The sequence below is a fragment of the Marinifilum sp. D714 genome (assembly GCF_030851345.1).
GTDB lineage: Bacteria > Bacteroidota > Bacteroidia > Bacteroidales > Marinifilaceae > Marinifilum.
In genome coordinates, this window is the sequence record NZ_JALPNU010000006.1 from 57,672 (window position 1) to 115,342 (window position 57,671).

Sequence of the window (57,671 nt, forward strand, 5' to 3'; positions counted from 1 at the left end):
TACTCCTTTATTTCCCGATACCGACAAGGCATCCTTGTAGTTTAATGATGAGTAACGTACACGAATTAAAACTTCCCCTTCAGGTAAATCCTCAATCTTTCTGCTTACAATCTCTCTTTTGTATTCTCCATTTTCTTCGCGAATGCGAAGTGCTTTAAATTTTTTATCCATAACGGTTCTGTTATTTATTCTTATCTTGCAACAAAATTACAAGCATTTAATCTACAAATCAAGAACTTACAATTGCATCACATACTAACATTTTATTCTGATTTACTGATTATCAAGCCATAAAAAATTTTAAAAATTGGAAAAAGGAGTTTGTCCCATCGATACATTTATTAATTACGTAAAAGGAAAGCGTAAGGCAACGATCATTTTACACCTGAAACAAGGCACAAAACGATACTCCGAATTGGTGAAATTGATTCCTGATGTTAGTGATCGAATGCTTAGCAAAAATCTGAAAGAGTTAGAGGAATCTGGCTTTATCGAAAAGAAAATATACCCGGAAGTCCCGCCAAGGGTGGAATATAGCCTAAGCCAATTGGGGAATGAAATACATCCGGTATTGGTTGCGATGTATCGAGGAGGAAAAATATTGGAGAAAAAACTAAATAAATGAAATTCTGAGCAAATCAGTTTAAACCAGAAAGGCAGCCCATCAGCTGCCTTTTATTGATATTAAAAATTCCCTAATTTTTTAATACAACTCTGTATCGTGCCTTCCCTTCTTCCAGATGTTGGAGTGCTTGATTGACCTGTGACATCGGAAATTCTTCAACGGTAGGATAAATTTCATGCCTCACACAAAAATCGAGCATGGTTCTTGTCAATGCAGGACTTCCCAGCGGACTTCCACCTACTGATTTCTCACCCATAATTAAACTAAAAGCGGGTATTTGCATTGGCTCTAACACTGCACCTACCGTATGAAGCTTACCTTTTGGAGCAAGTGTAGAAAGATATGAATCCCAATCGAGTGTTACATTGGTTGTGTTGAGAATAAAATCCAATTTCCCTCTAATACTATCCAAATCATCAGGCTTACGCGAATTGATCACCTTACTGGCTCCCATTTTTAAAATGGCATCTTTTTTAGATGGATTCGAACTAAAGGCATACACTTCGCACCCCCAATACTTAAGGAATCTTAGTGCCATATGTCCTAAACCTCCTATGCCAATTACACCAACTCTATCGGTTGGTTTTACACCTGATAAAACAATGGGATTAAATACGGTTATGCCACCACACAACAGTGGACCTACCTTACTAATATCCATTTCTGCAGGAATTGGAATTGCCCAGGACCAATGTGCCCTTACCTTATCGGCAAATCCTCCATGCCTTCCTACAATGGTCTGCTCTAGTGAAGAACACAAATGGTGACTACCATCCATACACTCATGACAGTGCATGCAAGAGCCTGACATCCATCCTAAACCTACCTTATCACCAACTTTTAAATTTTCAACTGCCTTTCCAATGGCAATTATCTCTCCTACAATTTCATGTCCGGGAACAAAAGGATATTGGGTCATTCCCCATTCATTGTTTAACATGCTCAAATCTGAGTGGCAAATACCACAATATTCCACTTTAATATCAACCTGTTCGTCTTCCAAATTAGGAAGCTGATAATGATATTCTTCTAACTTACCTCCAGCCTCAAGGGCTGCAAAAGCTTTTACATCCATAATTCAATTTATTTAAAGGTTGTTTCCATTGGGATATTTATTCTGCATCAATTCGGTAATAATTTTGATGCAGATGATCTACCTATTGAATATGATATAACATCAATCAGGTCTATTAAAGTTAAGGAATATTCATAAAACCTCTACTATAAACACCTATTCCACTTCACCTTACAAGAGCATCAAATAGGAGTAAAATCATAAAATTCATCACTATGAAGTGGTTTTTAAGAAACAAAAAAAGGCAACCATACGACTGCCTCTTCTGTTTATATTTAAATTGTTTTATCTTTTCGAAATCAAGTCAACAACCTTTAAGATTACCTCAACTGCTTTCTCCATTGATTGAACCGGAACATATTCGAATCGACCATGGAAATTGTGTCCTCCTGCAAAAATATTAGGACAAGGCAAGCCCATGTATGATAATCTACTGCCGTCTGTTCCTCCTCGAATTGGAATAACCATAGGGGTAACGCCTACTTCTTTCATTGCTTCTTCGGCAATATCCACAATATATTTTACTGGTTCAACCTTTTCTCGCATGTTATAATATTGGTTGGTCATTTCAAGAGTAACGGTACCTTGTCCATACTTTTCATTATAATCGGTACACAAATCTTCAATCAACTTCTTGCGAGTCTCGTAATTGTTCATGTCAAAATCACGAATGATATACTGAAGTGTAGTACTTTCCACACCCCCATTTATTGCAATCAAATGATAAAAACCTTGGTATCCTTCAGTCTTTTCTGGAACCTCATCCTTAGGCAAACGGGCAGCAAATTCATTCGCGATAGTCATAGAATTAATCATCTTGTCTTTTGCCATTCCCGGATGAACATTACGTCCTTTAAAAGTGATTTTGGCGAATGCTGCATTGAAATTTTCGTACTGTAACTCACCTATTTCTCCACCATCAAGAGTATAAGCAAAGTCTGCTCCAAACTTCTTAACATCAAAAAAGTCCGCTCCTTTTCCGATTTCTTCATCTGGAGTAAAACCAACATGCACAGGACCATGTTTAATCTCAGGATTTTTAGCCAAATATTCTACTGCAGTAATAATTTCGGCAACACCTGCTTTATCATCGGCACCCAATAATGTTGTTCCATCTGTTGTAATTAAGGTTTGACCTTTATATTTAGTCAGTTCAGGAAAATCCGAAACTTTCATTACAATATCCTGCTCCTTATTTAGGACGATATCCATTCCGTTGTAATCTTCCAGAATTTGTGGTTTTACATTCTTTCCAGAAAAATCAGGACTTGTATCCATATGAGCAACGAAACCCACTTTCGGAACTTCCTTATCCATATTCGAAGGGAGAACACCCATTACGTATCCATTCTCATCAAGGCTTACATTTTCCAATCCAATTTCTTCCAATTCCCTTGCTAGTTCTTTTGCAAGAACCATTTGACCAGGTGTACTCGGTGTTAAACCTGTTTCTGTATCCGATTCAGTATCGAATTTTACGTATTTTAAAAATTTATCTACTACAGTATTCATTGTTGTGTATTGTTAAAAGTTCAAGTCTTACCCTCAGGTAAAATAAAACGCTTCAAGAAATTGAAGCGCCTACAATATTAATAAATTGATTGCAAATAGAACCAATTAAATTATTCATTTGTGATTGATTTACACGTCATCCGATTTAAACTGAAATCCCAATCTTTTACCTGTTTGGATTCTTGCATTCTGAATTTTTTCAAAAATTTGTGCTACCGACATAATCTTAACATTATCATATGGGGGAACCAACAAGTCGAAATTCAAAGAGTAATTGATCGCCGTTTCTACAATTCTACGTAAACTTTCTTTAGTCGCCATACTGGCTGACAAATCTGTTTGCAAGAGTCCCATTTGTCTCTTCCCTTCTACGATATAGTGTTTTTCTCGATTGATGAATATACGGGCCACCAGATAGCCTAAATCATCATAGCGAGTATATTTAAACGAATCGTAAAGAAAATTGTAAATATTTATGATACCTGAGTATGCATTATCGGGATTCGTTCTTACATAGTCTTGCTCCCAGACGTTATGATCCCTGTTAAATTGAAAGACATTGGTATGCAAACTAAATACCAAAATATCAGAGGCAACTTTTATTTGAAACTCAAATTCTCCTCTATCTTCATATTCCAAAAGAACTTTCTCGTCTTCACCCTTTAGCTCCGCATTATACTCTATTACCAAGCTTTCCAAAACATCTCTTAAATCTTCAAATATCTCTTTTGTATTCTGATACACTTGTTGCTTTAAGGTAGCTTTTTCGCGAATCGTATTTAAAATGGCTGTTTTAGTATTCAGTATATTCATTGTATAGTTGTTTAAGGTAATTGTTAAATATACAAAAAAACAGTCACCGAAATTTCGATGACTGTTTTTATTATGATTGTATTGTATACTTTCTTAGTACGCTTTCGCAAAAACAACACGTCTTTTTGAAGGCTTTCCTGTAACCATACATACCCCTTCTTCCTCTTCTGCATCGAAAGGAATACAACGAATGGTTGCTTTGGTTTCATTTTTAATTTGCTCTTCTGTTTCAGCTGTTCCATCCCAGTGAGCAAGGAAAAATCCTGTTTTTGTTTCCAACAACTCTTTGAATTCGTCATACGAATCAACCTTGGTTGTTTTCTCAGCTCTAAAATCAAGTGCTTTCTGAAAAATATTAGCTTGAATTTCTTCTAGTAATTTCTCAATCACTTCTTCGATTCCTTCAATTGGAAGAGTTTCCTTTGATAAAGTATCACGACGAGCCAATTCTATTGTTCCATTTTCCAAATCACGATTTCCGATTGCCAAACGCACAGGTACACCTTTTAATTCGTACTCAGCAAATTTCCATCCTGGTTTGCGGTTATCGCTGTCATCAAATTTCACAGAAATTCCCATTGATTTAAGTTTCTCAACAATTGGATCTATTTTAGCAGCAATCTTTTCTAACTCTTCTGCCTTTCTGTAAATTGGAACAATAACCACCTGAATTGGAGCCAATTTTGGAGGTAAAACCAAACCGTTATCATCGGAGTGAGCCATAATTAATGCACCCATCAAACGAGTTGAAACTCCCCAAGATGTAGCCCAAACGTAATCCTCTTTTCCTTCTTTGTTGGCAAATTTTACATCAAATGCTTTTGCAAAATTCTGCCCCAGGAAGTGAGAAGTTCCTGCCTGTAATGCCTTTCCATCTTGCATCAATGCTTCAATACAATAGGTATCCAAAGCACCAGCAAATCTTTCCGATTCTGTCTTATGACCTTTTAATACAGGAACTGCCATGAAATTCTCAGCAAAATCGCCATAAATATTTATCATTTGTTCTGTTTCCTGCAATGCTTCTTCCTTTGTAGCATGAGCAGTATGCCCTTCTTGCCATAAGAATTCTGCAGTACGTAAGAATAAACGAGTACGCATTTCCCAACGCATTACATTTGCCCATTGGTTACAAAGAATAGGAAGATCTCTGTAAGACTGAATCCAATTTCTATATGTGTTCCAAATAATGGTCTCCGAAGTAGGTCGGATAATTAATTCTTCTTCTAATTGAGCATCAGGATCAACAACTACACCGCGCCCATTGGGGTCATTTTTTAGACGATAATGGGTTACAACTGCACATTCTTTTGCAAATCCTTCTACGTGATCTGCTTCTTTACTCAAGAATGATTTTGGGATCAATAATGGAAAATATGCATTTTGGTGACCTGTATCCTTGAACATCTTGTCCAATTCTGCCTGCATGTTTTCCCAGATTGCATAACCGTAAGGCTTAATAATCATACATCCTCTCACAGCAGAATTCTCTGCTAGATCTGCTTTCATTACCAGATCATTATACCACTGCGAATAATTTTCGCTTCTGCTAGTTAAAACTTTTGCCATTCGATATAGTTTTGGTATAGTATTTGCTACTTTTAGGCTGAATAAAATTCAATACAAAAGTATAAAATTATCTTATATATTCATTATTGGAGGACTTACGATGAAAACCTATTTTAAAATTCTATTAATTTCCGCCCTGTTTGCAACAGGATGTTCGCCTTCATACATGGGAGCTTCCCTTTATGATGACGATATTTATTATGACCCAAGCGATGCACCATTGATAGTGCAACAAGCAGAAAGTAAAACTGTGATTGCTAAAAAAGACAATCCACTAGCACCTGCTCAGGACAATAAGACAAAAGTAGTACCAGAAACAAAATCAAGTATTGCACCAGCTGACAATCGTGATTTTTCTGAAATTCAAAAACAATACGCTGCAATTCTTCAGAACGATTCGATTGGCAGCGTGGACACATTGGTTTATCAGGCTGAAGAAACGGGTTATTATTATGGTGGTTTCACAGGATCTGAAAGCGACCGTGAAGAAGCTGAACGTTTAAGAGAAATGTATCCTCAAGGCTTTGGTTATTACGATGGTAGTGGTTATAGCTTAGCAATGTGGTTAGCTGGAGATTCTGATTGGAATGTTTATGTGGATGGTGATAACGTTTGGTGGACACCAACATGGACCAACTATCGTTATTACAATTCCTACAATTTCCATACTATGAGATATGGTAATTACTTTGCATACAATTATCCTTATGGATATTATTATCCAAGTTGGGGAATTGGCTTTGGATGGGATTCATGGTATTGGGATCTTCACTTCGGGTGGAATCATCATTACCCGTATTATGGTGGTTATTACTATCCTTATGATCATTATTACGGATATTATGGTTATGGCCATCATCATCACCACTATGCAGGACATTATGGTGGACACTACGGAAGAAATATATATCATGGAAGAAGAACTGCAACAGGATCTCATGTTGGAACTTCTGCCTATACAACCAACAGAAGTTCTAATGCAAATGTAACAAGAAGAGCTAATGCTAGAACTAATGTTAATAGAACTGGCACAAATAGAACTAGTAGTAATAGAACAAGTAATATTGCAACACGAAGATCTGCAAATTCTTCAACTGCAGCCGATGTAAGAAGAACCAGAGCTGCTTCAAGATACAGTTCTGCAAACCGAAGTGCCTATAGTAATCGTTCTAACAGTACTGGAAGAACATATAATGGTACAAATCCAAATACAAGAAGAAGTGTAAGTAGTACAACGACTAATTCGAGAACTCGTTACGGTACACAAACAAATAGAACAAGAAGATCTAGTAGCGCGTATTCGAATACAACTAGAAGTAGTTCACCAAGCTATAATAAAACAAGAAATGCAACTCGACCTACTTATAATTCCTCAAGAGGATCAAGAAATTCAAGCTTTTCAAACAGATCTACAACAAGATCATCCTATTCTAAGGTAAGAGGCAAGTCAAGAAGTTCTTCAAGAGGAAGTTCTTATCGATCGTCGAGCTCTAGATCAAGCTCTTCGCGAGGTAGTACTTACAGACCTTCAAGCAGCGGATCAAGATCTTCAGGTAGTTCTGTACGTTCATCAAGTAGTACTTCCAGATCATCATCGAGTGGTTCTCGATCAACATCGGGTGGATCAAGAAGAAAATAAAATAGCTAGGGAAACAATCCTCCAGTTTCCCTTTGCTAGTAATATAACACTAAAAATAATTAGTACATATTTTCCCATATATGGGTTCTAATATTAAAACCTAAAATTATGAAACGAATATATATTCTCATCTCATTAATGATCATTACAGGAGTTACATTTGCTCAAACAGCGGATGATGCATTGCGCTATTCAAAGCAGTATTTTAACGGCACAGCCAGATCAGCTGCAATGGGTGGAGCTTTTGGAGCTTTAGGTGGTGATTTTACTGGTATAGCTATTAATCCAGCAGGATTAGCGGTTTACAGAACTTCGGAACTAACTTTTTCATCAAACCTTAATTTTAATGATACCAAAAGTCTAAACCTTCAGACTAATACAAGTTTAAATGAAGATAAATATTCGTTTGGCATATCAAATATAGGTTATGTAGCAACCAATAAGCCAAGAATAGAATCTGAAGGAGGTTGGAAAAACTTCAACTTTGCAATTGGTTACAACAAATTAAACACTTATAGAAAAAATGCTAGATCGAATGCACCAGAAGCGCCTACTTCTCTATTAGATGTAATGGTCAACAATTCAAATGGTATAAGTCCTAATTCCCTAAATTCATTTCGAGAATTTTTAGCTTATGACACCTACCTTATTGATGTTGTTGAAAATACTAACAATGAATATGAAGCTATAACCAGTGAAATATTGAATCAATCACAAACCATTGATGAAAAAGGATATGCTGGTGAATTCCTTTTGGCTTTTGCAGCAAATTACAATCATAAATTATACATTGGTGGTTCATTGGGTATCCAGTCAATCTATTATAAATCGACCAAAGTATTTTCAGAAAGTATTTTATCAGATAGTGATTCTGATTTTAACGATTACACTTTTGAAGAATCATTTAAGTCATCAGGTGTAGGTGCTAATTTTAAACTAGGTGTAATTTACAAGCCAGAACAATGGATTCGCTTAGGAGCATCTATTCATACGCCTACCTTCTATTCTTTTGATGAAGACTACCATAGTTCAATGGCTTCGAACTTTAATACAGCTGACGAAAATGGTTATTCAAGCTACTTCTCAGAATCACCTGAAGGTGAATACTCTTACAAATATAGAACTCCTTTAAAAGCTACTTTTAGTGCAGCATTGGTTCTGAAGAAAAGATTAATTCTAAGTGCAGACTATGAGCTTATTGATTATTCAAATGCAAAATTCTATGATGGAGATAATGGTGAAGATTTTAACGGCACTCCAGATAATCCAGATACCAATGACATTATTAAAGCCAGCTACCAAAGTACAGGCAATTTACGAACTGGATTAGAGTTTCGTGCAACACCTAACTTTAGCCTTCGTGCTGGTTACGCAAAAATGGGTAATTCTTTTAAAGTATCAGGTGTTGATGATGGATTTGATGTATTCTCAGGAGGTTTCGGATTCAGACAAAACAAATTCTTCATGGATTTAGCTTATAGCTATGCTGATATAGAAAACCAGTTTGTATACTACTCTACTCCTGATTTCGCTTCAGATCAAATTAAAGAGAATAATAAAAAACATGAAGTAAAAGTTACTTTTGGATTTAAGTTTTAATCCTAACACTACTACAAGATAAAGGTGGCATAAAGCCACCTTTTTTTATGCATGAAAAAAGCTGACATCCATAAGATATCAGCTTTATATATTTTAATTTCGAATGCTTATAAAATCATACCTGCCGCAACAGTTTCATTGGTTCCTTCATCAATCATGATAAAACTACCAGTAATTCTGTTCTCTTTATATGAATCAACAAATAAAGGTTTGGCAGACTTGAAAGTAATACATGCAATATCATTCAATGCTACTTGCTTATCTTCCGTAACCTCTTCCAAAGTATTTACATTAACCTTAAATTTTACATCACGAACCATACAGCGAGCTTCATTAGAAGTATGTTTGATTGTGTACTTGCCACGTGGCATCATAGCACGTTCATTCATCCAACAAATCATTGCTTCAATTTCCTGCTCTACTTTTGGTGAATTCTCTGCAGAAACAATCATATCTCCTCTTGATACATCAATATCATCAGTTAAATTAAGCGTAACCGATTGTGGAGGGAATGCCATATCTAATTCTCCATCGAAAGTATCAATTGATTTTACAGTCGTTTCCAATCCTGAAGGCAATACTTTCACCTTATCACCTGGACGGAAAATCCCACTGGCAACACGACCTGCATAACCTCTGTAGTCATGGTATTCATCAGACTGAGGACGAATTACATATTGTACAGGGAATCTGGCATCTTGATGGTTTCTGTCATCAACAATTTCAATTGTCTCCAATAGATTCAATAAAGTTTCACCTTTATACCAATCCATATTTTCAGAGGCATCTACCACATTATCACCAAATTTTGCAGAAATTGGAATGAAGCGAACATCCTTAATATTTAATTTCTCAGCTACCTTTTTGTAGTCTTCCTTTATTTTATTGTATGTCTCTTCTGAGTAATCAACCAAATCCATTTTATTGATACAAACAATGATATGAGGAATTTGCAGAAGGTTAGCAATATATGAGTGACGCAAGGTTTGCTCGATTACACCATTTCTTGAATCAACCAAAATTAAAGCAGCATTCGCAGTAGAAGCTCCTGTTACCATATTTCTGGTATACTGAATGTGACCTGGAGTATCTGCAATAATAAACTTACGTTTTGGAGTAGCAAAATATCTGTAAGCAACGTCAATTGTAATTCCTTGTTCGCGCTCTGCTCTTAATCCATCGGTTAACAAGGCTAAATCAACTTCCTCGTCACCTCTTTTTTGGCTACTAATTTCGATAGCTTCCATTTGATCTTCGAAAATGGCTTTACTATCGTATAATAATCTACCGATAAGAGTACTTTTACCATCATCAACACTACCAGCTGTAGTGAATCGTAAAAGCTCCATATCTAAATATCCTGATGTTTTATCTGACATATCTTCTTTCTAATGATTAATGATAAATGATTAATGGTAAATTTTATTTACGCTAATCATTAATCACAAATAATTAATAATTATTTTAAAAATAACCTTCTTTCTTACGATCTTCCATTGCTGCTTCGGAACGTTTGTCATCATGACGAGTTCCACGCTCAGTAGTTCGAGATGCTGCTACTTCCTCAATAATATCTTCCAAACTATTCGCTTCCGATTCTACTGCACCAGTACATGTTGCGTCACCAATGGTTCTAAAGCGAACAATTCTTTTCTCAACCTTTTCAGTATCACGCATTGGAATGAAATCAGATACTGATAACAAGTTTCCATTACGTACGAATACATCACGTTCGTGAGAGAAGTAAATATTTGGTATTTTAATATTTTCCAGATAGATATATTGCCATACATCCATTTCTGTCCAGTTCGAAATAGGGAATACTCTGAAGTGCTCTCCCATGTGCTTCTTGCCGTTGAATAGGTTCCATAATTCTGGACGTTGGTTTTTAGGATCCCATTGTCCAAATTCATCGCGATGTGAAAAGAAACGCTCTTTTGCTCTTGCTTTTTCTTCGTCACGACGACCTCCACCCATAGCACAGTCTACTTGCAAATCTTCAATTCCATCAAGTAGAGTAACAGTTTGCAACTTGTTTCTACTTGCATCAAATCCTGTTTCTTCCACTACTTTACCTTGATCAATTGACTCCTGAACATAGCGAACGATTAAACGAGTTCCTGTTTCTTCCATCAATTCATCACGAAACTGAATCGTTTCTGGAAAGTTATGACCTGTATCGATATGCATTAAAGCAAATGGAACTTTTGCTGGAGCAAATGCTTTACGTGCCAAGTGAAACATTACGATGGAATCTTTTCCTCCTGAGAATAACATCACAGGATTTTCAAATTGAGCAGCAACCTCACGAATTACGAAAATAGATTCCGCCTCAAGTTCTCTTAAATGATTAATATTGTATTCCTTCATTCGAAAATAATTTATTTACTTCTTTTCTTACCCAATGGGTGTTTTAAGTCCGTTCAAGTCTCATCACATATCCTCAAGAGTATTTCCACACTTGAAAAAATCTCTACATCAATAATTTCATTAGCAACGGCTTCAATCTATTATTGGGCTATCAAAACAGTATTTTCTCTAAACTTTATCAAGCTTCAGAAAATTAAAGGCAAATGTACATATTATCACTAGATTTTAAAAATCTAATCAATCTATATAATTCACCATGTAAGCAAAAAAAAATCCGAGCTTTACAACCCGGATTTTAAAACAATTATAATATTCTTGTTACTCACAATCATCACAAGTTTTAAAACTCTTGTTGTATTGGCTCATCGCTCTATAACTCATCCCCATACTGGAAAAACCACCATCATGAAACAGATTCTGCATGGTTACTTTCTTTGTCAAATCAGAGAACAAAGTAATGCAGAAGTTAGCACACTCTTGAGCATCTGCATTACCAAGTGGCGACATTCTTTCAGAGAAATCAATCAATGAATCGAACCCTTTAACACCACTACCCGCGGTGGTAACTGTTGGTGATTGAGAAATCGTATTCACACGAACGCGTTTTTCGCGACCATAAATATAACCGAAACTACGAGCAATTGATTCTAGCATTGCTTTTGCATCTGCCATATCGTTATACTCATACATGGTTCTTTGCGCTGCTGCGTATGAAAGAGCAACTACTGATCCCCATTCGTTAATTGCATCTAACTTTTTAGCTGATTGCAATACTTTATGGAAAGATGTTGCTGAAACATCTAAAGTTTTCTTAAGATATTCATAATTTAAATTATCATAAGAGAATCCCTTACGAACATTTGGAGACATACCGATAGAATGTAAAACGAAATCCACTTTTCCACCCAACACTTCCATTGATTTGGTAAACAATTCATCCAAATCCTTAGGGTTGGTTGCATCGGCAGGAATTACCTCTGCATTGCATTTTTTAGCCAATTCATCTATGGTTCCCATACGAATTGATACAGGTGTGTTGGTCAAGACGATTTCTGCACCTTCTTCCACAGCTAATTCTGCAACTTTCCAGGCAATCGACATTTCATTCAATGCCCCGAAAATAATCCCCTTTTTTCCTTTTAATAAATTATACGACATAACTTGAAATTTTCAATTTTCAGGCTGTAAAGATAACCATTAATTCTTATAATGATTCTAAACAAGCCTATTAATTAAGACTGAATAAATTCTTTAATTGAAATTTCAATTGAATATCTAGCTATCTAATAACACTTTAGCATTTTCCAATGCGGCTTTTGTAAGATCTGTTCCACTTAGCATTTTAGCTAGCTCTTCTACTCGGTTTTGTTTATCCAGAAGTACGATATTTGAATAGGTTTCGCGCTCATCATCGGTTTTATATACCTTGTAATGATATTTTCCTTTACCAGCTATTTGAGGCAGGTGTGTGATGCTTATTACCTGAATATTTTCAGCCATTTGATTCATCATTGAACCCATTTTGTCAGCAATTTCGCCAGACACACCTGTATCAATTTCGTCAAAAACAATAGAAGGCAAAGCTGTTGAGGAAGAGATTAAGTATTTAATACTCAACATTAATCGAGACAGTTCACCACCTGAAGCAACTCGTTGTACTTCTTCCAAACTACCATTCTTATTGGCACTAAACAAAAAGGTTAGTTTATCGGCTCCCAATTGTTGAAATTCTTCACTATTGGTAATTTGCACTTTAAAATTAGCATTAGGAATTCCAAGTAATACAAGCTGGTTAACAATGGTTTTCTCTATTTTAGGAATCGCTTTCCTTCTGCTATTAGATAGAGTATCAGCCGCTTTCTGCAATTTTATTTTTTGATCTGTTAATTGTTCCTTCAAATCTTCAATTAACTCATCGCTCGATTCAATTTTCCCAACTTTTCCTTCTAGCTCTTCTCGAATTTGAATCAACTCTTCTACTGAATCCACACGATGCTTCTGTTGTAACGAATAAATTGTATCCAATCGTTGGTTCAAAAAGTCGATTTTTCCATTATCGAATTCCACCAATTCATTACTTCTGTCCAACTCTTGAGACAGATCTTGCAATTCAATCAAAGAACTATCCAAACGTTTAAAATAAGAATCTGCATCAGTAAATACTCCTTGAATTTTAGAAATTGCACTTCTGGCTTCCTTTATTTGAGAAATTACAGATGATTCGCCTTCTGACAAAAATCCATATGCCTGATACAGTCCGGATTTAATTTCCTCGGCATGATTTAGAGTTTCTAACTCCTCTTCCATCTCCTTCTGTTCCCCTTCAATCAGATTGGCTTCGTTAAGCTGCTCCAATTGAAACTGGAAATAATCCAAATCAGCCTTTTCCTTTGCAGCAATTTCTTCCTGATTTTTTAACTCTTTCCTTAGTTCTTGATATTTCTTAAAGGATAGCTGATATTTTGCAAGTAAAGCATCATTCTGAGCATAAGTATCAACAATACCCACTTGATATTCGAAACTTCCTAAAACAAGATTTTGGTTTTGGCTATGTATATCTATCAAACACACTCCGAGTTCTTTTAATGTCTTCAAGTTAACAGGAGTATCATTTACGAAAGCTCGTGTTTTCCCACTAGGCAAAATCTCACGACGAACAATGGCCTCTTTTTCGTAATCCAATTCATTTTTTTCAAAAAACTCATGCAAATTGTACTTTTCAATAGAAAATGAACATTCAATAATACACTTCTTCTCTTTATCCTTCAGAACATTCCCTTCGGATCTCTGACCTAATACCAAAGATAAAGCTCCTAGTAAAATAGATTTACCAGATCCCGTTTCTCCTGTTATTACAGAAAAACCATCTGAAAAATTGATTTCCAGCTGATTAATTAAAGCATAGTTTTGTATAGATATTGATTGAAGCATAGTCTCAAACTGAAATTATTATTTGCCGCAAAAATAAGGATTAGAGAAAAACCAAATTAAAATCCTCGCCTATTTTTGTCCTATAATTTTTTTGTACTTTTTGATATTTGCCGGATCTATTTCACTAAGAATATTATAGACTCTTTTTTTCTCATCGGTAAACGATTCACTAAAGATATTTACGAGTTCGTCAGCTTTGGCATCAAAAAATATGGTTAGAATAAAAGCACCAGGTTTCGCTCGATAGGCTTTCTGTAACAATCTTAAACTTTCGGCAATTTCAGCTCTGGCCTCTGTCAAATGATCAGACATTCTATCCAATCCCAACCTGTGATATCGGTACAAACACTCACGAACCGGACTATATGCATTGTTAAGAATATTTTCGATTAACCAATATCTGTTATCCCGACTTTCATATGCTTTCCAACCAGTAGTATTCGAATTCTGCATTTTACTTACTATGGTCTCTGCTTTAGCAAAATATGGAGCTCCTCCATCCATTGCAAAAGTATCGTAATCTAAACCTAATATAAGGTAAGCGTAGTAAGCCAAAAGCCCCGTTAATTCTGATGGAGTTACCGTTTCATTAAAGTCCAATGCTTGATATTCAACATATTTAAACTGAATATCATCGTCTTTAAAATTTAGCATCACCGTATTATAAGAGGAATTATAAACTGGTCTGCTTGCCTGAACTTGCAGACTTCCACGAAATTCATCTGCTGAAATTTGTTCCGTCAGATTGAACATGAAAGTACACTCAATTCTTTCATCGTAACTGTACACATGGTTTGTCCATCTGCGAGCATTCATAAACTCGTTAATGGCAGTTTGCATGGTTCTAAATACTTGCTTATTGGTACCTTGAATTTTCTGACTAACCACTTGAACATTGCATTTGAACTCTTGGGAAAACAAAGGAATTGAGAACAATGTTATAAATAATACTAGAAAGAATTTGCGCATAATAATAAATCAAACGTTCACAGCTAAAGTTAAAAATTATAACGAAACAGATGCCAACTTATTTCTCATAAAACTGAATTAATTCTTCTACAATATCTTTTGCAACTTCTGTCTTAGGTTTTAATTCGAATTTTTTGGCTGAACCTTCATTGTCGATAATCGAAATTTTATTGGTATCATGCTGAAAACCTGCTCCTGAATCATTCAAAGAATTGAGCACAATGAAATCCAGATTCTTCTTTTCCAGCTTTAATTTCGCATTAAATTCTTCATTGTTGGTCTCTAGTGCAAAGCCAACTAGAAATTGATCTTTAGTTTTTATTTTTCCTAAAGATGCTGCAATATCTTTGGTAGGTGTTAATTCGATAGAATAGTTCTCTTTTCCACGTTTTACTTTCCTATCTTCGGGATTTAAAGGAGTAAAATCGGCTACTGCTGCCGTCATAATCCCACCATTACAATCGGGATAATTATCGACAGAGGCCTGATACATCTCTTCTGCAGTTACAACATCAATTCTATTGATATTTGGATGCTTCGCTTTCAAAGCAGTTGGCCCACTCACCAAAACAACATTTGCACCATTTTCAGCTAGTTCTTCGGCAATGGCAAAACCCATTTTTCCTGATGAAAAATTACCGATAAACCTAACTGGATCAATTTTCTCGTAAGTAGGCCCAGTAGTGATTAGTATCTTTTTATCACTTAGCTTTTTTTTTTATCCTCCAGAAATTCGCTTAATTTCTGAGCTATAATTTCAGGTTCTTCCATTCTTCCTTTTCCATACAACCCACTTGCTAACTCTCCACTCGAAGGCTCAATAAATGCATCGCCATATGATCTAAGAATATCCATATTGCGCAATGTTGCAGGATGCTTAAACATATCCAAATCCATAGCTGGAGCATGAACAACAGGACATTTTGCAGACAAGTAAGTTGTAAGAAGCAAGTTATCACAAATACCGTGCGCCATTTTTGCCATTGTATTTGCAGTTGTTGGTGCAATAATCATCACATCAGCCCAAATCCCTAGGTCAACATGACTATTCCAAGAACCATCATCATGCTTAAAAAAATCAGACAATACCGTATTCTTAGATAATGTAGCCATGGTTACTGGTGAAATGAACTCTTTCGCGTATGGAGTCATGATAACTTTAACATTAGCACCTTCCTTAACTAGTAAGCGAACCAGAGAGGCTGCTTTATATGCTGCAATACTTGCAGTAATACCTAAAATTATATTCTTATCCTTTAACATAAACTATTTCTAAAAAATAAAAAGTTCCCTCTTTATTCAAAAGGGAACTTGACCATTATTTACTAATTAGTCTTCTGATTTTTGTTCTTTAGAAGGATTTCTATAATAGATTTCTCCATTAATGAATTCCTCAACCGCAATCAATGTAGGTTTTGGCAATCTCTCATAGTATTTTGAGATTTCAATTTGCTCACGGTTTTCAAATACCTCTTCCAAGTTATCTGTATAAGAAGCAAACTCTTGCAATTTCTTATTCAGCTCACTTTTCAGCTCAACAGCAATCTGGTTTGATCTTTTTGCCATGATCATTACAGATTCGTAAACATTACCCACTTCTTTGCTCAATTCGTTCATGTTGCGAGTAACTGTAGAACTTGCTGCATTTGTTTTTTTGTAATCCATACTGTGTAAGAATTAAATCTATTTTAATTATTTATATCAAACTTACTTAAATATGCTTCGATATCCTCTAGCATTTTTTCAGCACGTTTCATGTGCTTACTTTCAGGGTATTCATCAACAAAAGAATAGTATTCCTCTTTTGCGTTATTATATCTTTCTCGTTGTTTAGAAGGTATACTCTTAAAAGCTAACTGATGCTTCGATTCCAAAAGCATAAACATCAAATCTTCTCTGTGCGACGAACCAGGATAATCTTTAAGGCTATTTTGAAGTGCAATAATTGCCGAAGGATACTTCTCTCTATCGTAATAATTTCTTGCACTTAAATAAGATTTATAAACCAATTTATCCTGCATCTCATCAATGTACTTGTTACACTTCGGAATTCTAGTTGAGTTTGGATATCGGTTAATGTACAACTGAAATGCATCTATAGCATCCTGCGTTGATGTCTGATCCAATCTCGGTTTTGGTGATTCCCTATAGTAACAGTATGCACTCATAAATAAACATTCCTCAGAATATGGACTATCAGGAAATGTCTTCAAAAAGTTTCTAAAAAAATACCCAGCACCAATATCATCACCTTGCCCATAAGAGCAATATGCAATGTAATAACTTATGGTTTCTGCTTTACTTGTTCCTCTGTAGATAGGAAGCAATTCTTCAAACAAAGTGGCTGCTTTGGCATAATCTTCCGTACTATAATACTCAACAGCTTTTTTGTATTTCAGAGAGTTGTCGGAACTTTTCAGCAATTTTTGATACTCGCTACATCCTCCTAAAACGAAGGCGAAAAGCACGAACAGTAAGACAATTTTTCTCATAGGCCTTGCTACTATATTTTTTTGCATTTTGCAAAGATAAAGTTTTCATATGAAATATAGCACACTTTCTCGTGTATATTATACAAATCTTTATAATTTATTGCTTTGAACCCAAAAAAGATTACTTTTGCACAGTTACAAAGAAAATAACTCAAAAAAGCATAAATCGTGGATATTTTTGACAAAATTAAAACCCAAAAAGGGAATATCGGGCAATACGCAAAACAAGCTCATGGATATTTTGCTTTTCCTAAGTTGGAAGGTGAAATTAACTCAAGAATGAAGTTTCGTGGGAAAGAGGTGTTAACATGGAGTTTGAACAATTATATTGGTTTGGCAAATCACCCAGAAGTTAGAAAAGCTGACGCAGAAGCAGCTGAAAAATGGGGATTAGCATACCCAATGGGTGCTCGTATGATGTCGGGACAAACTAGCCTCCACGAAGAATTAGAATCAAAACTTGCTGAATTCGTAGGAAAACCAGATGCTTTTCTTTTGAATTTCGGTTATCAAGGTATGGTCTCTATTATCGATGCTCTTGTTGGTCGTCATGATGTAATTGTTTACGATTCTGAATCTCACGCTTGTATCATGGATGGTCTTAGACTTCACCCTGGTAAACGTTTCGTTTATCCACATAACGATATGGATAACCTTCGCAAGGAGTTGGAAAGAGCTACCAAATGGACTGAAAAAACAGGTGGCGGTATCCTTGTAATTACTGAAGGTGTATTCGGTATGGCAGGTGACCTTGGTAAATTGGATGAAATCTGTGCTCTGAAAGATGATTTCAACTTCCGCTTATTGGTTGATGATGCTCATGGTTTTGGTGTAATGGGTAAAAACGGTGCTGGTGCTATCGAACACTTCGGTGTTGAAGACAAGGTTGACCTTCACTTTAGTACTTTTGCTAAAGCTATGGCTGGTATCGGTGCATTCATCGCATGTGATGAAGAGGTTGGTACTTACCTAAGATATACTATGAGATCTCAAATTTTTGCTAAATCTCTTCCAATGCCTATCGTTGAAGGTTCATTGAAGCGTTTGGAAATGTTGAGAACAATGCCAGAACTTCGCGAAAAGCTTTGGTCTGTTGCAAATACTCTTCAAACTGGTTTAAAAGAAGCTGGTTTAGATATTGGTGTAACTGAATCTCCTGTAACTCCAGTTTATCTTTCTGGTAGTGTAGCTGAAGGAACTCAGGTTACTATGGACTTAAGAGAAAATTATAACATTTTCTGTTCTATCGTAGTTTACCCAGTAATTCCAAAAGGACAGTTATTACTTCGTTTGATTCCTACTGCAATGCACTCTCTTGAAGATGTTGAGTACACTGTTAATGCATTTAAGGAAGTTGCCAAGAAACTTAAAGAAGGAAAATATAGTAAGGATAAATTTGCCGATGTATTCAAGCAATAATCCTACTTACTATTACTATGATATTAAAACGACATTCGAAAGGATGTCGTTTTTTTTATCTCTATGAATAAAAACACTTCCCATTCATTAGTTTAAAAGCTCCATTTTAATTGTACGTCAATAAGTCTGTCAGGTATCTCCATAAACCAAGGGCATCGTAAACTCTTACGAGGGGTCTCGTAAGCTCGTACGAGGAGTAATCGTGAACTCCTACGAAAGACTATCGTAGCCACTAACGAATGACTACCATTCCCTCGAACGAGGAGAAGCCTTGCCAAAATTAAAAACGGGAGATATTAAAAAAGCCCAACTTTGGCAAGCCGGGCTTTTCTATATAATCAAAATAAACTTATTCTCTTTCGGCTAAAAATCTCTCAGCATCCATAGCAGCCATACATCCCGATCCTGCTGATGTAATTGCCTGACGATAATGAGGATCTTTTAAATCACCTGAAGCAAATACACCAGGAACATTTGTTTTGGTTGTATCTGGTTCAGTAATTACATATCCTTGATCATCAGTCTTTAGGTAATCAGCAAATACTTTCGAGTTTGGAGTGTGACCAATAGCAACAAAGAATCCATCAATTTTGATATCCACTTCTGTTTCATCAGCCTCTCCCATTCTCTTAATAAGCTTCGCTCCTTCTACAACTCCATCGCCATATAATTCTTTGGTATTGTGCTCAAATAAAACTTCGATATTCTCTGTTTTAAAAACACGATCTTGCATTGCTTTAGAAGCTCTTAAATAAGGCTTACGAACAATTAAATATACCTTATTACACAATCCAGCAAGATAGGTAGCCTCCTCAGCAGCAGTATCTCCACCACCCACAACAGCTACATCTTTTCCTCTGTAGAAAAAACCATCACAGGTAGCACATGCCGAAACACCAGAACCCATATATTTTTCTTCTGTTGGGAAACCAAGATATTTTGCAGTTGCTCCGGTTGCCAAAATAACCGATTCTGCTTCAATCACCTTTTTCTCATCAACCACAACTTTGTGCGGATATACTGAAAAGTCAACAGCTGTTACTAAACCCCAACGACAATCTGTACCAAATCGCTCTGCTTGCTTTTTCAAATCTGCCATCATATCGGGTCCTGTAACTCCTTGTGGATAACCAGGGAAATTATCCACTTCAGTAGTAGTCGTCAACTGACCACCTGGTTGAAGACCTTCAATCACAACAGGATTTAAATTTGCTCTAGCAGCATAAATTGCAGCAGTATAACCAGCTGGTCCCGAACCAACGATTAAACATTTAACTTTTTCTACATCACCTTCAGGGACAACAGGTGCATTTTCGTTTAGGTTCATCGATTTAAATTCCATGTATGTTTAACTATTCTGTTTCTAAATAATATTTGGAAAAACAAATCTACAAAATATCCAGATAATTAACTGTATTCATCAATAGAAAGATTAAATCACCAAATCAATTTTATCTAATGATTTTAATTGCCCGATTTTCCCAATCTGAAAACACATAACAACACCCATCATTAATCAGTAATAGTTATTTGCAGGCTTCTCTTCAAATGGCTCATAATAAAACTTTAAAGTAACAAATGAAAAGATTACAAATGGGCAAAAAAATACCCCCTGAATATCTTCAGGGGGCCATAAAAACTCAATAATTAAATAGTCATTAGGCTTTTGGCTCTACTACTAAAAGCAAATCACCTTTAGCAACAGAATCACCAGAGTCACATTTAATTTCTTTTACAATACCTTCTGCTTTAGCATCAAGATTATTCATCATCTTCATAGCTTCAAGTACTACTAGTGTATCTCCTACTTTAACTTCATCGCCAACTTTAACTTTGCACTCAACAATCATACCTGGGATTGGAGCAACAACGCTACCTGTAGCAGCTTCGTCAGCGGCAGATTCTTTCTTCTTACGACCTTTGAATTGAGGTGCAGCAGGACCGTTTGGATCATTGATCTCTACGGTGAATGTTTCGCCATCAACAGTAACTTCCAATTCACGACCAGTACCTTTTCCTTTCGAAGTCAATTCACCAGAAAGTGCTTTTCTAATCAACTCTTGCTCTTTCTCAACTTCAGCCATGGTTTTAGCTTTTACATCAGCTGGAACTTCTTCCATACCATACTTCCATTTCAAGAAACGCTTACCAGTTACTGGGTAAAGTGCGCACAATACTTCGTCATCGATATCTTTTGCAAGATCACCAAACTCTTCCTTAACACCTTCCATTTCCGGCTCAAGAATAGATCCTGGGCGCTCAGTAATAGGCTGCTCACCTCTTGGATAATCCTTCAATGCTTTCTTCTGAACTTCAGGATCAATTGGATGAGTAGTTTTACCATACAATCCGTAACAAAGGTCTTTTACCTCTTTTGTAATCTGTGCATATTCTCCTTCGTAAGAATCGAACAACACATTGTTTACAGTCTGTACACCAACAATCTGAGATGTAGGAGTAACCAATGGAATGTTACCAAGTTGCTTACGTACTTTAGGAAGCAAACGGAATACTTCAGGAAGTTTATCCAATGCATCCATAGCTTTCAACTGGTTCACCAAGTTAGAAAGCATTCCACCTGGAGTTTGGTGCAACAATACGTTGATATCAGTTGTAGCATACTTAGGGTTGTTATCTAAGTGCTTATATTTAGGGATGTATTTCTCCATCTCCTCAGCAATCGCATTAATCTTGTTAATGTCCATTCCTGAATCACGGTTTGTACCTAACAATGACATGATCAATGGCTCAACAGCTGCGTGAGAAGTACGGTAAGCGTAAGGTCCGATACAAGTATCAACGATATCTACACCTGCTTCAATTGCTTTGAATATAGCCAAGTCACCCATACCTGAAGTAAAGTGAGTGTGCAAGTTAATTGGCGTATCAGTGAATTTCTTGATTTCACGTACCAAGTTGTAAATATCATAAGGAGCAACCAAACCGGCCATATCCTTGATACAAACAGAATCAACACCAAACTCAATAAGATCTTTTACTTTGTTGATGTAGTATTCCATATTGTATACTTCACCACCCAAACGAGGCTGATTCAAAGTATAACATACAACACCTTGCAAGTGCTTCTTGTTATCCTTGATAACCTTAGCTGCAGTTTCGAAGTTTCTGAAGTCGTTCAAAGCATCGAAACAACGGAAGATATCCATACCGTTATCGATAGAACGCTGCACGAAAGCTTTTACTACATCATCAGCATAGTTACGGTATCCTACCACATTCTGTCCGCGAAGAAGCATTGAGAATGGAGTCTTAGGCATATGCTTTTTCAACACTCTTAAACGCTCCCATGGATCTTCACCCAAGAAACGGTGCATAGTATCAAAAGTAGCTCCCCCCCAGGTTTCAACAGCATTGTAACCTGCATCATCAATCATCTCTGCAACAGGCAACATATCTTCTGTACGACCGCGAGTAGCAAATAGCGACTGGTGACCATCACGTAAACTTACGTCATTGATTTTAATTGGATTTTCAGCTTTCGGACGATCGCTGTCATAATTAACTTGGGTCATTTGCAAAACCCCGTGTTTATCGAATATCATCTTTTTATCTTTTTTTGAATTAATACTTCTCCTAATGCATCAGGAAAATAAATTATGCACTTCGCAGGCTTCGACCACGAAGTTGTACTACCTTACGTTTGGTCATCATCATTTTAATGCCAGTACGCGACCAAGAACCATTCGTTGAACCTTCAACTTTTAATGCTTCAGCTTTTTCTTGCTCAACGTAGTGAGCAACTGCTATAGCCACTGCTTTTTTAATCTTCTCTTCTCGTGTCATAATTATTTGGTATTAATAATTAACTTTTTTAAAAACCTTCTTACAATGGAATATTTCCGTGTTTCTTAGCTGGCAACACCTCTGCTTTAGTCTTCATGGCATTCAATGCATCAATCAAACGAGCACGAGTTTCGCTAGGAAGAATTACATCATCAATGTATCCACGCTGAGCTGCCAGGTAAGGAACATTAAATGCATCTTCATATTCCTTAATCTTCTCATCAGTCTTAGCTTGCTTATCGTCAGCAGCAGCAATTTCCTTTTTGTAAGAAGAGATTACCTCTACAGCACCCTTAGCACCCATTACCGCAATTTCAGCAGTTGGCCAAGCAAATACCATATCAGCTCCTAATGGCTTAGAACACATTGCTAAGTAAGCTCCACCGTAATCCTTACGTGTTACAACAGTAAACTTAGGTACAGTAGCCTCAGCATAACTCCATAGTAGTTTTGCACCGTGACGGATAATACCACCTAGCTCTTGCTGAACCCCAGGAAGGTATCCAGGAACGTCTACAAATGTCACCATTGGAATATTGAAAGCATCACAAGTACGAACGAAGCGAGAAATCTTATCAGATGCATCGATATCCAAACAACCTGCCTGAATTAACGGCTGATTTGCGATGATACCAACTGATTGGTTATCTAAACGACCGAACCCGATAATTGCATTCTCTGCATAGTGCTCGTGCACTTCATAGAATTCTCCCTGATCAAGAACTGATTCAATAACAGCCTTCATATCGTAAGGTGTTTTTGCATCATCAGGAATCATAGTATCCAATTCTTCACAAACACGTTGTGGATCGTCACCCATTGCCAACTGTGGAGTTTCCTCTAAGTTGTTATTTGGTAAGTAGCTCAACAAATCGCGAATTGCTTCAATTGTTTCTTCATCAGTATCGCAAGCGAAGTGTGCATTACCACTTTTAGCATTGTGAGCCATAGCTCCACCAAGTTCTTCAAAAGTAGTTTCTTCACCCGTAACAGTTTTAATTACGTAAGGAGACGTAATAAACATGTGACTCTGCTTCTTAACCATGTAAACAAAGTCAGTCATAGCAGGAGAATATACTGCACCACCAGCACAAGGGCCCATAATTGCAGAAATCTGTGGAATTACCCCTGAAGCTCTCGAGTTACGCATGAAAATTTCACCGTAACCTTTTAATGCATCAACACCTTCTTCTACACGGGCTCCACCTGAATCATTAAGACCTACAACTGGGGCTCCAGCGCTAACTGCTAAATCCATAACCTTACAGATTTTTGCAGCATGCATTTCACCTAAAGATCCTCCTCGTGAAGTAAAATCCTGAGAGTAAGCAAATACTGTTCTTCCATTTACCAAACCATGACCGATAATAACTCCATCCGCTGGAATTTCAGTATTTTCGAAGCCAAAGTTTGTACAACGGTGTTCCACAAACATATCCAATTCTCTAAAACTTCCCTCATCAAAAAGCAAGTCTATTCTCTCTCGTGCAGAAAGCTTTCCTTTGTCATGTTGCTTAGCAACACGAGCTTCCCCGCCCATCATTTTAACTTCTTCTCTTTTTTTCTTTAAGAGATCTAACTTTTCAGATACCTTCATCTTTATATTTATTTTCAAGTAATTTGCTAAGAAAATCTCAAGGAATTTCTATAAATACTTCAATTGCTATTCACTTCTTCTTAATCCTTATTCTTTTAATTGAGTATTTCATCATTTACAACAAATGATAAAGTGTTTATTTAAAACCCAACTCTCTTTAAAGAATTATTTCAATATTGATGGACGAATATAAATACTTTCATTGTAGATAAGAAACTGTTTAAAAACAGCACTTTCTAGCGTAAACGTTTGAATATCAAACCGAGCTAAAAATCAATTCTTATATCAATCTGTTTTCCAGATTATTAATCACAATCAGTTGTTTTTTTCAATTTTTGTCAAAAAATCGCTAGAAATATTGTACAACATATAAAGAGCAAGTTTTAAAATGACAAAAGCCATCAAACGAAAACCCAACAACCTTTTCAACGAAGCAAAAATGCATATTAATAAACTATCTATCAATAGGTATAATTACCCAATCGCTTCAAATCACTAATATTTTTTTAATACATATCAACATCATTCTTTTATGCATATAAAGCTATATAAATAAAAAAGAAACTCTATTAGTTTAATTAAGATATTGTTGTTTATGATTGATGAAAAGAACATTCTTGATTCAGAGAATAAGCATCCAGAAATCCTTATAATTCACAGCGCAGTTATAAGGAATTATTTCTTTAATGTAATCGATCTTTTACTATTCCACGCACAATTAATCTCTTTCAACAAACTTTTTGTCGGATGATTTTCATAAACTATATTTGTTATTCTATTCGGGGCGTAGCTCAGCCAGGTTAGAGTACACGTCTGGGGGGCGTGGGGTCGGAAGTTCGAATCTTCTCGCCCCGACTAGTAAAATAAGGTCTTTCAAGTATGAAAGCCCTTTTGAAATTCCATTCAGAGCCTCAGCTGGAGTGAGACCCTGAAATTATTTTAGAAAAGTAAGGGTGAAACCCCTGACAAATGCCTGTTGCTTGAGTAGCTATTGATTTGATGCGTGAACCTAATTTCGAGTTCTAGCGGAACAAGCAATCTCGAAAATTAGAAAGAAAGCCTTGTCGGAATTTTTGCCGAGACCCGAGGAGTGAAAGCCTTACTCCCCTACTCAATGGATATTTAAAACATTTTACGATAGCAACGTTTACGTTTGTGCTGAATGTGATCAAATGACTTCCATAACTGAATGGCTACATGATTATTTTCAAGCATTCCCGTAGTTTCGGCAAATCGAAGTCCATCCTCATTTGACGTTTTTAATAATTCATGCATCAATATTGAAGCAAAACCCAGTTTTTGGCAATCGTGATCGATGCCTGTAAGCATCAAGTCCATTTCGGTAGGATGTTTAAGTGCTTTTCTAATATGCCACCAACCAAAAGGAAAAAGTTTTCCTTTTGCTTTTTGTAATGCTTTCGATAAGGAAGGCAAAGCTATGATAAACCCCACCAATTTATCCTCTTTGTTTAAAATAATCTTTACATATCTGGGATTAAGAACAGGAAAGTACTTTGCAATATAAAATCGAATCAATTTATCCGGAAATACAAAGGTGCCAAACAGATCGGAAAAAGCATCGTTAAAAACTTTAAATATCTTTTCTTTGTACGGTTCAAGATCCTTTTTGGTAGTAAAATTAACAATTTGCAAACCATATCTTTTTCTGATTAAATTGGCTACTCTTCCAGCTTTTTCAGGCGTTTCCTTAGGAAGCTCTATCCTAAACTCCAACCAATCAATCTCTTTTGAATAATTAAGTCTTTCAAAATGTTTTTGGTAATAATCAAAATGATAATCTGAAGCCATGGATGGAAGCCAATCATGACCTTCAATCAATAAACCTGCATGATCCAGATTCGAAAATCCCAAAGGACCACTTACCCCTATCATTCCTTCTTGCTTTAGCCATTGTTCAGCTACCGAAAAAAGTTTCTCCGACACTTCATATTGGTCGGTAAATTCCATTCGGGTAATTCTGCCTATTTTTTCACCCTGCTTTTCAATACTCAAATCGTTAACAATAGCACCAATTCTACCGACAACCATCCCATTTTGATATGCCAGCCAAAACTTTGCTTTGCAAAAATCAAAAGCAGGATTTATCTCAGGAAGTAATAATTCCAATTCTCCAGATTTAATAGGTGGTATCCAAAATTTATTGTCCTTATAAAGATGATATTGAAAATTGACAAATGCTTTACGAAGGCTTTTACTTTTTACTTCTTTGATCTTAATGCTCATTATGACTATATTTTTAGTGGGAGTATTGATTTCCAGGTCAATCAAAATTCAAGAGAAAAAACCTCTGTGTGTATGTTTGAAGAAGAATCGATATGTATTGCAATGTACCAAAATGAAATCAATCACTTGTATTTTTTACATTTAATTTTTTTATCACAAAATCCGATATTAGTGTGCAATTTTATCGTGTCTATTTCTAAAATAGAAACACAAATTTGCGTTACTTACAAAATAACGATATGAAGATTTATCTATTCATTAGCAAAACAGCTTTAAAAACGCCCTAGCACGATATTAATAGAGTACGGATAAAGCTTCGAGCCGGTTAAAATCAAGACCTACTGATTAACAAAAAGAAAAGCTACCATTAGCATAATTAATGCTAATGGTAGCTTTTCGGGTATGACAAACCCAAACAATTTAATTTATCTCAAAAAGTTCAATTGAGAACTAAAACACATTGTGATGATAATTTGTGTTACTAAAATGTTTCTATAGAACAAATATGCTTAGAAATAAATTCGCATGCAAAATGTCGGCAACTTTTATTTAATAAGTTTTAAAGGTTTTACTGTTTGAGAATTTACCTCTCATTGTTCGGCAGGTTTTAAATCAAATATTATTTTATTTATCTAAACGTTCATGTTTTTATATCATATTGTACCTGCATATCATTTTAACATCCATTATACACATGCAAGCATATAAAATTCAACCCCTCTAGTCTATTTTGTAATAGGTATTTTTATTTATTCCTCACAAAGATCAACTTGCTCTTTCTTTTCTGACTATCTCTTTGCTCTATTATAAATTTACCTGTTGATTTGATTAATGGGGTTAACTTTTGAAATCCATAGTTCCTAGGGTCGAAATTTGGTTGTTTCTTCTGCAACAAGCTACCAACATCTCCTAAAAATGCCCATCCATCATCATCAGATAAGTCAGTAATTGTTGAAGCAATTAATTTTATCTCTTTTACAGTAATTGCATCAAATGCTTCTTTTTCTATTTCTTTATCTTCGTCGCTTTCCTTCTCTTTAGTCTTGGTTTTTAATATCTCTATGTAAATAAATTTATCACAAGCTACAATAAATGGGTTAGGTGTCTTTTTTTCTCCAATACCAATTACTAACATTCCGGCCTCTCTTAAGCGAGTTGCTAATCTGGTGAAATCACTATCACTAGACACGATGCAAAATCCACCTACTTTGCCAGAATACAAAATATCCATAGCATCAATTATCATCGCTGAATCTGTAGCATTTTTTCCAGATGTGTAACTGTATTGTTGTATTGGTGTTATAGCGTGTTCAAGCAAAGCTGGCTTCCAACCTGAAACAGTTGGTTTTGTCCAATCTCCATATATCCTTTTTATTGATGGAACACCAAATTTAGTTATCTCATCAAGCATTCCCTTGATACCAGAATAAGGAATATTATCGGCATCAATTAACACCGCTAAATTTAGATCTCTATTTTCTTTCATACTTCATTTTAAAATTCAGCATACAATGCTTTAGGATAAAAACATATTCTTTAAGATAACTACTGCCAAAGGCTCTGTTATAATATAAACGAGATTGTAAATGTTTGCACTAGCTATGCTTAGCAATAAATTTTAAAATTATTGCACCTTGTATACAAAAGCATTAATATTCATTCCAGCACCTACAGATGCAAAAACAAGATTTTCCCCTTCATTTATAGCACAAGTTCCCAATTTCCCTTTTAAGATTAGATCGTATAATGTAGGGATGGTTGCTACTGATGAATTCCCCAACCAATCAATGGTCATTGGCATGACTCCCTGTGGGATATTGTTTATTTTGTATAAACGATATAGTCTTTTCAATATCGCTTCATCCATTTTTCCGTTGGCTTGATGAATTAAGACTTTGGAAATTTCACTCAAGTGAGTATTGCTCTTTTCCAGGCAGTCTCGAATGGCTTGCGGCACATGTTCGAGTGCATACTGGTACAATTTTCGGCCATTCATTTTCAGGAAATGATTGCTTGCGTTTTTGACATGAGGATTGGATGAGCTGCCCATATACAACATTTTAGAGTAAACCAAAGTGTCTGAACGCATTTTGTGTGCAAGGATTCCTACTGGACATTCACTGCTTTTACCTTCTAATACAATGGCTCCAGCACCATCAGCATACAACATACTGTCACGGTCGTGAGGATCAGAAACTCGGGACAATACATCCGCTCCAATAACCAGAGCCCTTTGTGCATCTCCCGATTTTATATAATAATCGGCTTGAATAACTGCTTGAATCCATCCTGGACAACCAAAAGTCAAATCGTAAGCAATTGTATTAGGGTTCTTGATACCCAATTTGTGCTTTACTCTTGCAGCTAGACTAGGAACAATATCCAAAGCGTTGCTATCACTTTTAACATCTCCAAAATTATGAGCGACAATGATATAATCCAACTCCTCTCCATCAATGTTTGCCGAGCCCAGGGCCTTTAAAGCGGCTTCATAAGCGATATCAGAAGTAAGAACATTATCCGGCACATGACGCCTTTCCTTTATCGTTGTAATCTCCTGAAACTTTTCAATTATTTCATGATTCGATTTATCGATTTTATCTCCCTTTCCTTCATAAAAATCGCAATCGAGAAAGTCCTTGTTCTTAACACACTGTGATGGGATATAACTTCCCGTGCCCGTTATGATACTATAAATGGTATGGTTCATATATAAACGTTATGGATTGTATGATGTCAATGGAAATATTGTATTTGTATTAAAAAACCGTTATATGGAGCATTTAAAATAGATCCAAAAATCTAATTATTTAAAATATATTGATTAATCAATCTCAAGATACACAAATTATTTTCTTTTAGAATTTAAAACATTGTAAAATATAGAGGCCGTTCTAAAAACAACTACAGGATTTCTGTAACGATAGACGATCAATGGTTTTTACCTAAGTTTTTTTTACAACTTGGGAGTTATAGACTGATCGCTGTATCATTTCCAATGATAAGACTAAAAGAAACAAAGACTCCAGATTCATTATAGAGAGCTCAAAGATGGAAGAAGAACAACAAGAGATTTCTCCTTGTTGTTCTTCTTTTAAAATGAATACAAAATAAAAGTACTATTTCTTAGGCATCCAGCTTCGAACCAAGGCCTTGTTCTTTTGATACCACTCTTTGGCTGCAGCTTCAGGGTTGTCAGCTTTTTCGATCAAAGCCATAAGGCTATAGAGTTGATCTTCGGTCATATTGAAGTTGCCGAAAAATTCTGCCAATTCAGGAAAATCCTTGGCGAACCCCTTACGAGCCAGAATTGCGCAAACATCTTTTGGGAAAATACCCTTTGGATCTTCAAGGTATTTAATATCATACTGTGCCCACATAAAATGAGGTTTCCAGCCAGTAATGGCTACCCATTTGTTTCTTTGAATTCCCTTTTTAAGGCTGGCCAACATTGCCGGACCCGAAGAGGTGATCTGATTGAAATCCAATCCATAAGCTTCAATGGCCTTCTCGGTGTTAGCATGAATACCAGCTCCACTACCAATCCCAATAATTTTACCTTCAAACTGCTCCTTGTGTGCTTCTAATTCTTCAATGGAATTGATTTCTACATAGGACGGTACAACAATACCTGTCGTTCCTCCACTGAAAGATTCTCCTAGCTTGTCAAGTTTCGAACCATACTTTTTCCAATAATCCTTATGGGTGTTTGGTAACCAGGCATCCAGAAAAAGATCTGCATCTCCTTTTGCTAAAGAAGCATAAATGGGCCCCGGCTCGATTGGTTTCACTTCAGGAGCATAACCCATATCATCAAGGGCAACTTTTGCCAAATGGGTATAGGCAATTCCTTCCGCCCAATTTGGATACAGAATCAATACCTCTTTTTTATCGCTCTTCTTCTTGTTCGGATTACATCCCTGAACCAAAATCAGTCCTAGCAATACAATCGGTAATAGTTTTAATACTTTCTTGAGATTTTTCATCATTATTCTAATTTTCAATTTATGAATTCTTTATTTCTTATTTTTCGGTGTTCCGCCCAAGGCTTGAGAAATTCGATCGAGAATAATAGCTAGAATCACAATGCCTAAACCAGCTTCAAACCCCAAGCCAATATCGGCTTTTAGAATTCCAGTGTATACCTTTTCTCCCAAACCGGCAGCTCCTACCATAGAAGCGATCACAACCATGGAAAGCGAAAGCATAATCACCTGGTTAACTCCAGCCAAAATAGAGGGCTTCGCCAAAGGAAGCTGAACTTTATAAAGCACCTGTCGAGGGGTGCTACCAAAAGAGTAGGCCGCTTCCACAACTTCGCTAGGGACACTCCGTATTCCCAAACTAGTCAATCTAACCCCTGGAGGAAGCGCAAACACTACAGTAGCAAGCACACCTGGAACATTCCCCACCGAAAAGAAAAGAATAGCAGGAATCAGATATACAAAAGCTGGCATGGTTTGCATAAAGTCAAGAATGGGACGAATTATCCGCTCTACTCGACTGCTCCTAGCTGACCAAACCCCTAGAGGGATACCAATAAGCAGAGCAATAATGGTAGAAGCAATCACTAGAGCAAGGGTTTGCATGGTTTCCTCCCAAAAGTCCATACCCCATAACAAGAGCAAGCCGATAATGGTAAAAACAAATATTCCACCTGCATTTTTCCATCCTACCTTTTTGAAAAAATTGACCCTGCCAGCATTCAGGTAGTACCCCAGAATGGCCAGCAAGAGGATAATAATAAAAGGGTGTGGTGCCAATAAAGCGTTCTGAAATCCATCCACTAAGGATTCCACCCCCGTGGTAATAGCATCGAAAACAGGTGCTCCTTTTACAGACAACCACTCGATTGCTTCTTCAACGTATTTTCCAATATTAATTTTCTCCATCGTAAGTTCCTCCTTCTTCTTTTATTTGAATTATTTCCTCCCTTTCCTTACCAATAACCTCAGCAATAACAGAAGAGTGGACGATAATACCGAGTAACTCCTTTTCGTTGTTTACCACAGTTAGTGGTAAGGTATGATCGATAAACAAAGGCAGCAGATCTGCTGCTGAGGTTTCCGGATCTACCAGCGGTACATCTGAAATCAGGATCTCTTCCAAGCTTCTTATATTCTTGCGCTTGAGCTCAGCCACCTGTCGGGCCTTCACCCAACCCAAGAAGACATTAGACTTGTCAACTACCGGTAAACGGTCTACACCTCTTTCGCGCATGCGTCGCAAAGCCAGGGCAGGTCCGTCCTTTTCAATCGTCAGTTTTCCTGTTTCCTTTCCACTAAACATGATGGAGCCAGCAGATACAATTGCACTTCGATCGACATTTTCAACAAATGCCTTCACATAGTCGTCTGCCGGGTCAACCAAAATATCTTCGGGAGTGCCTACTTGCACAATTTCACCATCTTTCATAATGGCGATTCGATCGCCTAATTTAAGAGCCTCATCCAGATCATGGGTAATAAATACAATGGTTTTCTTTAGCTTTTTCTGTAAGTCCAATAGTTCGTCCTGCATATTACTTCGAATTAAGGGATCCAATGCGCTAAAAGCCTCATCCATCAGCAAGACTTCCGGATCGGTAGTCAAGGCACGAGCAAGTCCAACGCGTTGTTGCATTCCCCCACTCAACTCAGAAGTCATTTTGTGTTCATAGCCCTGAAGACCTACAGTGGCCAGTGTTTCCATAGCTTTCTTTTCGCGGGCCTCTTTTTCAACCCCATGAATTTCGAGTCCAAAAGCTGTGTTGGAAACAACGGTACGGTGAGGCAACAATCCAAAATTTTGAAACACCATTGCCAACTCTTTACGTCGCAAATCGGTCAGCTGTGACTTGTCCATGGTTACCACATCCTTGCCTTTGATTAGTATCTCGCCCGATGTGGGTTGATTCAATCGGTTCAGACAGCGAATCAGACTGGACTTCCCACTACCGGAAAGTCCCATCACTACAAAAATTTCACCCTCGTTAATATCGAAGTTGGCACAATTTACTGCTGTAGTGCAATTGGTCTTTTTCAGAACTTCATTCTTTCCCATCCCTTTCTTTACCAATCGTAGTGCCTCTTTCTTTCGAGCGCCGAAAATCAGGTAAAGATCTCTAACTTTAATTTTTATTTTTGTCATAGTGATTTGCTTAAAAGTAATAACCAATATTAATGTTGAAACGACTTTCCCAATCCGCATCAGGTGTACCCTCTGCCAATCCATTAGTCCATGAACCCAACCATGCATTATTCTTACCAAAAGCCCAATCTACATAAGTGTATATACTACCGGCAGTAATCAGAAAACCAGGTATCAGGTGCTGAGAGCTTTTAAAACCTGTTTTTCTCTTATCTATAATTGAATAGTCAACATAGGCCTGAATATTTGTTATGGGACCACAATCCACATCCATAGAATAAGCCAAACCTGCTACATATATATCTGCCTCAGAGGCTACATAGTAGTTATATCCATACGCCCCCATTTGCACCTTATCCAGAGAATTGCCCTCATTATCTTTTACGCCATAATCATAGCTAATATATTCTCCTTTAAAATTGAATTTTCCAAAATTTGCTAAAATATGTCCTGCAAAGGCTGTAGAACTTTCTGACTCTTCTAAAACAGAGTTGTAATTTTGTCCAAATTGTCCAGACACCCCCACTTCTATATCCTTAGTCAATTGATAAGTCGCTCGAATATTAAATTGATTAAGCTCTTTAACAGATGCCTCTTCTGATGGCGTGATATCATAGGAATATCGAGCTGAATAATCAGGACTTCCATTGGGTTCTGCCTGGCGGAAATACCCTATATTCAAGGTCAAATTCTTAATGCCCGTAAAATCAAACTTAATTCCGGCATCATAATCATCTTCTAAGCCTACATAGTATGGTATCTGAAACCACCAGGAATGTGAAGCATATTTAGTAATACCAAATGGCACTTGCGTAACTCCCAATTTCATGTATAGGTCATCGTTTAAAGCGTAACCCAAATATCCATGATGAATAAAGTGGGCATCATCTCCAGGATAGAATCGATACTCAAAACTTAAATCGACACCTGAGGTTCGGGCATCTACATTTAATCGCCAGGTATCCCAGGCAAATTTTGGTTCTGATTTATCTTGCGTCCAACTTTTATCGTAGATATTATAACGTAAGGCACCTCCTACTTTTAAATAGTCCTCCTTTTTGTCTTGAGCATAGCCATTTAACGAACACACTGAGATTAATGTAATGATTAATAATACTGCTTTTCGAAAAGCTGTTAAACACCGTTTACAATTCATAATAATTAATTTTATTTTTTTAGTTCATCATTAGACCTTAGCGCATTTGATCTTCTCAACACAGCATATCCCAGAATCAACATCATTTGCACATAGCAACAACATCCTCCTCGTCAATCTAAAATTCTCTTGGTAAAACTTAGAATATTTTCTACACAACAGAATAACCTGAACTCATCTAAGCGATACAATCCTTATATTTCTGCTGACTATAAAACGATATCGATTTTATTTATTGCGAGGCATTTTTTAAGATAACACCGTGAAGCTTACCATATTTGAACAACAATAGGTTTTATAACTTTATTGATCCAACTACAGTACATTTGCAAAATTCCGCTTAAGGCAATTAGAATAATCACCTCTTATCCATTTGTTTCTACACGACAAATCTAGGAATAATTTATAGAATTCCAAAAATATGATCTCTCATAAAGTTTACACTCCCTATATTAATTACGTCTTTACATCTTATTTACTGATACTTAATTAAACTTTAGAGAAAATGTGAAATAATAAAACTCATCAAACAAAAAAAACAAATCTTTTTGTGTTCTATAGAATCTTTTATCATTACAAATAAACCTTCGATTCGTACCTAAAACAAAAGGCTTTCCATAGGAAAGCCTTAAACAATTCAAAAACAGCAAATTCTACCCATTTAATCTTCTTGCATCCAAAGCCTTTTTCATTCGTTCGCAAGTTTCATGGTCGATAGTGTAGTAATACAATAATATTGCGCACGACATGTACAGAATGCCAGGGAATACTGAGATCATCAATTTAATTCCTGTAATGGCTGTTTCTGTCTGCTCTGCATTTGGGGTAAACTGAAACACCGCAAGCAACCAACCCGCCAAAGCACCTCCAACACCCCAACCTGCTTTTTGTGCAAAGGTAGCAGCAGAAAAGACCAAACCTGTAGCTCTTCTTCCCGATTTCCATTCTGAATAATCTGCTGTATCGGCCAACATGGTCCAAAGTAAAGGAATCGCTGGTGCATAAGCGATTTTGGCAAGAATATTAAAAGTATAAATCAGAAACAGATTATCAGCAGAAGGGATATAAAGGCAAATGAAGAAAAATCCAGACAGTAATGAACTAGCCAAGAACACATTTCTCTTTCCAAATTTTTGAGCCAATGGTTTCGAAAACGGTATGGCTACAATAAGTGCCACCGTTCCAATCACATTGAATAACTGGACATTTTCTTCATTCCCAATATAATACTTGAAATAATATGCAATGGATAAATTCTGCATGGCAAACATGATAAAGGAGATTATGCCAACAAAAAACAGAATAACCCATGACTTATTTTTAAATAGGTTACGAATATCCTCTCTTAGGTTTTCCTTCTGTTCTTTAGGTGGTTGAACTCTTTCTTTAGTAGTTTTAAACGTGATTAGAAACAAGATCAAACTAATACCTCCAAACAGCATTAATGTATATTGGTATCCTTTTGCAGTATCGCCGCCTCCAAAATATAATGCAAGGGATAATGCTGTACCTGAAACGATAAATTGTCCTATGAATGCGAAAATGAAACGATAAGAATTCAAACCTGCACGCTCATAAGAATCGGAAGTCATTACAGCACCTAAAGATGAATATGGCAAATTGATTGCCGTGAAGACTGTCATCAAGAGAAAATATGTTGTTCCTGCATAAATTACCTTGCCTGTCGGCCCCAAATTTGGGGTTGTAAAGGTCAAAACAGCCAAAACACTATATGGTACAGCCATCCATAAAATATAAGGCCTAAATTTTCCCCACTTGGTTTTTGTTCTGTCTGCAATAATTCCCATTACCGGATCGCTAATCATATCCCACAATCGAGCAATTAACATGATGGTCCCTGCCGCTGCAGCCGAGATACCAAATGTATCAGTATAGAAAATCAGAATCCAGAAACCAACCATATCCCATACAAAATGTGAGGCAGTATCTCCCAGACTGTATCCGATCTTCTCTTTTATTGATAATTTTGAATCTGCTTTGTTCATCGCTGTTAATAATTTTTATCAGAGTTAAATTTGAACACAAGACATAAAACGCAAAATAACACTTCATGTCGCGTTAACTTTGTCCTTTTGTTTATTTGTATTGCTCTTTCACAATATAAAAAGCCTCCTTCTTGTTTCTTTCGATATCTACAATGCCCCAGTACTCTTCATTGGGAGCTCCATCGTATGGAACACCACTGCTGTTTGGTGCCCAACCTCCCGGATCTTGTGTATCCGGATTTCCTGCTTTCCAGAATTCATCTACAAAGGCAAATAAAGCAACTCCTGAACATACCTCCTGACTCCCGAAAGTCGACTTTAAAATCTTCCTGATGGCATCGGCCTGGGCTTTTGGGCTCTCTCCTTGTTCATAGCCACTCTTCGAAATGGTCATGTAACTATCAGCTCCTGCTTCGGACAAGTACATTGGCTTTTTGCAAATGCTTTTCCATTCTCTGAAAATGCCTGTCGGATCATCCCAGCGGTACACATTCATACCCCAAATATCAATATCAGTACAAATGGACAGTGCAAGGGAATCGGGTAATTCTCCATGAGCCGTAGCAACAGGATGATGCTTATCAATTTCATGAACTTTTTGTGCTGCCTGGTTCAATGCAGCATACCAGTTTTTCATATCACCATCAAACCACTCGGGATGGTAATTGTATTCATTCCCCAATTCCCAAAAAAGAATAACTGGGTGTGATTTATACTTGTTAATGTAATTGGCAAAACTCCCTGAGAGAATATCAAAATGTCCATTTTGATTGTAACCAAAGCCTACTATGATTTTTATTCCTGCCTTATGGATTTGATCCAATACTGCTTGATCATCAACAGGTGAATACATTCTGATGGTATTTATTCCTGCCTCATTCATCAAGGCCAAATCTTGTTCAAGTCTTTCAAAGCTTCTTTGTTTACTTCCTTTTGGAACAGGATGATAACAAATTCCTTTAATGAGATAGACAGAATCATTAAGCACAAAATTTCTACCTGATATTGAAACAAGATTTTCCTTTTGATTGCACGCAAAACAAATCATTAAAAAGGCTATACAGAGAAATTTATTCATAGTAGGCATGATTTCTGTTTATTTATCCTGATGAATGACAATTGTTTGTACGGCTTGGGCGTCAATTTTAAAAGCGCTTTCCTTTCCTGCCATTGTCAACTTTAACTGCTTGGCTTCCTCTTTCATATTTAATACCACAACAGCAATTGAACCATCAGGGTTTTGAGCCGCAGTTACCATTAAATCATCATTATTCGATTCAAAACCAATTCGCATAGCGCCAGGACGAATGTACTTGCTAAAATGTGTCAAAGTATAATACATTGGAGTAAAGTATACCTCATCTTTCTTAGGATCAACAATAACAGGAGCCAAACACCAATTATTTGCCCAATTAGGTCCTCCTTGAGTATCTAAAACCATATTCCAATCAACCCATCCTTGCACCCAATTGTTTAAACAACCAATAATATCACGCGCATAGCGATACACAGGAACATATTTTGGGTGAAGATGCTTTTGCTCTTCTGGCGCCCAATCAAATCCCCAATCGGTGGCTTCTTTTTTCCAGTACCAGGCATCATCATTCCAGTGCGGTACTTCAGCATCAACACATGCCTCCGACTGAATCATCAATTTATTAGGTGCTTTTTTATGTGTGTATTGTAAAACATCAGGCATATAGTCATAAGTACTGGCATACCAGTGAATCGCCATACCATCAAAGTACCTAGAAGATTCTTCATCTTTATACATCACATCAGCCCACTCCTTTAACTCATCACGATTTTGATCGTAACCCAACACCTTTACATCATGACCATCTGCCTTCAATTTTGGCCCTAAATGATTGTTAACAAAGTCAACCATTTCCTCAGGTGTATAGTGCATACTTTCCCAGTTGTAACCATTACCCAATGGCTCATTCTCAACAGTTAGCCCCCAGATATCGATGCCTTCTTTCTTGTACTCATTAATGTATTTCGAGAAGAACAATGCCCAAGTATCGTAATATTCAGGCAATAGCTTTCCACCTTTCCAATCCTTATTGTCTTTCATCCAAACAGGAGCTGTCCAAGGTGATGATATAATTTTAAAACCATCCTTAGAAACTGCCATGGCCTCTTTTATCATTGGAATGATATCGTCACGATCTTCGTCGATAGAAAAATGCTTTAGCTCCTTGTCTCCTTCAATCGGAGCATAAGAATAATTGCTCAGCGAAAAATCACAAGAGTTAATGTGGGTTCTGGTTAATGAATATCTTGCTCCATTTTCACCAAAATAGGCTTCTAAAATCAGCTTTCGGTTTTCTTCCCCAATTTTATTCATTAGGTAGGCTGTTGATTCGGTAAACGAACCTCCGAAACCAATGATTTCCTGGAATTTTTCATCAGGATTAATTTTAATTTCCACATCAGCCATACTGTTTTCGGATACATCTACTTTTTGAAGCTTATTTCCTGCCGCTGATGTTTCATAAATTTCAACAAGCAAACTCTTATCTTTTGTATTACAAGCCATAACTGTAATGCTTATAAAAATTCCTAATATATAATTCAGTTTCATGATTGATTCTAAAGTTTTTATTTAGTGTTTTACCTTTCCTCTTCGTGCAATTAGAGCCTTTCGAATTTCGAGTGCTCGCTCTTCCGAAATACTATATTTCATCATCATCCATATGGCAATGAGAGCAAAAAATATCGGAATAATAATATCTGCCAACCTAAGATCTATCAATGATTCTGCGGTTTGAATTTCAGCATTTTGATCAAAACCAACCATTTTTAAAACTACACCACTAACTAAAAACGCAAGGGCATTACCCAACTTCACCATCAGCCAATAAACGGCTCCAAACATTCCTTCACGGCGTGTTCCATTATTCAATTCATCCAAATCACATACATCCGCAGTCATCGACATCATTAAGGTAAACAAACCTCCAATACCGAAAGAAATCAATGGCAAAGGAATAAACATCAGCCATGGATTGGCCGGGTTAAATCCCCACCACTTTAATACATATCCCACAATAGAGAGTAAAGTGGAAATGATAAAGGCCTTTCTCTTGCCCACTTTGGTTGAAATACGAGTTACAATTGGAATAATTAGAAATGCAGTACATGCAGCGTTGACAGTACTGAACCATGGCGGCCAGGAACCAGCAGCATTGATGCTACCATCAAACAAATAATAAAGGATAATAAAATAAGAAAACTGTGCAATCGTCTGAAAACCATTAAATATTAAAAAAGTGGCACCACACAACTTCACAAATGGCTTACAGGTTAAAGTTTGTACAATTGCTGTCCAAAATTCTTTTAGATTTGAAGCAAGTTTCCGAATGCTTAATTTGGATTCACCTTCCAAATTCGGCAATTTAAGTTCCTTACAAAACAGCGCTGGCAAGGCACCCAATATGATGCTTGCACCTCCAACCCATACAGATAGAACTCTAACTCCCGTTGTCGATTCCTCGAAAAACAGATCTGAGTTTCCAATCATGATCCAGAACCATGGAGCAATCATCCAGGCCATCTGACCAAAAAACTGCCCAACCGCCATTAACCTGGTCCGCTCATTGTAATCGGGTGTCATTTCATATCCCAAACCTATGAATGGCGTGGAATAAATCGTAAAGGCAATGAAGAAAATAATCGACAGGATTAAAAAGTAAAAGAAATTATAGATTTCTGAATTCTCAGGGTGCAATTGCCACAGTACCATAAAAGCGATCCCAGAAATGATACTTCCCAATAGAACGTATGGTTTTCTTCTTCCCCAACGAGTCCGAGTATTGTCTGAAATATAACCCATAATTGGGTCAATTAATGCGTCAAAAAATTTTGGCAAGGCAGACAATAAACCAGCTAAAACAGGATCCATTTTAAACCCATAAATCAGGTAGAACATAAAAACGCCTAAGGCCGCTGGATAAAGATTAATAGTCAACTGTCCTGCTCCATAAGCTGCTTTCTGTCCAAAAGGAACTTTGTCTTCTGCCGCTGTTTTATAGGGTGCCATATTGCTTAATATTTTAATTGTGAGTGATTCGTAATTAGATTTTATTCTTTATAGTTCCGGGTACAGTGCCTGCATTACTTTTTTTGGTTTTCTGTCAACCGTGAACAATCCCCAGTGCTTTTCAGCTCCTAGCGGATTATCTGTTTCACCTTTCCAATCCTCATCAAAAGCTTCAAAAAAGAAAGTGGTAATATTCATTTCCTTCGACCACTCCTTCAGTTCATTGTAGTAGCGTTCCTGTTTCTCCTCACTGGCCCTTTCACCAAACTCAGATGCAATGCTTGCCCATCCTGCTTCGGTAATCACAAGCTTACTATTCGGTAAAACATTTCTAACATCCTGTACATTTTGTATGGTATATAACATTCCTTCGTCAATGTCCTTTCCTTCCCAAACTGGGTATACATGAATTGAAACGAAGTCTACTGCCTTAGCCAGTTTCTGTCCACTTTTTATCCACCATTCGTAGTTATCGGCAACAGTTACTGGCTGCTGAATCTCTTTCTGCACTCTTTTCACATAGGAAATAATAGAGTCGGTATCAACTTTATGATCGTTCCATTCAACCAATGCCTCATTACCCACATTCAGGGCAATTATTGTTTCCGGATATTTATTGGCTAGAGCAATTCCTCGTTGAATTTCTTCCTGGTTCAGTATCATATTTTTATCCAACACTTCCTGAGGGATTGGCTCATTAAGCCACAAACAGGTTTCATGTGCGCTTAATTCTGCCTTTAACCAAACACCCAACATTACCCTTATATTCAATTTGTTTACTTCAATAATTCTTAGCACTGTCTGAGAATTTTCGCCGCAATCATACAACCTGATCAAGTTGAACAATGAATCTTTCGAAATGATTTGTAAATCTTCCAGTACTTCAGCATCGCTGGGATTAACAGCTCCATTACCCCTGTCAGGATGTTGTCCACTTCGAAATCCTGAGTAGGCTACAGCCCATGATGTTCCGGCTAAAAGATCCGCTGTTTCTTGTTTGATTTCCATATTCTGCTTTTGTTCTTCCTGAATGCTTGTATCCGATTTTTTTGCAGCATTCTTACAAGAGAACAATCCAATCGTAATACATATCAGTATTGAAATATTTTTTATTGTTGAGTTTTTCATATGTTTAGGTTTTAAGCTTGCATGAGTTCAGTAAATTGATTTTCCATCACTTTCTTTGGTTCCCTATCCAGTGTGAATAATCCCCAGTGTTTCTCGGGCTCCATTGGTTCCGGCGATCCTTTCCAGGATTCATCAAAGGCTTCAAAATAAAAGCAGAGTATCTCTTCTTCTTCTGTCCATTGCATTAAATCCTGGTAGTATATGGCTTGTAAATCTTCACTTACATTTTCCGGGTCAATTCCACGTCCATTTGAATTCGTTGCCCAACCCGCCTCTGTAATCACAACAGGTTTGTGAGGATATTTTTCTGCAATGCTGTAATAGTTTTGTTTGGTGTACTCCAGGGCCTCATGAATATTCTTGTACTCCCAAACCGGGTAAGTATGAATGGAAATAAAATCTACAGCTTCCACTAAATCCTTAATATGATCGAGCCATGGCACATAATTTTCGCAGAATGTAACAGGCTGCTTGGCACCTTTCTTAATAATTTTCACATAACGGATAACACTTTCAACCGGAACATAGTGATCTGTCCAACTTACTGTTGCTTCATTACCTGCAGAAAGAGCAAAAACAATGTCAGAATATTGATTTGCGAGCTTTATTAATTTCTCAATCTGATTGATATTGTGCTCCTTGTTGGCAATTAGTTGTCCTTCGGAGTAAACTCCTCCCCACGGACAGGCAAAATTGTTCATTTCAGCTCCAATATATGCGCCAAGCATCACTTGAAAATCAAGCTTCTCATTTCGAATCACCTCAAGCACAGTATCGGTTTGTTCATCACAGGCATATAGTCTTAAATATTTCCAATGTCCTTGCAGGATTAACAGGTCTTCCTTAACCTGCTCATAAGTAGGAAAACTCCCCGCTTCCGGACTCTGTCCCTCTCTAAATCCTGAGTAACAAATTGCCTTGTCAAATTTTATATTCAGTTGTTCAGTAATCTTCTTCATTTACTATTTACTTAGCCTTCTTCGCGCGTACACGAATTAAAATTTCAACTTCTCATCCTTATCCCAAATTCCCCAATAGGCCCCCACATCACCTTCGTCTGATGTTTTCCATTCTTCGTCGAATGACGAGAAGTAGAATATCTCGATATCTTCTTCTTTTGACCAGTTTTGTGATTGTATAAAGTACTTCATCGCATTTTCCTGAGAAGGTTCTGCACCATGGAATGGCTCTCCTACATTTGGCCAACCTGTCTCAGAAATGATCACTTTTTTACCTGAACCTGCTCGTAATGCACGGTTGTACATGTCTTTCATGTACAGGTATGAGTTTTCGAGACTACAACCTTCCCAAAAAGGGTAACAGTTTGCAAGAATCACATCACAAGCTTCGGTAACCTTAGGTCGGTTTGCAAACTCATAGTATGCATCCACATAAGCCACTGGAACACCAGGAAGTTCTTTCTTTACACGATAGATATATTTCAGAAGCTCCTCTTCGTTTAAATCTTCGCGATACAAAACTTCGTTACCAACCGCTACGATATCCGCATAACCAGCTTTTGCAACTTCTATAACACCTTCAATTTCGTTTTCGTTAATGCTTTGATATTTCCCCAACCATGCTCCTACCATGGTTTTCAGACCAAATTCTCTGGCGACTTTAGGAATCAATTCATTTCCTTCAGTACATGAAAAAGACCTGATCCACTTGGTGTGGGGACTCACAATTTCCATTCTTCTGCGAATCTGTTCCTCGCTGATCTGGTTTCCCGGTTCCTGTCCTTCCTCGTAAGGACTAAAACAGATCCCATGCATTCCTCTATTCAAATACTGATAGTATAGCGCTCGTAATTCATCTTGGCTTTTGTCTTCAAGATCAACCCCTGCCAACGACATTAAATATTCACTTCTTACAGACATAGGTTTAGGCTTAAAAGGTTAAAGTTTATCGGTATGGTTACAGGAGTGCAACCACACCGACAGTTTATTTGTTAGTTTTCAGACATTGTATAATCAACTCTTTTCACTGAATTTTCTCTTCTGAATATTGATTCACTGATATTTTCATCGATGATATTACCAGAGATCAAAGTGTTTGATTCATCTTTATAAGTGATTTTTATCTCAGGCATTGCTCCCTTTGAGAATACAACCGGAACCTTACAAAATGTTAATGCTAATTGTCCCTCTTCCAATTCAATTGTTTGTTTTGAATTTTGAAGATCATAGTAAGTAAATAATTCTGGATTCTTAAGAACTTCCTTCTCGTTCAACAAAGGCAAATCAAAAACAATTTTACCCTGATCGATTCGAATACCAAGCTCTCCCATTCTCGAAATAAAATCTTCTTTTACCTGACCGGTCATACCTGGTTGCTTGGCTCCAGCATTTCCAGGAGTATGAGAGTAGGCATCAGTTGGGAAAGCACCATACAAGTCTGGTGATTTGTATATTCCAATACCTGCTTTTATTTCGTAGTAATGTTCCTTCAATCTTCCAATCAACTCTGCACTTAAGTTCTCGTCGGTGGCCAGAAAGAAATTCTCTTGAGTGGCAAGAAGCAGTTTTGAAACCATATGCCAATAGATACTTCCCAATCCTTCATATCCATAGAAAGTTCCTGATCTTCCTGTAAAAGACTGATGGTCGAACATACTTTCGTATGCATTTAGAACAAGATCTCTATCAGAAATAACTAATTCTGTATATTCAGAATTTAATCTGTCAAGAATTTCATTTAATACCTCTGCATTTCGAATTTTACCATTGAAATGACAGTTGCCTGACTGATCAACAGAAACCAGCTCTGTATTCCTATTTTCAATTAATTTCTGAAGCAGGGACGATTTTGCTACCTGATGTTCTGGAATGTTATTCTTCTCAGTAAATCTTGCCAACTGCCTGTCGGGATATAAAATGTAGCTAAACTGATCCTCACGGAATAATGAACTAGCCTTTAAAGCATCCAGCACTTCCAAACTCTCTTCTGCCGATAAATATCCTGAACTCAAAACTGCTACCTGCCCTTCCAGCATTTCATACAAGTAACGAATCGATATTTCATCATCAGAAATTGAAATTAGATTATAAGCATGATACAACTTGTCTTCGCGCTTATTTACACGAATCGACTGATCCATATAAGCCATTGCCAATCTGGTAAATTCTACCAAATCCGCAACTTTAACAGACTTTCGTTCTCCAGAGAATGAATTTGCATAGATGCTCTCTCTGTATTCTGTTCCTGCCAAACCAAGAACATCTGCAAAGTGCTTTCTGTCCTTATTGGTAAAACCAGTATTCAACAAGTTTGATCGCTCATTAAATAGGTTAAAGATCTTATCCAATAACGCTTTCACTTCTGCTGAAACAGTGATTTCTTCGACCGATAATACAGCCAGTTTTTCAGTCCAAAACTTCAAAAATCTTCGCAAGTAGTATAGAGTTACCATGGAAACACCATTCCCCACCAATGCATTATTTGCATCGTTCCATTCAGGACGCTGAGTATTCAACCATATTCCAGCTTCAGGAATAAAATTGCTTAATTTACTTAGCAGGGTCACCAACACTTTCTCCATCAGATTTACCTTGTAAATATCATTTCCCTGCTGCAACAAAAAAGCATCAGCGCCAAGCTCTTTGTATTTTGCTTTTATTGTTTTGTTCAGATCAAAATCAAAACCAATGGTATCCTTTGGATTTTTAACAATCTCATCGTAAGATTTAATTCGATATGGGACATTTGCATACACAAACATCTCTTTGCTTAGAAGTTCATCTAATTTTCCCGGGTGAAATTCATTTGATAACTCCAAAAGTCTCTGTAAATAAATAATTTGGTGATCTCCCCAATATCCAATGTAAGCCCATGGATCATCAGGATCAGGACATTCCCAATCGATTCCTTCACGAGTAATTCGGTAAGGATTGTATCCATCGGCAGTAGAAGCATTCACAAACTTGCTAATCATCCCTTTCAAATACTCAGGAAATGACCAGGCCAAAGCTTCCCAGTTTTGGAAAATATCCCTCCAGTTTCCCTGGTAATTTAATTTAGGACTTCCATCTTCATTTTTAGTTTCAATGGAGAACTGGTTCCAAGGTCGGCTTGGATCACCATGACGACGACTAAATGTTAATGGCAGGTACTCCAGGCAAATTCTTTGCAAATCAGAATTTGCTACTGTACTTACCCTATCAAGCAATTCATTATATGATATTTCTATTGGCAGTTCATTCAACCAGCTGTTAAATTCCGAATAAATTATTGTATTCGATTGCTTCACAAACAAAGCAAAATCTGCACTATTAATATTGTATGAATCAATAAAAATTCCACCACGCATTACATTAAACATGGTATTCGAAAAATGACGAGCAGTACACAAATCATCTTTTCCAGCCTGTAAACCATCGGCGTCAGCCACAATCTTAATCAAATTCTCAGTTCCCAATTGAATGTCTTTATCAATAGCTGCAAACAGGTTCTTGTCATTTTTAATGAATTCATTCAGATTCGAAACATCTGAACTATCCTGATTAATCTCTGCTACAATCATCCATTCTTCCGAGTTACCAGCAGACAATTCCAATTCAGAATTTATCATGTAAGCCCCTCGGGTTGCTCTCACATCAACTTCAGTTTCAAGATTCAACCCTTTTAGGAAGTTCGATTCCCGCTTCGCCGATAATAAGATTTTCTTGTCTTGCAATCCCACAGACCATACCGTAGTACATTTTAATGATTCACTTGGTTCTGCTCTATCAACAGGGATTGAGCTCAACATGAACAATCCCAAACCAGACTCTGGTAACAATTCATTCTTTTTATAAGCATCAAGTAGGTTACTGTATTCACTCTGAAATGCGTAATCGAATCCATAAGGAATGATATTTTTAATTCCATCAAGCACTTCTGCATTTAACTTATTTCCGCTAATGTTTTTTACTTTCGATTTACGTACAAATCCATACTTTTCTGAATTGTACCAGGCATACTGAAACTCAATTCCCAAATCAAGGTTCACCTCTTCGAAAATGATCTTGTTGCCATAAATACTCTTATATAGATTTCTTTGAATTTTATATACTTCCTTCAAATTCTTTGCAAATGGTTCCCATAGAAAAGCTTTTTCCTCTTTCTCTACCAAAAACATAGTTTTACTTCCTGTAATGCCTTTAAAATCATGAATCTTATCAACAGTGTAATAAGGAAATAATGCATTATCACGATTCTTTCTACCGGCTGATAATGAACCATTACTTGATATGAACATCCAGTGATCTGAATCACTAACAATACTCATAAAGAAGTCCGCCATTTGGTCAGAATTGCTAATCTTGTAAAACTTCTCATTATTTAGTTCTACAAATTCCCCTTTAATCTCAGCCCCGCTGCAATTCAAACTTGTGTTTCCCAGATAAATGTTACTCTTCTTCATTTTAATCTAACTAGATTCAACTTCAATTTCTTTCAACAAAAAACTTCTGAGTTTTATATTATAAATCCTTAAAGGATTCGATCTGTTCCTATTCTTTAATCAGAATTACTTCTAATTCTTCAAGAGATTTCCCCTTGGTTTCAGGCAGCATTACAATCACAAACAAAAGACCCAATGCGCCAAATATTCCATATATTAAAAAGGTAGTAGCATTTCCCAGATTCATCTGTTCCCACGGGAAAGCCAGCTGTACAATGAAACTTATCCCCGAGTTGATTAGTCCAACAAATGAGATGGCTAATCCTCTTACTCGATTTGGGAAAAGTTCTGAAAACAAAACCCACATAACAGGTCCTATAGAAATCGCAAAGGATGCAACAAAGCCAATAATCCCTACCAGTACCAACCATGGGTTGATGCAGATTGCTTTTGCGATAAATTCTGATTGGTGTTCTTTAAATGTCTGTTCACCAACACTACTTAAGAGTGCATTATTAAATTCGATATCACTTTCGTAAACAACATTCTCAATCTCTTTTAATTTGGAAGGCTCAATAAAACTAGAACATTCGGTTATGCTCTTTTCGCTTAACTGGTAGGTAGCATTTCCAAAACTCGCAGATAATACAAACATCGAAACAACAATACCAAACAAACCAAAAACCAAGAGTGGTTTTCTTCCTACCCTATCAATCAACCAAATGGCAAAAAGAGTAAAAACAAGGTTGGTTAAGCCTACTAAAATTGCTTGTGAAAATGAAGCATCGGTTCCGATACCTGTTTGCTCAAAAATCATTGGAGCATAAAAAAACACCGAATTGATCCCTGTTATTTGCTGGGTAATTGCAATCACAATACCAATTAGCAACACCAACTTTAATGATGGTTTAAATAACTCCTTTATTGAAATTCGTTCCTTATTCTTTGATGAATTGATGCTTCGTGCAATATTTACCAACTGTTCCTTCGCCTCTTCTTCTCCTACAGCCTTATTCATTACCTCAAGGGCTTCATCATCCAAGCCGTTCATGGCTAGCCAACGCGGACTCCTTGGCACAAAAAACAGTAAGAAAAAATAGAGCAATGCAGGCAAAGCTTCCAATCCCAGCATCCATCTCCAGTTGTATGCGTCGAACTGCAGAAAGGTGGCCCAATCGGCATTCGATTTTCCCAATTGTAAAATCAGGTAATTGGTAAAAAATGCAACTGAAATTCCCAGTACAATATTCAGTTGGTTAAAGGACACCATAGTACCCCTAAGCTTTGGAGGGGCGATTTCGGCAATATACATTGGAGCTATGATCAGCGATGCGCCAACACCGATTCCTCCAATCATTCTTGCCAAAACCAACATTATAAAATTAGGAGCTATGGCTGATCCTAAAGCTGAAATAAAATATAATGCTGCCGCACATTTTAAGACTGTTCGTCTTCCAAACCTATCACTAACAGGGCCAGCTAACATCATGGCCAAAGTTGCAGTAAGAGTCAAACAGCTCACAGCCCAACCCAATTGAATTTTGCTAAGATCGAACTGAGGTTCTATAAATTTTATAACGCCTGAAATCACCGACGCATCAAATCCCATTAGAAATCCTCCTAAGGCAACAATTAAAGAAACAGCAGCACTATATTTTAAGTTCATGATTATTTCTTTTGATAAATTCTTACAAAGTCAATTTCCATTGTTTGTGGAAATGCTTCCTTGTCAATTCCTTCTACACTTCCCCATGCACCACCAACTGCAACATTTAAAATCAAGTAAAATGGTTTGGTGTAAGGCCATTTCGATTCTCCAAGGCCTTCATTTTTGTACTCAAAAAACAATTGATCATCTACATAGCATTTCATGATATCTTCAGACCATTCCAGGATGTAAGAGTGAAACTTTTCAGTGGCATCGGGAATTTTTATAATTGCAGTTTGCTGCGTGCCTTTTTGCCACTGATAATCTTTTGAGTGAGCAGATGCATGAATCACTCCTGCATCATGGCCAACATGTTCCATGATATCTATCTCGCCAATATCCGGCCAGTTTCCATCTTCGAAGGACCAATCCCCTGGCATCATCCAAATTGCAGGCCAAGTGCCTCTCCCTTCCGGAAGTTTTGCTCGCACCTCAACTTTCCCATGCAACCAATCCGATTTAGAGTTTAATCTGGCAGATGAATAATCCTTACCTTCTATACTTTCCTGAAGCGCAGTAATGTGAAGTACTCCATTCTCAACCCAGGCATTTTCTTTCTTCGCATGTGTATAATGTTGCAATTCGTTATTGCCCCAGCCTTTGCTGTTTCCTTCCGTATCATAAATCCATTTTGTTGAATCTGGCAATCCGGTATAATCAAATTCATCAGACCACACCAGTTGATACTCTTTTGAAGCAGTTTTTTGCTTGGATTTATCTTTTTTATTAAAGTTGCATGAAGAAAAAAGAAGACAGAATACACCCATTATCAAACAAGCTGTTGATCTCATAATGTAAAGATTTAGCTTAATGATTAAGTATTTATAGGCTGTTCAAATAACAGGAACAGCCTATAATTGTTTATAATTATTGATATACTCTTACGTAGTCAATTTCCATAGATGATTCAACAAATGCAGGATCAATAGTACCACCAAGTGTACCACCCATAGCCACATTCAAAATCAGAAATTGATCAGCATCGTACGGCCAATTGTCGGCGTTTTTATCTTCCGGTGCATAGGTATAATAAACCTCATCATCAATCAGGAATGTAATCTGATTTTCTGACCAGTTTACAGAGTACACATGAAATTCATCAGAAGCATCAGCAACAGTTGTAGATTCCATATTTTCGGTTGCTCCCGAACTTGATGGCGTATGCAATGCACATTGGATATGTCCAGGATTGTTTCCAATTCCTTCCATAATGTCAATTTCTCCACATGCTGGCCATCCTACATCAGGGAAATTTGCTCCCAACATCCAAATTGCCGGCCATGTACCGCCTCCTGATGGAAGTTTGGCTCGAACATCAACCCTTCCGTAAGTGAATTCAAATTTATCTTGAGTTTTCAAACGAGCTGAAGTATAAGATCCACCATCCGCTTTTGCCGTTATTTTTAATGTTCCATCAGAAATACTGGCATTAGCTGCATCGTTGGTGTAGGTTTGAGATTCATTATTACCCCAACCTCCTGCACCTAGGTCATAATCCCATTTGGTAGCATCTGGATTTCCATCAGTATCAAACTCATCTGACCAAACCAGATTGGTATATTCCACATCAACTTCACCAGCTGATTCACTTGGTTTTGTTGATGTAAAGATATGGTACCAAGCAAAAGTGTCATCTTCCTCAACACGCACTCTTAGAATATTATCCGTAATCTCAATAATTTCATAAGTACTTGTTCCAACATACCAGCACATGAATCCATTATCGGAAATGCTGAAGCTGGTTCCCCGGTAACCGCCATCTTCTGTTGCAATTGAGCTTGCAGGTGCAAAAGTTACATTCTTCACTCCATATAAACCTGGAGCTACATCATCACCATGACAAACATCACCTTCAACTCCAATCTTACCCGCATATGTTCCTGGGATGAATGCTGATCCAGCTGTTTGTTCAAATGTTACACCTCCATCAGTTTGAGTAAATACAAATTCAGCATCATACATACATTCTTTTTCGAAAGCTGTTGCAGCATACCATGCAGCATATGCTTTACCCGGATCTTCAAAGTTTGGTCCTAATCCTGTATGTGCTGGTTGATCAGCTGCCCAATACCATGTTTTACTAGTGCCGCCAGTTAAAAAGGCTACTGCTTCCTCATCGCTGAAACTACTAAACACTTCAACTTGAACTGATTTACTCGTTGTTACACCTCCTGTTCCAACAGCTAAAACTGTAACATTATAAGTATTAATTCCGGGTAGTGAGAATCTGTGAGTTATCTTACCATCTGCAGAAACTTCTTTATCAGTTCCATCTCCAAAAACATAGGTATAATTAATTTCATTATCAGCCGTTGCATTGAAATTCACAAAGCCAGTTCCATCTCCATAAGGATTCTCAGCATCAACGCCTACCACCTCAAAACTAATTTCCAAATTAGTTGGGGTCTCTATTTTTCCTAATTCGTAATCATCCTCCTGACATGCAGTAAATAACGTCAGAATGCTAATCAGAATTACACTTATATATTTATAATATTTCAACATTGCTCAAAGTTTAATTGGTTAATTCGATATCATCAAAATAGTAGGTAAAATCAGCAGATCCGTCTCCTGTTGTACCGTTATCAAATATTAAAACAATATTATGGTATGATTTTGTTGCGTCAATTCCTGAGTAATCATAGGTAAGTTCTTCCCATGCATTCGCCACGGAAGTTGTTAATTCGACCTCATAATTTACACTTGAATCGTCTTTATTTTCTACCTTAAACAACACCTTGGCTCCTACTTTATTGGACCACACTTTCATTTTCACTTTCTTGTAAGTTGCAAAATCCATTGGGCTTTCAAGTGAAAAGTAAGCACCACCCCAGGTTTGTCCACCATTCTTAACCATTTGTCCAACTTTTGAACTTGTGTTAATACCCGAAGCATCTGGGTTATCAATCACAGAAGCGTTACCTCCATCAAAGTTGGTAAATTCTGGAGCCGTACCTTCAAAGTCTTCCATACTTAAAGGTGCAGTAGTTGAACCTCCTTCATTTGCCAAACCAATTTCATCGTAATAGTAAACCGAATCATCGCCAACATTTCCAAAATCGAAGAAGATAACCACCTTCACATAGTCAGCTGCAGGAGCCCCACTAAAGTCATAAGTTAATTCTTCCCATGCATTAGCAACTGTAGTACTTGCATCCACTTCATGAGTAATGCTTGCATCAGCATTTTCAAGTTTTAACTTTACTACAATTCCAGATTTTGGCGACCATGTTTTAACCTTAATCATGCTGTAATTATCAAAATCCAATGCTGAGCTTGCTTCGAAAAATGCCCCTGCCCAAGTTTCTGAATTGGCAGTTTTAATAAGTTTCGCAACTTTTGCAGTGATATTTACACCTGTAGCGTCAGGATTGTCAACCACATCTACATCAGCAATATTTCCAAATACTGTAAATGTAGGTGCTGTTCCTTCAAAATCTTCAATTGAAGAGAAAGCTGGAATGGATGCAGGTACTAGCTTAATATCATCAAAGTAATAGTTCGAATCATCTCCATTGTTTCCGAAGTCGAAGAAAATTACCACTTTCTGATATTCATTCGCTTGATCAATTGCAGAGAAATCAAAAGTTAATTCCTCCCATTCGTTAGCTACTGTTGTTGTTGCATCAACTTCAAAACCAATATTACCATCGGTTAAGTTTTCAACTTTTAGTTTTACTGTTGCACCCACTTTTGGCGACCAAACCTTAACTCTAAACTCTGTATTGCTAGAAAAATCAATAGGATTTTCAAGTGTAAGGAATGAACCTGCCCATATTTCAGCTCCTGCAGACTTATTACTTTGAGCAACTTTAGCACTAGTGTTGATTCCTGATGCATCCGGGTTATCGATAACAGATGAAGTTGTACCTCCAAAGTTTTCAAATGCATAATTGATTGTGAAGGATTCAAAATCAATAGGCAAATTAATCGGATCAGCAGCTTCAGGTACATTTACCGTTTCGGTGTATTCCGTAGTTGCTGCTCCGGCACTTTTTGCTACAATTCTAACATCGTAATCGCCAGCAGCTTCGTAAGTATGAGAAACTGTCTCACCCGGCATTAACATCGTTGGCTCTTCATCTTCTACATCACCAAAATAAACTTCAAAAACGGTTGCAAAATCAGCTGTAGCTGTTACACTTACGATTCTTGGATTTTGAGTATCATTTGTAATGTTCACCTCTAAATTCTCTGGTGCTTTAAATGTTACATTTAATTCCTGTACTAATTCTGTTGCTTTACCATTTATGCTTACGGCAATAATTTTTACCGAATAAACTCCTTCAGTATATACATGTTCAGCAACCTCACCCGGCTTGTAGGTTTCTGTTTCAGAACCATCGCCGAAATCAATGGTAAATTGCTGAGCTCCCTCAGCATTAGGGGAAATACTCACAAGACCTGAATTATCTTGTGTGATATCGAATACTGCTTCCACATTAGTAGGAGCACCAATATAATCTAACGAATACAAGTTATCTTCATCTGTTTCACAGGCAAAAAAGATACCTAGGATGAAAATAAATGCGCTTATTTTAGTTAATATTTTCATATCGAATAATCTTGTTTAGTAATTAGGATTTTGTGACCAATTGCCATTTGAGAATTGAATTTCTTCAAGAGGAATAGGGAATACTTCATGTTTACCAGCTACGAAACCTTCAATTTCATCAGCTGCTCTTCCCGTTCTTACAAGATCAAAGAAATGATGTCCTTCACCCATTAACTCAACTCTTCTTTCATGATAAATAGCATCGGTTAACGCTGCACCTGTTAAGGTTACATCGTGATTTGTATCACCAAAAGCTCTTCTTCTTACTTCTGAAATGTATTCTTGTGCTTTCGTATCTGAAATACCTCCTCGGTTATATGCTTCTGCTGCCATAAGCAATACATCTGCATAACGAATTGCTCTATAATTATTCGGGTTGGTTAGGTTCAAATCTCCCTGAGCTTCAGAGCTTCTCTTTCTCGGCAAATACTTTCTATTAAAATATCCAGTATGCTCAAATCCTGTAGTGTAAGTCGCACCTTCACTCTCAGCCCAAGCAACAATATCTAATATTGCAACATCTTTTCGAAGATCTCCAGGTTCAAATTGATCAACTGCTTCCTGAGTTGGTACATTAAAACTAAAGCCTGAAGAGAACAATGGACCATCGTAACCTCTTACGCCACTAAAACCTACCGCAACATTACCTTCGCTACATTGCAAACATCCAAATTCAGCTCCTTCAACATCAGTATATTGAATTTCGAATACCGACTCAATACCATTTTCACCAGCCATTTCGAAAATTTCATCATAATCTTCAACAAGAGAGTAATTTGAACTTGTGATTACCTGATCCAATACATTTGCCGCTTCACTAAATTTATCTTGGAATAAATATACTTTTCCTAGTAATGCTCTAGCTGCGCCTCTTGTTACCCTTCCTGTTTGTTCCGGCACATCTGGCAATACCTCAATTGCAGCAACTAAATCTCTTTCAATTTGCGCATATACATCTGCTACTGGTGATCGAGGAATTGAAGTCTCATCTCCTAAAGCAAAACGCTCATCTATTTTTAAAGGTACAGGACCAAACCATTTTACCAATTCAAAATAGTAATAAGCTCTTAGGAATTGTACTTCTCCAATCATCGATAGTCTACCATCAAAATCGATTTTGTCTTTGAACTCCATAAAGTAGTTTGCTCTCTGTACTCCTGCAAACATCCAATTCCAAACATCATGTAAATTGCTATTTACCGGAGTGTGAATCATATCGTCAACTTGTTGCCATCCTACAACATCTGTAGCACTTTCTCCTCCACACAATGTATTATCAGATGCAATCTCACCTAATATTACATTTACATAGGTATATTGTAATGCGTCATAAACTCCAACCAAACCATTATAATAGTCCTGCTCCGAGTTGAAAAAATTTTCAGAATCTATAGAGTATTTTGGTGCTTCCTGTGCAAAATCATCAGAACAGGAAATCAATATGTTTACGGCTAAAACAAAAGCCCCTAGAACTGCAATGCTATATTTTATTTTTTTCATGATTGAGCTTTTTTAAAAGTTTAGATTTAATCCGAACGTAAAGGTTCTCGCTGAAGGATAGAATCCATAATCGATTCCTGCAGTAATAGGATCGCCACTTGACGCAGCAGGATCATAACCAGTATAGTCAGTGAATGTATACAGATTACTTACCGAACCATAGAATCTTAATTTAGAGATTTTCAGTTTTGAGGTAAGGTATTCAGGCAGTGTATATCCCAATTGTATGTTTTGAATTCTTAAGAAAGAAGCATCCTCAACATAGTAATCTGAAATTACCTGATTTGCTATAGCTCCTGTGGTTACTCTTGGAACAGAATTACTTGTTCCTTCTCCAGTCCATCTTTCCAAATTGGTACTTAGCTTATTCACATTTACATTTGAACGTTCGTAGTTACGAAGTTTATCGTTACCCAATGATGCATAAGCATAAGCTGAAAAATCGAAGTTCTTATAGTTAATGGATAAATTTAATCCCATCGTTACATCTGGAATTGGGTTTCCGATATATGTTCTATCATCTGCATTTATCACTCCATCATTGTTGGTATCCACATATCTTAAGTCTCCAGGCTGAGCTTCTGCTCCCAATGCAATTTGTGATGGGTGAGCATTCACTTCTGCCATATTTTGGAATAGTCCATCTGTTTTGTATCCAAAGAATGAACCAATAGGCTGTCCAACTGCCATTCGGGTTGGGCTAGGTTGTCCTACACTAAATTCACCAGCTTCGATAAATCCGGTTCCATTATTTACTTTAGTTACCTCATTATCTAAGGTTGTCATATTGTAATTCACCTTAAACACCAAATCTTCACCTATTTTACCTCGGTAACCTACAGCAAATTCAAAACCTCGGTTTCGAACCTCACCTGCATTGATAGTTGGTCCTGCAGCACCTGCACCACTAACACCTAAAATTCCTGAAACTGGCACACCCTCAACTAGCAAATCATTGGTAGTTTTTACAAAGTAATCAGCATTGATATCAACTTTGTTGTTCAATAATTTCACATCTAAACCAATATCAAATTGTTCAGACTCTTCCCATTTAATCGTATTGTTAGGAAGTGCTCCAATTGCTCTACCATTAACTAACTGCCCATTGAATATGTAGGTTCCTTCTCCATCCATTAATGATAAAAATTTGTTAGGATCAATTTTATCAGAACCAAGGAAACCATAACTTGCTCTTAGCTTGATAAAATCGATAAACTCATAATCGCTCATGAAATCCTCATCTGAAATTACCCAACCTGCAGTAGCTGAATTAAAGTACCCTACACTTTCATCCGGACCAAATTTGGTAGAAGCATCTCGTCTAAACATTCCGGAAAGCAAATATTTTCCTTCATAATCATATTGAAGACGAGCAAAATATGATAATCTTCTATCATCGTAATCCCATGAATTGTTGGCTTTTGCTTCACTGGTTCCTTCTGTTAAAGAAATATCGGCAAATTCCCATGAGTTGTTAGGTACATCAAAGCCAGTTGCATCTAAATGGTCACCCCAATTTTTATACACTGTGGTACCTAATGTTGCTGTTACATGATGCTTATCAATAAACGTGTTATCATAAGTCACAAAGGCATCAAATGTATAATCATTGAAGTTATCTCTAGCCTGAAATACACTGCTCCTGGTATTATCAAATACCTTTCCCCCATAACTTATTTCTTTATCAAAAGATTTTTCCTTGCTACTACCTGTATTAAATCCAATACGAGCTGTAGCCTTTAACTGTGGAGAATAAGCGTACTCCATGCTAAAACTTCCGCTCAATCGATTTGACTTATAGATATTATAAGTATTATCAATTTGTGCCATTGGATTAATCACCTCATTACCCAGACTATTTGGTGCTAAAAAGAAAGAACCATCTTCGTTGTATACTGACATAGTAGAAGGCATGTTTAGTGCATTAAACAATACCGATCCTAATCCATTTTCGTTTATTGATCTTCTTCTTAAATAAGTGTAAATCAAGGAAGATTTAAATTTTAGCTTTTCAGAAATATCAATTCCCAAATTCATTCTTGCAGTATTTCTCTTATACCCCGATTTATCTTTCCCTACAATACCTTTTTGATCCAGGTCGGAAGCACTCAACGAGTATACTACATTATCAGATCCCCCACTTAAACTCACATCATTCTTATAAATTGGAGCTGTTGAGAATACTTCATTTTGCCAATTGGTTCCTTTTCCTAAATTTGAAATATTTGTAAATGGCAAATCTTCCCCATTTGCAGCATAAGCTTCATTTAATAATACAGCATACTCAGTTGCATTTAGCACTGGTAATTTGCGTGAAGTCTCCTGAATACCAACAGAGCTGTTAAATCGAATTGCCGGCGCAGTGTTTTTACGACCTGTTTTGGTTGTTACCAGCACAACCCCATTTGCACCAACAGTTCCGTAAATTGCAGCCTGAGCATCTTTTAATACTGTAATACTTTCAATATCATCAGGGCTTAATGTTTCCAATGACCCTTCATAGCCATCAATAATAACAACTGGAGAAGCATCCCCATTTGTAGAAATACCACGGATTCTTATATCTAAGCCAGAACCTGGAGCTCCCGAAGAAGAACTTACTACTACTCCCGAAGTAGTTCCCTGTAAAGCTTGCTCTGCCCTAACAGGTTTTATTTCATCAATAGTTTTTGCTCCAAGCACAGTTACTGCACCAGTAACATCACGCTTTTTCTGAGTACCATAGCCTACAACTACAACCTCTTCAAGTCCTGTAGTTTCAGTCATCAGAATAACATCTACAACAGTTTGGTCTCCAACAAAAATCTCTTGTGGAGCAAAACCAATCATTGAAAATACCAAAGTAGCATCCTTAGGTGCTTCTATAGAATACTTACCGTCAAAATCGGTTGATGTACCAATTGTTGTTCCTTTAACAACAACGGAGGCAAATGGAATAGGAGTTCCATCTTCTCCTGAGGTAACAATACCAGTTACAGCAATATTTTGAGCAAATACTTGCAAACAAAAGAGTGCCATAACTATTAACACAACTGTTTTTTTCATAAATTTAGTTCGTTAAGATTAGAAAAAATTAGCTCATAAATTTGGGTTACATTTATTCACCTAAATCGTTTGCAATATCCTTTGTTATTTGAGCAAAATCAAAAATACAGCTACATCAAGAACTCATCAACATCCAAAATACAATACATCATTAATACATCAAACGACTTTTTAAAAACAATAACCCTCTACCTATAAGATACTTAAGAAATACAACAAATCTTAAAAAATGCATATTACATATACATCAAATATGAAAAAAGGCAAATCTCTGTTGCGAGATTTGCCTTTTATTAAAATTGATATTTTATACGTTCAATAAGAAATCTATTAAGTTTTCTTCTCGTTTTAAATCAAA

44 protein-coding genes and 1 tRNA gene (2 of these 45 cut by a window edge) are annotated in these 57,671 nt (G+C 36.9%); 5 read left to right on the forward strand and 40 right to left on the reverse strand.

Annotation, left to right across the window (positions count from 1 at the left end):
• Positions 1–171: the 5' end (the start) of a YhdH/YhfP family quinone oxidoreductase gene (locus M0051_RS08100; protein ID WP_306741028.1), read on the reverse strand. The gene continues 822 nt to the left of window position 1, outside the view; only the first 171 of its 993 coding nucleotides appear in the window; its start codon is at positions 169–171; its stop codon lies beyond the left edge, outside the window.
• A 136-nt stretch (positions 172–307) separates the two neighbouring features.
• On the opposite strand from M0051_RS08100, the gene M0051_RS08105 reads away from it, so the two are divergent.
• The gene (locus M0051_RS08105) at positions 308–625 is read left to right on the forward strand and encodes a helix-turn-helix domain-containing protein (RefSeq protein ID WP_306741029.1); all 318 of its coding nucleotides are present in this window, start codon (positions 308–310) and stop codon (positions 623–625) included.
• 70 nt (positions 626–695) lie between these two features.
• On the opposite strand, the gene M0051_RS08110 is transcribed toward M0051_RS08105, so the two are convergent.
• The 4 genes from M0051_RS08110 to proS form a co-directional block, all read right to left on the reverse strand.
• On the reverse strand, positions 696–1,700 hold the full coding sequence (locus tag M0051_RS08110; RefSeq protein ID WP_306741030.1) for an NAD(P)-dependent alcohol dehydrogenase: 1,005 nt from the start codon (positions 1,698–1,700) through the stop codon (positions 696–698).
• Between the two features lie 285 nt (positions 1,701–1,985).
• On the reverse strand, positions 1,986–3,212 hold the full coding sequence (gene pepT, locus M0051_RS08115) for a peptidase T (RefSeq protein WP_306741031.1): 1,227 nt from the start codon (positions 3,210–3,212) through the stop codon (positions 1,986–1,988).
• 129 nt (positions 3,213–3,341) lie between these two features.
• Positions 3,342–4,025, reverse strand: coding sequence for a hypothetical protein (locus M0051_RS08120; RefSeq protein ID WP_306741032.1), 684 nt, complete (start codon positions 4,023–4,025; stop codon positions 3,342–3,344).
• A gap of 93 nt (positions 4,026–4,118) precedes the next feature.
• On the reverse strand, positions 4,119–5,594 hold the full coding sequence (gene proS / locus M0051_RS08125) for a proline--tRNA ligase (protein WP_306741033.1): 1,476 nt from the start codon (positions 5,592–5,594) through the stop codon (positions 4,119–4,121).
• A gap of 100 nt (positions 5,595–5,694) precedes the next feature.
• On the opposite strand from proS, the gene M0051_RS08130 reads away from it, so the two are divergent.
• Both M0051_RS08130 and M0051_RS08135 read left to right on the forward strand, forming a co-directional pair.
• On the forward strand, positions 5,695–7,233 hold the full coding sequence (locus M0051_RS08130) for a hypothetical protein (protein WP_306741034.1): 1,539 nt from the start codon (positions 5,695–5,697) through the stop codon (positions 7,231–7,233).
• Between the two features lie 108 nt (positions 7,234–7,341).
• A complete protein-coding gene (locus M0051_RS08135; RefSeq protein ID WP_306741035.1) occupies positions 7,342–8,832 on the forward strand; it encodes an OmpP1/FadL family transporter in 1,491 nt (496 codons plus the stop codon).
• Positions 8,833–8,939: 107 nt separating this feature from the next.
• Here M0051_RS08135 and cysN read toward each other — a convergent pair whose 3' ends face one another.
• The 9 genes from cysN to M0051_RS08180 all read right to left on the reverse strand — a co-directional run bounded on the left by cysN (position 8,940) and on the right by M0051_RS08180 (position 17,594).
• Complete coding sequence (gene cysN / locus M0051_RS08140; protein ID WP_306741036.1) at positions 8,940–10,211, reverse strand: sulfate adenylyltransferase subunit CysN; 1,272 nt, start codon at positions 10,209–10,211, stop codon at positions 8,940–8,942.
• Between the two features lie 85 nt (positions 10,212–10,296).
• Positions 10,297–11,202 (reverse strand): sulfate adenylyltransferase subunit CysD, encoded by a 906-nt coding sequence (gene cysD / locus M0051_RS08145; RefSeq protein ID WP_306741037.1) that lies wholly within the window; start codon positions 11,200–11,202, stop codon positions 10,297–10,299.
• Between the two features lie 318 nt (positions 11,203–11,520).
• Entirely contained in the window at positions 11,521–12,360 is an 840-nt protein-coding gene (locus M0051_RS08150; protein ID WP_306741038.1) for an enoyl-ACP reductase, read from the reverse strand.
• Between the two features lie 117 nt (positions 12,361–12,477).
• The gene (gene recN, locus M0051_RS08155; RefSeq protein ID WP_306741039.1) at positions 12,478–14,133 is read right to left on the reverse strand and encodes a DNA repair protein RecN; all 1,656 of its coding nucleotides are present in this window, start codon (positions 14,131–14,133) and stop codon (positions 12,478–12,480) included.
• Positions 14,134–14,202: 69 nt separating this feature from the next.
• Positions 14,203–15,102: a DUF4835 family protein gene (locus M0051_RS08160; protein ID WP_306741040.1), complete on the reverse strand. Its 900-nt coding sequence runs from the start codon at positions 15,100–15,102 to the stop codon at positions 14,203–14,205.
• A 58-nt stretch (positions 15,103–15,160) separates the two neighbouring features.
• The gene (locus M0051_RS08165) at positions 15,161–15,796 is read right to left on the reverse strand and encodes a phosphopantothenoylcysteine decarboxylase (protein WP_306741142.1); all 636 of its coding nucleotides are present in this window, start codon (positions 15,794–15,796) and stop codon (positions 15,161–15,163) included.
• An 11-nt stretch (positions 15,797–15,807) separates the two neighbouring features.
• Complete coding sequence (locus M0051_RS08170) at positions 15,808–16,365, reverse strand: flavoprotein (protein ID WP_306741041.1); 558 nt, start codon at positions 16,363–16,365, stop codon at positions 15,808–15,810.
• 66 nt (positions 16,366–16,431) lie between these two features.
• A complete protein-coding gene (locus M0051_RS08175; RefSeq protein WP_054721395.1) occupies positions 16,432–16,767 on the reverse strand; it encodes a DNA-directed RNA polymerase subunit omega in 336 nt (111 codons plus the stop codon).
• A 23-nt stretch (positions 16,768–16,790) separates the two neighbouring features.
• Positions 16,791–17,594, reverse strand: coding sequence for an outer membrane protein assembly factor BamD (locus M0051_RS08180; protein ID WP_306741042.1), 804 nt, complete (start codon positions 17,592–17,594; stop codon positions 16,791–16,793).
• A gap of 168 nt (positions 17,595–17,762) precedes the next feature.
• Here M0051_RS08180 and M0051_RS08185 point away from each other — a divergent pair, with 168 nt between their 5' ends.
• On the forward strand, positions 17,763–19,013 hold the full coding sequence (locus tag M0051_RS08185; RefSeq protein WP_306741043.1) for an aminotransferase class I/II-fold pyridoxal phosphate-dependent enzyme: 1,251 nt from the start codon (positions 17,763–17,765) through the stop codon (positions 19,011–19,013).
• A gap of 349 nt (positions 19,014–19,362) precedes the next feature.
• Here M0051_RS08185 and trxB read toward each other — a convergent pair whose 3' ends face one another.
• The 4 genes from trxB to M0051_RS08205 form a co-directional block, all read right to left on the reverse strand.
• On the reverse strand, positions 19,363–20,355 hold the full coding sequence (gene trxB / locus M0051_RS08190) for a thioredoxin-disulfide reductase (protein ID WP_306741044.1): 993 nt from the start codon (positions 20,353–20,355) through the stop codon (positions 19,363–19,365).
• Between the two features lie 316 nt (positions 20,356–20,671).
• Entirely contained in the window at positions 20,672–22,546 is a 1,875-nt protein-coding gene (locus tag M0051_RS08195; protein ID WP_306741045.1) for a pyruvate carboxylase subunit B, read from the reverse strand.
• 82 nt (positions 22,547–22,628) lie between these two features.
• Positions 22,629–22,817, reverse strand: a complete 189-nt coding sequence (locus M0051_RS08200) for a hypothetical protein (RefSeq protein ID WP_306741046.1) — start codon at positions 22,815–22,817, stop codon at positions 22,629–22,631.
• A 40-nt stretch (positions 22,818–22,857) separates the two neighbouring features.
• Entirely contained in the window at positions 22,858–24,414 is a 1,557-nt protein-coding gene (locus M0051_RS08205; protein ID WP_306741047.1) for an acyl-CoA carboxylase subunit beta, read from the reverse strand.
• A 780-nt stretch (positions 24,415–25,194) separates the two neighbouring features.
• Here M0051_RS08205 and M0051_RS08210 point away from each other — a divergent pair.
• Positions 25,195–25,269 (forward strand) — tRNA-Pro (locus M0051_RS08210).
• A 267-nt stretch (positions 25,270–25,536) separates the two neighbouring features.
• Here M0051_RS08210 and M0051_RS08215 read toward each other — a convergent pair.
• The 22 genes from M0051_RS08215 to M0051_RS08320 form a co-directional block, all read right to left on the reverse strand.
• Positions 25,537–26,658, reverse strand: a complete 1,122-nt coding sequence (locus M0051_RS08215; RefSeq protein ID WP_306741048.1) for a hypothetical protein — start codon at positions 26,656–26,658, stop codon at positions 25,537–25,539.
• A gap of 745 nt (positions 26,659–27,403) precedes the next feature.
• Positions 27,404–28,144, reverse strand: coding sequence for an NYN domain-containing protein (locus tag M0051_RS08220; protein ID WP_306741049.1), 741 nt, complete (start codon positions 28,142–28,144; stop codon positions 27,404–27,406).
• 138 nt (positions 28,145–28,282) lie between these two features.
• The gene (locus tag M0051_RS08225; RefSeq protein ID WP_306741050.1) at positions 28,283–29,368 is read right to left on the reverse strand and encodes a 3-oxoacyl-ACP synthase III family protein; all 1,086 of its coding nucleotides are present in this window, start codon (positions 29,366–29,368) and stop codon (positions 28,283–28,285) included.
• A gap of 409 nt (positions 29,369–29,777) precedes the next feature.
• Entirely contained in the window at positions 29,778–30,647 is an 870-nt protein-coding gene (locus tag M0051_RS08230; protein ID WP_306741051.1) for a glycine betaine ABC transporter substrate-binding protein, read from the reverse strand.
• 27 nt (positions 30,648–30,674) lie between these two features.
• Positions 30,675–31,550, reverse strand: coding sequence for a proline/glycine betaine ABC transporter permease (locus M0051_RS08235; RefSeq protein WP_306741052.1), 876 nt, complete (start codon positions 31,548–31,550; stop codon positions 30,675–30,677).
• A complete protein-coding gene (locus tag M0051_RS08240) occupies positions 31,537–32,847 on the reverse strand; it encodes a glycine betaine/L-proline ABC transporter ATP-binding protein (protein WP_306741053.1) in 1,311 nt (436 codons plus the stop codon). The genes M0051_RS08235 and M0051_RS08240 overlap by 14 nt, the downstream gene beginning before the upstream one ends.
• A complete protein-coding gene (locus tag M0051_RS08245) occupies positions 32,798–33,943 on the reverse strand; it encodes a hypothetical protein (RefSeq protein ID WP_306741054.1) in 1,146 nt (381 codons plus the stop codon). The genes M0051_RS08240 and M0051_RS08245 overlap by 50 nt, the downstream gene beginning before the upstream one ends.
• A gap of 653 nt (positions 33,944–34,596) precedes the next feature.
• Complete coding sequence (locus tag M0051_RS08250) at positions 34,597–35,949, reverse strand: MFS transporter (RefSeq protein WP_306741055.1); 1,353 nt, start codon at positions 35,947–35,949, stop codon at positions 34,597–34,599.
• A gap of 91 nt (positions 35,950–36,040) precedes the next feature.
• On the reverse strand, positions 36,041–37,027 hold the full coding sequence (locus tag M0051_RS08255; protein WP_306741056.1) for a glycoside hydrolase family 2 TIM barrel-domain containing protein: 987 nt from the start codon (positions 37,025–37,027) through the stop codon (positions 36,041–36,043).
• 18 nt (positions 37,028–37,045) lie between these two features.
• Positions 37,046–38,536, reverse strand: a complete 1,491-nt coding sequence (locus tag M0051_RS08260; RefSeq protein WP_306741057.1) for a glycoside hydrolase family 30 protein — start codon at positions 38,534–38,536, stop codon at positions 37,046–37,048.
• Positions 38,537–38,557: 21 nt separating this feature from the next.
• Entirely contained in the window at positions 38,558–39,994 is a 1,437-nt protein-coding gene (locus tag M0051_RS08265; protein ID WP_306741058.1) for an MFS transporter, read from the reverse strand.
• A 48-nt stretch (positions 39,995–40,042) separates the two neighbouring features.
• Positions 40,043–41,122 (reverse strand): glycosyl hydrolase family 17 protein, encoded by a 1,080-nt coding sequence (locus tag M0051_RS08270; protein ID WP_306741059.1) that lies wholly within the window; start codon positions 41,120–41,122, stop codon positions 40,043–40,045.
• Between the two features lie 11 nt (positions 41,123–41,133).
• On the reverse strand, positions 41,134–42,081 hold the full coding sequence (locus M0051_RS08275; protein ID WP_306741060.1) for a hypothetical protein: 948 nt from the start codon (positions 42,079–42,081) through the stop codon (positions 41,134–41,136).
• Positions 42,082–42,117: 36 nt separating this feature from the next.
• Positions 42,118–43,002 (reverse strand): glycosyl hydrolase family 17 protein, encoded by an 885-nt coding sequence (locus tag M0051_RS08280; RefSeq protein WP_306741061.1) that lies wholly within the window; start codon positions 43,000–43,002, stop codon positions 42,118–42,120.
• A gap of 71 nt (positions 43,003–43,073) precedes the next feature.
• On the reverse strand, positions 43,074–46,526 hold the full coding sequence (locus M0051_RS08285; protein WP_306741062.1) for a hypothetical protein: 3,453 nt from the start codon (positions 46,524–46,526) through the stop codon (positions 43,074–43,076).
• An 88-nt stretch (positions 46,527–46,614) separates the two neighbouring features.
• On the reverse strand, positions 46,615–48,171 hold the full coding sequence (locus tag M0051_RS08290) for a sugar porter family MFS transporter (protein ID WP_306741063.1): 1,557 nt from the start codon (positions 48,169–48,171) through the stop codon (positions 46,615–46,617).
• Between the two features lie 2 nt (positions 48,172–48,173).
• Complete coding sequence (locus M0051_RS08295; protein ID WP_306741064.1) at positions 48,174–49,004, reverse strand: glycoside hydrolase family 16 protein; 831 nt, start codon at positions 49,002–49,004, stop codon at positions 48,174–48,176.
• Positions 49,005–49,080: 76 nt separating this feature from the next.
• On the reverse strand, positions 49,081–50,718 hold the full coding sequence (locus tag M0051_RS08300) for a family 16 glycosylhydrolase (RefSeq protein WP_306741065.1): 1,638 nt from the start codon (positions 50,716–50,718) through the stop codon (positions 49,081–49,083).
• A gap of 10 nt (positions 50,719–50,728) precedes the next feature.
• Positions 50,729–52,768, reverse strand: a complete 2,040-nt coding sequence (locus M0051_RS08305) for a hypothetical protein (RefSeq protein WP_306741066.1) — start codon at positions 52,766–52,768, stop codon at positions 50,729–50,731.
• A gap of 15 nt (positions 52,769–52,783) precedes the next feature.
• Positions 52,784–54,268 carry a RagB/SusD family nutrient uptake outer membrane protein gene (locus tag M0051_RS08310; RefSeq protein WP_306741067.1) on the reverse strand — a complete coding sequence of 495 codons (1,485 nt, stop codon included), beginning with the start codon at positions 54,266–54,268 and terminating at the stop codon, positions 52,784–52,786.
• 12 nt (positions 54,269–54,280) lie between these two features.
• Positions 54,281–57,313, reverse strand: coding sequence for a TonB-dependent receptor (locus tag M0051_RS08315; RefSeq protein ID WP_306741068.1), 3,033 nt, complete (start codon positions 57,311–57,313; stop codon positions 54,281–54,283).
• A gap of 307 nt (positions 57,314–57,620) precedes the next feature.
• On the reverse strand, positions 57,621–57,671 hold the 3' end of the coding sequence (locus tag M0051_RS08320) for a triple tyrosine motif-containing protein (RefSeq protein WP_306741069.1). 2,856 nt of this gene lie beyond the right edge of the window; only the last 51 of its 2,907 coding nucleotides appear in the window; its start codon lies off the right edge, out of view — the gene reads right to left on this strand; the stop codon is at positions 57,621–57,623.

What these genes read in the sequence shown, in the direction of transcription:
- M0051_RS08290 (WP_306741063.1), bottom strand. Translation starts at nt 48,171, where the DNA reads ATGAACTTAAAATATAGTGCTGCTGTTTCTTTAATTGTTGCCTTAGGA.
- M0051_RS08240 (WP_306741053.1), bottom strand. Translation starts at nt 32,847, where the DNA reads ATGCGGATTGGGAAAGTCGTTTCAACATTAATATTGGTTATTACTTTT.
- M0051_RS08205 (WP_306741047.1), bottom strand. Translation starts at nt 24,414, where the DNA reads ATGAAGGTATCTGAAAAGTTAGATCTCTTAAAGAAAAAAAGAGAAGAA.
- proS (WP_306741033.1), bottom strand. Translation starts at nt 5,594, where the DNA reads ATGGCAAAAGTTTTAACTAGCAGAAGCGAAAATTATTCGCAGTGGTAT.
- trxB (WP_306741044.1), bottom strand. Translation starts at nt 20,355, where the DNA reads ATGGAATTTAAATCGATGAACCTAAACGAAAATGCACCTGTTGTCCCT.
- M0051_RS08285 (WP_306741062.1), bottom strand. Translation starts at nt 46,526, where the DNA reads ATGAAGAAGAGTAACATTTATCTGGGAAACACAAGTTTGAATTGCAGC.
- M0051_RS08220 (WP_306741049.1), bottom strand. Translation starts at nt 28,144, where the DNA reads ATGAAAGAAAATAGAGATCTAAATTTAGCGGTGTTAATTGATGCCGAT.
- M0051_RS08270 (WP_306741059.1), bottom strand. Translation starts at nt 41,122, where the DNA reads ATGAAAAACTCAACAATAAAAAATATTTCAATACTGATATGTATTACG.
- M0051_RS08275 (WP_306741060.1), bottom strand. Translation starts at nt 42,081, where the DNA reads ATGAAGAAGATTACTGAACAACTGAATATAAAATTTGACAAGGCAATT.
- M0051_RS08245 (WP_306741054.1), bottom strand. Translation starts at nt 33,943, where the DNA reads ATGAATTGTAAACGGTGTTTAACAGCTTTTCGAAAAGCAGTATTATTA.
- M0051_RS08170 (WP_306741041.1), bottom strand. Translation starts at nt 16,365, where the DNA reads ATGTTAAAGGATAAGAATATAATTTTAGGTATTACTGCAAGTATTGCA.
- M0051_RS08110 (WP_306741030.1), bottom strand. Translation starts at nt 1,700, where the DNA reads ATGGATGTAAAAGCTTTTGCAGCCCTTGAGGCTGGAGGTAAGTTAGAA.
- M0051_RS08200 (WP_306741046.1), bottom strand. Translation starts at nt 22,817, where the DNA reads ATGACACGAGAAGAGAAGATTAAAAAAGCAGTGGCTATAGCAGTTGCT.
- M0051_RS08120 (WP_306741032.1), bottom strand. Translation starts at nt 4,025, where the DNA reads ATGAATATACTGAATACTAAAACAGCCATTTTAAATACGATTCGCGAA.
- M0051_RS08160 (WP_306741040.1), bottom strand. Translation starts at nt 15,102, where the DNA reads ATGCGCAAATTCTTTCTAGTATTATTTATAACATTGTTCTCAATTCCT.
- M0051_RS08230 (WP_306741051.1), bottom strand. Translation starts at nt 30,647, where the DNA reads ATGATGAAAAATCTCAAGAAAGTATTAAAACTATTACCGATTGTATTG.
- M0051_RS08265 (WP_306741058.1), bottom strand. Translation starts at nt 39,994, where the DNA reads ATGGCACCCTATAAAACAGCGGCAGAAGACAAAGTTCCTTTTGGACAG.
- M0051_RS08295 (WP_306741064.1), bottom strand. Translation starts at nt 49,004, where the DNA reads ATGAGATCAACAGCTTGTTTGATAATGGGTGTATTCTGTCTTCTTTTT.
- recN (WP_306741039.1), bottom strand. Translation starts at nt 14,133, where the DNA reads ATGCTTCAATCAATATCTATACAAAACTATGCTTTAATTAATCAGCTG.
- M0051_RS08175 (WP_054721395.1), bottom strand. Translation starts at nt 16,767, where the DNA reads ATGGATTACAAAAAAACAAATGCAGCAAGTTCTACAGTTACTCGCAAC.
- M0051_RS08300 (WP_306741065.1), bottom strand. Translation starts at nt 50,718, where the DNA reads ATGTTGAAATATTATAAATATATAAGTGTAATTCTGATTAGCATTCTG.
- M0051_RS08150 (WP_306741038.1), bottom strand. Translation starts at nt 12,360, where the DNA reads ATGTCGTATAATTTATTAAAAGGAAAAAAGGGGATTATTTTCGGGGCA.
- M0051_RS08250 (WP_306741055.1), bottom strand. Translation starts at nt 35,949, where the DNA reads ATGAACAAAGCAGATTCAAAATTATCAATAAAAGAGAAGATCGGATAC.
- M0051_RS08135 (WP_306741035.1), top strand. Translation starts at nt 7,342, where the DNA reads ATGAAACGAATATATATTCTCATCTCATTAATGATCATTACAGGAGTT.
- M0051_RS08260 (WP_306741057.1), bottom strand. Translation starts at nt 38,536, where the DNA reads ATGAAACTGAATTATATATTAGGAATTTTTATAAGCATTACAGTTATG.
- M0051_RS08255 (WP_306741056.1), bottom strand. Translation starts at nt 37,027, where the DNA reads ATGAATAAATTTCTCTGTATAGCCTTTTTAATGATTTGTTTTGCGTGC.
- cysD (WP_306741037.1), bottom strand. Translation starts at nt 11,202, where the DNA reads ATGAAGGAATACAATATTAATCATTTAAGAGAACTTGAGGCGGAATCT.
- M0051_RS08315 (WP_306741068.1), bottom strand. Translation starts at nt 57,313, where the DNA reads ATGAAAAAAACAGTTGTGTTAATAGTTATGGCACTCTTTTGTTTGCAA.
- M0051_RS08215 (WP_306741048.1), bottom strand. Translation starts at nt 26,658, where the DNA reads ATGAGCATTAAGATCAAAGAAGTAAAAAGTAAAAGCCTTCGTAAAGCA.
- M0051_RS08310 (WP_306741067.1), bottom strand. Translation starts at nt 54,268, where the DNA reads ATGAAAAAAATAAAATATAGCATTGCAGTTCTAGGGGCTTTTGTTTTA.
- M0051_RS08195 (WP_306741045.1), bottom strand. Translation starts at nt 22,546, where the DNA reads ATGACCCAAGTTAATTATGACAGCGATCGTCCGAAAGCTGAAAATCCA.
- cysN (WP_306741036.1), bottom strand. Translation starts at nt 10,211, where the DNA reads ATGTCAGATAAAACATCAGGATATTTAGATATGGAGCTTTTACGATTC.
- M0051_RS08225 (WP_306741050.1), bottom strand. Translation starts at nt 29,368, where the DNA reads ATGAACCATACCATTTATAGTATCATAACGGGCACGGGAAGTTATATC.
- M0051_RS08130 (WP_306741034.1), top strand. Translation starts at nt 5,695, where the DNA reads ATGAAAACCTATTTTAAAATTCTATTAATTTCCGCCCTGTTTGCAACA.
- pepT (WP_306741031.1), bottom strand. Translation starts at nt 3,212, where the DNA reads ATGAATACTGTAGTAGATAAATTTTTAAAATACGTAAAATTCGATACT.
- M0051_RS08235 (WP_306741052.1), bottom strand. Translation starts at nt 31,550, where the DNA reads ATGGAGAAAATTAATATTGGAAAATACGTTGAAGAAGCAATCGAGTGG.
- M0051_RS08180 (WP_306741042.1), bottom strand. Translation starts at nt 17,594, where the DNA reads ATGAGAAAAATTGTCTTACTGTTCGTGCTTTTCGCCTTCGTTTTAGGA.
- M0051_RS08305 (WP_306741066.1), bottom strand. Translation starts at nt 52,768, where the DNA reads ATGAAAATATTAACTAAAATAAGCGCATTTATTTTCATCCTAGGTATC.
- M0051_RS08280 (WP_306741061.1), bottom strand. Translation starts at nt 43,002, where the DNA reads ATGTCTGTAAGAAGTGAATATTTAATGTCGTTGGCAGGGGTTGATCTT.